The organism is Paenibacillus pseudetheri (assembly GCF_924513355.1).
Lineage (GTDB): Bacteria > Bacillota > Bacilli > Paenibacillales > Paenibacillaceae > Paenibacillus_AQ > Paenibacillus_AQ pseudetheri.
The window spans coordinates 1-57,671 of record NZ_CAKMAB010000025.1; the positions used below are offsets into that span (position 1 = coordinate 1).

Genomic DNA, 57,671 nt, shown 5'->3' on the forward strand with positions numbered 1-57,671 from the left:
TTTAATGTCTCAGCAGCAACTCTTATACTATATCATGTTCGGCTATTTAATGTCAAGCTCTTTTTTAACTTCTTTTTCGAGCTCGGCATGTGTATTTCTTGGCCGGACTTAGAATATATCACGTATAGGAACTCATTGCAAGCATTATTTTAAAATTCATATTATTTCATAAAAAAACAATAAACACAAAAGAGCCCCAGCATATAAGCTGAGACCCCGTTGTTCGACACAAGCTAAGCTTGAGTTCATTTCACGCAGATAATAGATTACTTCTGCCCTTTTTCTAATAATGCAAGGATTATGGTAACCGCCTCTGCTCTTGTTGCCTTTTGGTTAGGTGCAAATTTATTCTGCCCTACACCATTCACAAGGCCTGATTTCGCTGCTGCTGCAATATACGGCACAGCCCATGCTGGTACATCCTTAGCATCATTGAAGGTTAATGTCGCTTTAGGATCTACCGTAATACCAAGAGCACGAACAACCATAACTGCTAATTCTGTACGTGTTAGCTCCTGTGTAGGACGGAATGTCCCATCATCATATCCACTGATAATTTGCAGTGATACAGCCTGTGCCACAAAAGACTTAGCCCATGTAGGAATCTTCGCAGAATCCTTAAAACTTGAAGTGTCACCATTCTCCGGCAATTGCAATGCACGTGCCAGCATTGTGATAAATTCAACCCGATTTACTTTCTGATTCGGACGGAAAGTATCATCTGGATAACCGCTAACGAAGCCAGCTGCTACTGCTTTTTCGATAACAGCAGCTGCCCAGTGATTGCTAGTATCCGTTAAAGATGGCTTACTAACTGGCGTCGCAGTTGGTGAAGGCGCCGTTGTTGGTGCTGGTGTAGCTGTTGGCGCTACTGTTGGTGTTGCTGTCGGTTTTGTTGTTGGTGCTGTTGTCGGCGCTGTTGTTGGTTTTGTTGTTGGCTCTGTTGTTGGTCCTGTTGTTGGTGTTGGTGTTGGTGTTGGTGTTGGTGTTGGTGTAACTCCACCATTCTCATCACCTTTAACAATGCCGAACTCTTCTAGGACGTATGGTTTAGCCTCATTAACATTCTGATCAATCTCATAAGATACAGCTGTCAGCCTCCCTGCATCTACAGTGATACCAACAAAGGTCTGAACTTGACCGCGTTTTGGACGCGTAGCATCACTTGGGTCCGCTCCGTATTTAGCAGCTGTATTCTCATTGGCTACTTCAAAGAGATTATAGTACGCATCTCCCAACGCAGGTTTCATGTTCTTGTAGTAAACCTTTGCTCCTGCGGTAGCTGGAATCAGATAGATCGTTCCATCTGGGTTTACTGTGTACTCTACAGTTTGACCATTGAAGCTTTCCTTGATCTTCACTGTGTCTGCTGCAGTTCCGTCAGCCTTGATTGGCTTCGTCCGTGCATAAATATGGTCGTGGCCTTGAAGAACCAAGTCTATGCCCAGCTCAGCCATCATTGGAGCGACTTTCGCTCTTTCTCCATTAGCACCCATAATGTCTTTGTCAGTAGCGTGGTTAGAAGTTGTGTATGGTCCTTTATGCATAGCGACGATAATCCACTTCGCTCCAGCAGCCTTCGCTGCTTTTACATCGGCCTTCATCCAATCCAATTGTGCTTTGCTGAAGTTAGCATATTCGTCCGAATTCTCATTCGTGTTCAAGACTACAAAGTGCGCATTGCTGTAATCATAGGAGTAGTACGCTCCTGTTTCTGTTGGTGAGCCTGCTGCTTCCTTAATATTATAGTGCTCATAGAAGGCATTCGCTTTATCCTCATGGTTCCCCGCAACTGGAACAATAGTTGTATTAAGCAAGGTTTCCTGCGAATGGCCAAGCAACCAATTCCACTGTGATTCATTGGTTCCAGTATCTACGATATCTCCATTAATCGCCACAAACTCAGCATTCGGGAATGTCGTAAGGGCTTTTGCCATCGTTTCACCGGAAAGAATAGCCTCATCTTCCGTCTTAGCTTGTGTATCCGCCAGATCGATGAAAGTAAATGCACCTGTCTTAGCAGCAGTTTCGAAAGTACCCACTGCACTCCACAATCCTAGTGCTTTATCACCTACACGGAAGTAGTATTTCGTATCAGCCTTAAGGCCAGAAGCTTCAGCTTTATGAACTAATTCATCCTTTGAATTTCTGGAAACAGCTGAACGTCCTGTAAACTCAGCAGCTTTTGCAAAGTCCGGAGTAACGCCCGTATTATCTACAACCTGCAGATCGCTTCCTGCAGATTTTAAAGCTGTGTACCAAGTGAATCCTTTTGCACTCACTGGGTCGCCATTAAAGGTAACTGTAACTTTTTTGATAGAATCCGTAGAAGCAATTTTAGCTTCTGAATTTGTTCTGTCACTTACAGCTTTGATAACAAATTGATAGGTTTGGTTCGGATTAGTATTTTCTACAGTGTAACTATAAGAAGTTTGACCTTCCGTATTAGGAACACTGACTGTCCAGTTTGCAGATAACAGATCATTTTGCTCGTAAATGCGATATCCCGATACTGGTGCACCGGATGCAGGCGCATCCCAAGTTAACGTGATTTTACCGCCATCAGCTACAGTAGCTTTTGCATTTTGCACAGGTTTAACAGCTACGTCCGACTTATGAATGCTGTAATTATCATACAAGTCTGTAGATCCACCAGTTGTCGTGGTGTAGGCCTCATATGAAAGCTCATCATTCGTTACAGTCATACCTGTGAACATTTCCTTACCAGGCTGTCCGAATTTAGCTGCAAATGGAAATGGTCCTGAGCCTACATTATATTTTTTATTGCCCGCTGCATTTGTAATCAGATATAACGTGCCCTTAGGGTCAGTGACTACTCCATTAGTGTCCGGAACAATATCCGTCAATGGCTTATTGCCGTACATTTGATAGCTTCTAGAAAAGGTGTGGTCATGTCCACCAATTACCATGTCAATGCCAAGCTCATCAAACACCTTGGTCAAATTTGCTCTGTAATAGAGTACATCTGTATCATTTGTGTGATTCGCAACGGAATAAGGAGATTTATGCAGAAGCACAATCTTCCACTTCTGATCGCTTTTCGCGGCTTCACTGCGTAGCCATTGCACTTGTTTGTTGTAAATTTCGTTATTCTCAAGATTCGAACTAGCACCATAATATTCTGTATTTATCACCATAAAGTGCGCGGAACCGTAGTCAAAAGAATATACAGAGCCATCCGGCTTCGCGCCTGTGTTCGAGACATTAGGCAAATTAAAATGGGAAGTATAATTGCTATAATTCTTGCTTTCATGGTTACCTACCAAAGGAACCAACGGAATATTCGCCAGAATATCCTTTGGCTTGTTGAAGAACCATGACCATTGCTCCTCAATATCACCGTTGTCTACCAAATCACCGGAATTCAGAATGAATTCACTTGTCGGGAATTTAGCCAATCCCTCTTGAAGGGTATGATTCCAAATATCAAAATCACCTTCAGTTGTTCCTTGAGAATCCGTTGTATATAAGAACTTAAAGGCTTGATTACTGGAGCTTTCTGTTTTAAAGGTTCCTACGTCACTCCAATTGTCAGCTTGTCCATCCCCAGCACGGTAAGCATACTCCGTTCCCGGCTGTAAATGATCTGCGATGACCTTATGGCTAGTCAGTACAACTGGTTTTTTAGCTGACTTATCCGCCTTTGTCATATACACACTTTTTGTAACCGATGTTCCTTCGTAAGTTTGAGCACCTATCGGGAACTGACCGTCCACTAATTTAGAAGCTTCTACTACTTCAAGCTTGGTACCCGTCACACTCTCAGGTGCATACCAGTTGAACCCCATACTAGTTTGAGGGTTTCCGTTAAAAGTCAGTGCGATGGAATCAGGCTTACCAACTCCAGGTTCTACAACCTGCGTTGCTGGATAAGCTATCAGGCTCATATCCCAATACAGGTCAGAACTAGTTTCACCAGTCTGATGAACTTCAGCTGAAAGTTCATTTCTTCCATCTTTCAAATTAGTCTTTACGAGTTCCGTTAGATCAACCTTTGTGTACTCATTAGGATCACCGGCACCAGTTGTACTCAGTGTTTGATAGTTGATTTCACCTGCAGGCATAGCCTCACGGTAGATTTCTTTATCGTTCAGATACAGCACAACTCCATCATCAAACGCGAAGTTTCCCAAGATTTTATCGGATTTTGTAATCTCTTCCTTATTCACAGTTACATTTGTGCGGAAATAGGAAGTAAGATATTTCTTCTTTTTATCAGAACCGTAGCTTATATTTGTTTTCAGAGCACCAAATTGCTTGCTGCTGACTCCGGCTCCACTATCTTTATAACCAAGCGGTGCTTGACCAGTTGCCCATGTTGAATCGTCATACACAGACCGCCATGCCGTCCCTTGATCTGTTCCGTGATCTAGATACTTCCACGTAGAATTCCCTGCCAATAATGTAACAGGTTCTAGCGATTGTAATTGCAGTAGTCCAGCATCCCCATTGCTGTCTTCAGCATAAGCTGGTATTCCTGTGAATGTAATTCCCAGTGCCATAACGAAAGCTAAAGTCATGGATACAGCTTGTTTAAATAACCTGTTCATAATCAGTCTCCCTTACTGTTCTATGAAATGCTTGCATCCATTTATAGTAACTATTAAATATTTTCACAATGTCTTTATAAACATAGAAGTTTGTAAAGTACATCGTGTATGTATTCTTACAAAAGTGGTTAAAGTAACGCCAAGGTTGCCAATCAAGGAGGATAAACATGGACGATACTCATGCTTTTGTAGAAAAATTACACGACACCCAAAAGAAAGCTGAAAAGAATAAAGAGCATCACGGTAAAGGGACACCCAGTCAAAAGTTGCCTACTAAGCAGCACAGTAAAAACCCGTAAAAAGCAAGGTTACGCTTTATCGACAAGATAATAGGCTTTACCAAAAAAAAAAGCAGCAAGCCCTCCATAAGGAGTGACTTGCTGCTTTACTTTTCCGGGACAATGTACGTCAGAGTTATTTACTCCATTTCACTACATTCACTGCTACTTTTTCTAATTGCGTCTTACTCAGTGTTTTATTCGGGGAACTAATAGTAACAAAACGATCATCCAGTTTATAGGTCAGGAGCAACGAATCATTAGATGGGCTATACCATTTAGCTTCGGTTCCGTTAGAGAGCTTTACGGTTTCACCTTTATATTCGTAAGAGTAATCACGAGGAGAAACGTTCACCTTCATCTGCTTAAACATAAAGTTCACACCATCATCAGAGCTCACTACTTTTTGAAATGCGTCTCCACTCACCATTTGAGTAGGTGCATAGGCTGTTTCGAACCCTTGGAAATTGGCGAAGGCTTTAACAATGTCTTCTTTCTGAGTGCTGCTGTATTGTACAGGAGTCAGAGAATTCGTGTCCGTTACCGTACCTCCAGTACCAAGAATAACCTGATTATTTACCGCATCAAAGGTCACAGGTACCTTCATAACATCCGCTATCGCACGCACAGGAAGATAGGTTGTATTGTTATAAGTAATTGGGGCTAATGAGTTTCCTTTATTATCTACTGGCGTATAAGCTGTGCCATTCACCTTAAATCCAATGCTGTGATTGAGGTATGCCGTAATTTTCTGAAGTTTAGTTCCCGCGTACACACCAGCTGATCCTGTGACTGCCATCCCAAACACCATTGTTGCTATAAGTAATTTTTTATTTTTCATAAGTAAATCCTCCTTAGAAGTTCAATCTTTGTTCTTACTTTAGCTCAAACGAATTATGATTATGTCTCTAAGTTGTTTCTAACTTGTACCCATTTTGTAAAGAAAAAAATCAGCAAATCATTCATTTATATAAAATAAAAACAGCAACCCACTTATCCTAGAAGGATCGTACGGATTGCTGTTAGAGATTAGCCTTGATACGGTGTTGTAACCTTATACACTTCTGTATATAAAATTTCTCTATAAAGATTGAATTCTTCTACATCGACAGGGTTAGGGTAAGTCATAATTTGAAGCGGTAAATCAGCATTTTCCTCACGCAGAGGGGGCTGCACATACGCATAAGGATTCAAATGGAAGCCCAGTCGCTCATAAAAGCCAATTCTCCGTTGTTCCATTTCACCCAGTGGCGGCTCTACTTCAAGAAGTACAGGCTTGCCCGACTGACGGATATATTCTTCCATCAGCTTTTTACCAATGCCCCCACCTCTTATCCTTGGGTCCACTGCAATATGTTCTACAAATCGAAATCCTGGAAACTCCCAGCAAGCTATAAAAGCAATGATTTTCCCCTCAGCATTCACTTCGGTAATCAATCGGTAATGTGGAACATCCAATAACTCCTGTTGTCCCTCATAGGTTCTGATCTCTGAGGTGGGAAAAGAGGCTTCCATAATAGCGAATATTTCATCAAAAGTTGTATGATTCATAACATAGTTCTCACTTTCTGGATTTATATTTACACAAGTTATCTTAACCTTCTAAACCCTATGATATCAAATTTAAGCATCAAGGTACTAGTACCTGGTACTAGGATAACGTGCTATACTAAGCATAACAGTTATACACATCTTGTTTTATATAGGAGAGGTTCATATTGAATAATCAGCAGTGGATCGCACCTGAGTACTACAATCTCACTTCGGAAATGGAACGTCATGCTCCGGAAAAGATTGCACTTAAGTGGTTGAATGAACAAGGAGACTACGAGGAGATCACTTACGGAGCTCTTCGCAAGCAAGCTAACCAACTTGCCGGAGGGCTCGCAGCACTCGGCCTTCAGCAAGGGGATCGTGTTCTTGTAATGGTTCCGCGTCGAATCATCGCTTATGTCATCTATTTAGCATGTCTGAAGCTAGGACTTGCCATTATCCCTTCATCAGAAATGCTTCGCGCCAAGGATTTATCCTATCGTCTGCGGCATTCTGAATCCAGAGCCGTTATTGCCTGGTCCGAGGTCACTGAGGAAGTTAATAAAATATCGGATGATCTGCCTGCTCTCGATTACCGATTTTCTGTATCCGGCGACTCTGACGAGCTTGGTCAAGGCTGGCTAGATCTAGAAGGTCTAATGATTGATCAGCCAGATGAGTTCGCAGCAGTCAAAAGCCACCGTGATGATATGGCGATCTTGGCCTATACCTCTGGCACAACCGGCAACCCTAAAGCAGTTGTTCATAGTCATGGTTGGGGTTATGCTCACTTACGGATCACTTCACCGCAATGGCTCGATATTAAAGAAACAGACACCGTCTGGGCAACAGCAGCACCAGGTTGGCAGAAGTGGATCTGGAGCCCTTTCTTAACCGTCCTTGGCAACGGGGCGACCGGGTTCGTATATAGTGGAGCTTTTCATCCTAAAAAATATTTACAGCTGCTACAGGATCACAACATCGAGGTGTTATGCTGCACGCCAACCGAATATCGCTTAATGGCCAAATTGGAAGATCTCAGTCAGTATGACTTGTCCCACCTTCGCTGCGCTGTTTCTGCTGGAGAGCCTTTGAATCAAGAGGTTATCAACACCTTCCAGCGTGAATTCAATATCACAATTCGTGATGGTTATGGTCAAACAGAAAGTACGCTAATCATCGGCACACTTAAAGATACACCTATTCGAATAGGTTCTATGGGTAAGTCTATTGCTCCGGGCCTAGTTGAAGTGGTAGACGAAGACGGCACTCCGTTACCTGCTGGAGTCGTTGGAGATATCGCAGTGCACCTAAGTATGCCAGCATTATTCCATACCTATTACAAAGACCCCGGCAGAAAAGAAAGCTGTACTCACGGTGAGTTCTTCATAACTGGCGACCGGGCACGGAAAGATGAAGAGGGTTATTTCTGGTTCGAGGGCCGAGGAGATGACATTATCATTAGCTCAGGTTACACCATTGGTCCTTTCGAAGTAGAGGAAGCCCTTATGAAACATGCTTCGGTTAAGGAATGCGCGGTCGTTGCAAGTCCGGATGAAATCCGCGGACACATCGTTAAAGCTTTTATTGTACTAAAAGATGAGACCGCCGCTTCTCCAGAGCTTGTGAAGGAGCTGCAATCCCATGTTAAAGAGTGGACAGCGCCTTATAAATATCCACGCAAAATCGAGTTCATTCAGGATCTGCCGAAGACCGCTTCGGGTAAAATACGGAGAGTAGAGCTGCGGGAGCAGGAGAACCGTGCTGCGCAGGAGTAACATAACAGTAGATACTTAAAACAAAGAGCAGCTAGTCCGTAATTGGGCTGCTGCTCTTCTTTATAGGGTATCAGCTTGTTACTCGGACCAATATTTCGCATCCGGGTTCAGAGCCGCGCCTACTTCACCCTCTTTTACTAAATCGCAATCGAGGTAACCCTCTTCATCCAGGAAATAAACCTCCTGCTTGTAGAACTCACATAAAGTCTCCAGGAACTTTTCAGGTGATTCATACATGACAATCAGATCCCCAAAATCATGCAGCAGGTCACATACACGTTCCACACCATCTGCAGATCTATAGTAACAAATGAAATCGCTACCGTAGTTCGTTAAGATCGGCAAGATAATTCCATCCACTTGATGGCCTTTTTCCTCCAATATTCCAGCTAAAATCTTCATCTCTGCTTCATATTCATTAATATGAATTAGACGATACCCTGGAATAAATTCGATCAGACTTGGTTCTTCTTCCTCACTGCTTGTGCCTGAAACTGTGTTATAGATGGCCTTCAGCAGTGCAGGGGTTTCCGGAAAAACCGACGTAATCTTCGCTTCATTATCACCTTTACCTAAGCTTGCAATATAGTCAGGGCGTAATTCAGCGGAAAGCTTAAGGTATTCTTGAAATTGTTCAATTAAGTTGTTAATTTGCATGTTGTCATCCTTTACTTGTTCGAGGAATTCCACATCTTCATCAGCCACGCGTCAAATTCAGCGCCCTTTTCGCCTTCGTAAATATCGTACACGTCGATTCTCATCTTCTTCAGCTTCTCTTTGAAATCTTCGTACGAATGATCTCTTGGCAAGCTCTTCTTGATTCTCAGGAGTATTTTGGATACGCCTTTTACTAGCTCTGGTTTATTCTTGGACGGTGCTTTAACATCTTCGCCGAATGCCTTCAGTTTAAGGTAAGCCGCTTCTTGAACTGTATATACAGGATCGCTCTCCATTAAACGCATCAGGATATCGATAATTTGTTTGTGGTTAGTCTGTCCCAGTTCTTCAACAGCTTCTAGACGGGCTCTCCAATCCGCAGAGCGGTTGGCAGCTTTCTTTAATTCCTCGTAATTCTCCGGTAGTCCATTATTGTTCAGTTCTTCGATCATTCCGTTCAATCCCCTTCTATTCAAAACTATCTATCTAACAGTAACAGTATAACCAACCATTGCGCAAGCTAAGAAAGGAAGATCTTTGCATGACCTTTTCATTCAAACATATTTCCATAAAATCGGGGTAAAGTATTCATAAGAAAGTGTCCCGCAACATTCTATAGACTCTTTACATTAGTTAACTAGAGAAACGTAGATCAAACACACCAAGGAGAGTGACCTAATTGAAAAAACATACCTTCATTCTAGCGTTAACTATTGTATTAAGTGTAATGCTTAGCGCCTGTTCCAGTAGTAACAATGAAGCCGTTGTCGAAACCAATCTGACGCCGAAAGAAATGATCGACGAAATGCTCGCAAAAGTGGAACAACCTTCATTAATGGAAGTTGAAGCAGATATGGTGGGTCAGCTGTACCATCTAGATCCAGCATTACTTGAAGATTATAGCATTAGAATACCAATGATGAATGTGAAAAGTAATGAAATTTCTATTTTGAAAGTTAAAGATGCAAAAGATATCTCTACTGTCGAAACCGCCGTCAAAGAGCGTGCGACTGATATTCAAAAGCAATTCGAACAATACCTTCCGGATGTATAAGAACGCCCAAAATACAAGCTGGCCAAAAAAGGAAATTATATCTTATTCGTGATTTCCGAGAGCGCAGATCTGCTGGTGACTGAATTCGATACCTTGTTTACTAAAAAATAATTAGCGATGGTATTCAGCAGCCTACTGTTCCTACTCCTGTTCCTGCCGGCTGTACTTGCACTCTACTATGTTTCGCCTTGGCGAATCAAAAACCTCATATTGTTCTTAAGCAGTCTGGTGTTTTATGCTTGGGGCGAACCGGTCTACATTGTAATTATGTTGCTGTCCACCATTACGGATTACGGCTTTGGTCTACTTCTTAGTAGACCGAAGCTAACTACGGTACAGCACAAGTGGATTGTGGTTAGCTCTATGGTTATTAACCTGGGCTTATTGTCGTATTTCAAATATGCAGATTTTCTCATTCAAAATGTAAACGAACTCCTCGGTACTCATATCCCATTAACTGATTTACCACTACCTATTGGGATTTCGTTCTATACCTTTCAATCCATGTCCTACATCATTGACGTCTACAGAGGAACTGCTAAGGCACAGCGAAATTGGATTGATTTCGGTACGTTTGTAGCCTTGTTCCCGCAATTAGTAGCCGGTCCTATCGTTCAATACAACACCATTGCAGAGCAATTACGAACGCGTTCGATGGATATCCCCATGTTCGCAGAGGGTGTACGAAGATTCATTATCGGACTAGCCAAAAAAGTGCTGCTTGCCAATAACATCGGCCTGCTCTGGAACACCATATCCAGCTCCAATCTGGAGTCCATGCCTGCTTTAACCGCTTGGATTGGCATTGTTGCGTTTGCTTTTCAGATCTATTTTGATTTCAGTGGATATTCGGATATGGCGGTTGGCCTCGGGCTTATGTTCGGCTTCCGCTTTAATGAGAACTTCAACAAACCTTATATTTCACAGAGCATTACCGACTTCTGGCGGAGATGGCATATTTCCCTTAGCAGTTGGAATCGTGACTACGTATATGTCCCGCTTGGAGGCAACCGCCGGGGGTTAGGCATTCAGGTGCGCAATATCCTCATCGTCTGGCTGTTGACGGGAATCTGGCACGGAGCAAGCTGGAATTTTCTACTCTGGGGATTATACTTTTGGGTTATTCTTATCTTTGAAAAATGGTGGGGATTAAAGCTACTGAGCCGCCTACCGGGCTGGGGAGAAGCTGCTTGTTATCAAGGACTCTTATGCGCATAGTGTCATTCCTTTTTTGACTCAGCATGTACCGGAAATCCACGTGATCGACATTCGTTATTATAACGGGAGTATCAGTGAGTACATGACTCAGAATGATATCAAGGATGTATTGATGTTGTTTAATACGGCTACTTTTGTTGATAATTCGGCGCTTTTGAAGCTTAATTAAAAGTTCTCGGGAAAAGGTAACAGGCGTAACTGCCGGAATGTTTGGACTTTCGGTCGCTGTTGTCTCCAGATGTTTTTGATTTTACCGCCTTCAGCGGATAACATCCGGAGACAAAGGCGAACGCTCCGCTCCTACAGTTCCAAAATTCCCTCCGTTACTTTCCACCTTTTCAAAGGTATAAAACTTTAAGATCAAACTTCAACAGCCAACCTCAACGGATAACCTCAACAGGAAAATCTAACCACATAACTTCAACATCAATCCTCAACATCAAACCAAACACTAAAACTAATATACGAGTCCTCTAAAGTGGCTTCGTATTTCAGATCATTCTTAGCTAGAATCTCCGCGACAATAGACAGGCCAAGTCCAGTTCCGGAGATTTCTTTATTCCGAGACTCCTCGATGACATAGAACGGGTCCCAGATATACGCTAGTTGCTTCTCTGTTAGACGCGTGGTTTTATTAGTAATGGTGAATTTAAGAGTGCCGTGGGTATCATTCACTACTGAGATTCCAAAGATATTCTCTTCCCCATATTTAATGGCATTACTAATTAAGTTGTTGAATACAATCTCTATCTGGCTGATATCCTCTTCAACGATGGATCGTTCAACCGAATGGAAGTCGGTCTGTAAGGTCAGGTTTTTATTTTTAAGCGTAATGTTATATTGTGAGATCACTTTGAGCAGAAGCTCTTTAAGATCGAATTTCTCTTTATGCACTTCGGTCTTTTGAATCTTGGACAGCTTAATTAAGTAATCCACCATAACCGAAGTATACTTCACCTGTTCCAAAATGATATCCGTATACGTACCATCATCCAACTCGTCTTGAATGCCAATGGTATATGCTTGGATTAAGGATAACGGTGTTTTTACCTCGTGTGAAATGCTTGAGATCAGTGTGTTTAAGCTTTGATTTTTCTTTTCCAGTTCTGCATGGGCGCTTTTCAAACGCTGACTCATCTGGTTAATGCTTTTGGATAACTCTTCGATTTCATCCCCCGATTTAATCGTCACTTGTTTAAAATCAAGATTGGAGATATCCTTCGCCACATCCTGTAACTGCTCTAATGGGGTAATGATCTTTTTCGAAAAATAAGCCACTAACAGCAAGCTGATAATAATCCCCAAAAGAATGGAATAGAAGCTGAATTGATTTACGATATTTAAAGCATCTGTATTATGTACAACTACAGTGCCGATGAGGATTAGACTGCCATCCTGCTCGTATATTTTCGTTAACAGGCTGGACTTCAATTTCCCCTGATTAAATAATAGATTCACCGTTTTTCCTTCATTTACCTTTTGCAAAACTTCTTCCGTAATCCAGAACTTATTGAGTGCCACCTTATCTTTATACAACGCAAATTGAATGTTCTCGTTGATTATTGTTGCGCTTCCGTTGTTCTCAACCCTAACTATCGTTACATTGTTATTGTTCTCGATCGCTGTTTCTTTCTCCATGAGCTGATCCAGACTGAGATCCTTTACTTCGTCATAAATGGCGTTAATTTTGGTCTTCATCTTATATAGGTAATAATCGGACGAGAAAAAGTTGTGCAATAAGTAGGACGTCCCAAACACAATCAGCAGAATGATACTTACCATAATCAATAACTTCGTGTTTATTTTATTGATTTTTATCATGGAAGCTGTACCCCATTCCCCTATGTGTGATTACGTGGTCAGCCCCAATCTTATCGCGCAATCTCTTGATATGTGTATCCACGGTTCGTTCTTCGCCAAGATAGTCCATCCCCCAAACGGAAGATAACAAAGAATCTCTGGACAAAATCCGGCCTTTATTCTCATATAGGAAGGTTAGCAGTTCAAACTTTTTTTTATAAAGAGACAGCTCCTCCCCATTCTTGAACACTTTTTTTCGCTCAAAATCAATTTCTAAGTCCCGTATAGCCGCTACTTTTTCGGTACCCAGCATTTTTTTGATTCTCAGCATTAAGATCCGTGGGTCGAATGGTTTTCTTATATATTCATCTGCACCGATATCTAAAGCGCTAAATTCATCATCATGGGAAGAACGGGCGGTCAGTATCACCACTTTAGCTAAACTAACCTGCTTGATTTCATTGCACACCTCAATCCCGCTTCGCTTAGGCATCATCCAATCCAGTACTACAAGGTCGATCTTATTCGAAAAAAAGAGCTCCAGCGCCTCCTCCCCATCCGCTGCTATCCAAACGTTATAGCCCTCTTTTTCAAAATAAGTCTTCAATATGGATGTCATATGTTTCTCATCATCGGCAATTAGAATGTTCAAGTAGCATCATTTACTCCTTTCTTTCCAGTCCTTTCTTCAATACTCCCCATATTGGGTTATCCACTACTGTCCGAGGTGGCTGTTCGCCTTTCTCTATCGCTTGCCAATACTCCCACGTAGGAGGTTTATTACCTAGTTCGTAATCCATACCGTCCCAAGTATCCTCGCGGAAAGCATAAAACGCCCAGTGCCAGCCGAAATCATCGAAAATCGAAATTAAATCAGCCATATATTGATCTGCACCTTTTACTAATCGATTCGTGCCAAACTCTTCTGCAACAATCCGATTTGCGGGGATGTTATGTTCCTTTGCCCACTGCGCAACAGGTTCTAGAAATTCCTTTAAGGCTTCCTTATTAAAAGCTTTTTCCGTTTTATCTTCCCCGACCTTTATCGTCCCTGGATATTCATAGGTTAATCCTTTTTTCTTATTTTGGCTGGTTAACTCGTAAGGCTCGTACATATGAAAAGCATACAACACATTCTCGTCTTCGATCGGTTTCAAATATTTAAAGGCCCAAGGTGTAGCATACAGGCCAGAATTTACGATAATTGGCGTCTTAGAATCTACGGTACGAATAGCGGTCACTATCGTCTCATATAAAAGATTCAAATCCGCTGGGGTGTTCTCCACTGAGCTATACCATTCGCTGTAGTCCTGTGTCCAGAAGTCATGAAATCCAGCCGCGGTCTCAGGATGTGGCTCATTAATCAAGTTATAACCGATTACTGCAGGATGATCTTTCAACCGGCTTGCCAGATCTCTCCAAAACACTGCCGCTTGTTCATGATAACTGAAATCTTTCCATATCCGATCATCATTTTTGTAATTATTGAACTGTCTCCAGCGATCTCCGGGGAGACTGAGGACGGTCAGCACCACTTTGGAGCCCCGAGCCTCGGCTGCATCTAAGTCCGCTTTTAACTCGGAAAAATCCTCCTCAACAATCCCTTCATACTTATCTGCATTCCCTATTAGAAAATCTTTATCCGGGTTCGCATCCGGTTTGTCATTAAACAAAAAGTCACTGTCTTTTGCCCATTTATCGGGTGCCAAACGAATGAATTCAATATTCTGCTCTTTGGCAGCATCATAGTTTTCCGGTAAAGATTTTGAATTCATGAAATTGGTTCCTTTTCTCTGACCATCCCAGAAGGCTAACTTCTCATTCCTTTCTTTCGTTTCTTCCTTCTTCTCTTCTTTCTTCAGTTCTGGATTGGCTTGCGGTGGTGCCGAACTGCATCCGACAACCAACAATAAGATCAACACGATAAAAGCTTTAGATTTCTTCATTTTCTCACCTCGTAGCCTATCGTAGCGAATCTCTGTTACAAGAGTGTCACAAGGGGTGGAAATTAAGCCGAAATTGTCTCGTTTAAAAACAGAAGCTCAACCAAAAGTACTGGTTGAGCTTCTGTTCATTCTCCAAACAACAGATCCAAAATTCGTTCATCCGCTTGGCGATTCTTGCCTTTAAAAGGATAACAGTGGATATGAATCGCTGGATTAAAATTGATCTCAATAATGCTGTAATTGGTACCCTTCGCCTCTTGCCTAATATCATCAATCATCATGTCTACTCCACAAATAGTGGCCCCCGCAGCTTTAGCAGATTGAATGGCTAGATCTTTATAGCTGTCCGGAATCTCATCTGTAAAGTCTAAGCTGTCTCCACCGGTGCTAATATTCGAGTTCTCCCGTAGGAAGATAACTTCATTTAATGGAGGAACATCACTCCAGGCCTGGGCGTGATTCTTCAAGAACATCTCTTCGGCTTCGCCAATCCGAATCTTCTCAAGCGGAGTTTTGTAGCCACGACCTCTTAGCGGATCCTTATTTTTTTCGTGGACCAGCTCTTCTATCGTATGTACACCATCACCGACCACATTCGCCGGAACCCGGTGCAATACTCCGACCACCTCATCCCCCATGACAAGAAAACGATATTCTTTCCCCGTCATAAATTCCTCAAGCAGCACTGTTCGATCATGCTCGAAGGCAATTGCAAAGGCTTTTTGATAATCTTCTTCGGAGAAATCATCTGTAAAAATAGTAATGCCAAGTCCAAAGTTGGTTGATTTGGGTTTGATCACTATTGGCTTATTACGATAAGTGCCATATGCATTCATTGCCGCTTCCAGATCTCCAAATGCCTCACCTGAAGGAACACGAATGCCTTGTTGTTTGAGAACTTCCTTCGTAACAATTTTATTCTCCATAATTAGTACCGTGCTGTAAGAGTCCAGGGATGTCTTCGTAGCCTGCTTAACGTATTCTTTATGATCGCCTTTCGTAAGTACAACGAAGTTCTCTTCCCGATCGAGCAATTGAAACTTAATCCCACGTTTAACCGCTGCCTTTAGTAGAAGCTGTGTAGATAGCTCCAAAACCTCATATCCTACAAATCGGTATCCATTCGCAAGACTTTCCTCAGCATATTGTTTGGCTTTATTCAGATGATATTTAATAAAAGAAGATTGTTGAACTTCCGACTTCACAATCCCTGCAAAGCTCTGATCTGGATTTAGAATCTTATCCTTAGCTCCGTTCAGAATGTTCGAGAACTGTTTATCCTCTGGGTTCAATAGCTGAATCATATCCTGCATCTCTTGCATACAAATTAAAGCCTTCTGTTCCATTATGCCGCAAGAATCCCCGTAATCATGCAGGCAGCCTTTGATCCCCTCCATGATCAATTGATCCTGATTAAGATTCGCCATCTTCTGATCCTCTACTCCGAACGGTTCGTCCTCTTTCAATAGCATATACAGGATAAACAGATGAATGAAAGTCATTGTTTCTTTGCTAATCCCTATTTTGTAGAGTGGATTCAGATCAATAAAACGGAGCTCCAAATAGGCAATCCCATCCTGCAGCAGCTCCTCTAACGGATGTTTACCTCTTGCCGTCTTCACTCTAACCGGGCTATAGAACTCTTTTACACTTAATAATTCTTCCGATTCAATCAACGCTTGTAAGTCATGTACATATTCCCTAAGCGAGTCAAAAGACACATAGAGAGGCTTTTCATTGCGATACCCGCATTCGCTATTTCGCAGTGAATTCATATTCAGATAATAGAAACTTTTGTCATCATCTGATTCTCCACGTGCCACACATTGCTCCATATAAGTCTTATCAAAAACAGGACTAGCACCTGTTAAATAGATTAGAAGCCAGCGGTATCGCAATAGGTTGCGGGCTATTTTTAAATAGGTAGCATCTTTGAAATCTTTAAAGCTCTCTTGTGGTTCCGCGATATCATGAAGCTTTTTCAGAAATGGTTCATCAAAAGAGAAATTATAATGGATCCCACTCAGCAATTGTCTTTTTCGACCATACTTATCGGCTAGCTGATGTCTATATTCGTCTTCTACCGGATTACCCATTTTGGCAATAGGAATGTCCTTATCATTCGGTAGCATGGGAGGATTACTACTCGGCCACAGATATTCTTCATTAAGCTCTAGCGACACAATATCCTGCAGCGCCTCCAGAAAGTTATAAGTCTCTTCAATAGAATCAAAAGAGGGTGTCACCATTTCAACCTGACTCTCTGAGAAATCCGTTTGAATATAGGGGTTCTCCAGCTTGTTGCCAAAGGCTTTTGGATGTGGTGTCAGCGCAAGGCTTCCCTCTGGATCCACTCTGACATTTTCTTTTTCCAGTCCAAATTCGCCGTGAAAAACCTCCTTATTCAAATGATTATCTTTTAGAAGCTGTATGAGTTTACGATTTAATAAAGCCATTCCTACGCTCATCCTTTGCTTAGTAGTTTGCCTGCTGTTTATTCATTCTGAACAAAGATCTTCTAAACCAGAACACAAGAATGACACCCTTGAACACACTGCTTAACGCAATCGACATCCACACCCCATTTAAGCCAAAAGGCTCGGATAAGAGTAAGGCTAGTGGAATTCGGAGTGCAGTAAATGAAATACTAAAGATCGGTGGAATGTGGGTTTGACCCATGCCGTTAAAGGCACCTACTGTCATCAATTCCAGACACATGAATAATTGTGAGTAACCGATGATCCGCATATAATCTGCGCCCAATTCCAAACTTGTCTGGTCTGATAAAAACAATGAAAACAGCTGCTGCGGGAACGAAATAAATATAAGCGACACGATCACACCAAAAATGGAGGTTAAAATTAAGGCCTGACGATACCCCTGCCCAATACGGTCGAAGCGGCGTGCTCCATAATTTTGACCAAAAAAGGCAGCAATAGCTCCCTGTAGTCCGCCAATGGTCATATAGGAAATGGATTCAATTTGGATTCCTACTTTTTGAACCGCAATAGCATCCGCTCCAAATCGTACAATGATCTTGGCAATGATGATCGATATGATCGTAAAGGTGACCCGTTGGATCGTTATGGGTAGCCCCATGCGGATGACTTCTTTCATTTGACGGCTGTCCCACGCGGATGTGTTTGAAATGAGTTCTGACTTTCTTGTCTTCATGATAAAAAGAGCCGTAACCAAGATGTTCGCCGTTAATGTTGCAATAGCTGCCCCCGCTACTCCCCATCCTTCAAAACTGCCCCAGCCAAAAATCAAAAATGGATCAAGGACAATATTAACCATAAGACCAATGGAGAAGATCTGAAACGGCTGTTTACTATTTCCCATAGCGTTTAAGAGAGTTGCGAATAACGTATTCACGATGGAAAATACCGATCCAAATACCGAAATCACTAGAAATTGTCTAGACATCCGCTCTACTTCATCACTTCCAAGGTCAAAAAAACCAATCAACTGATTCTTGGTTAATAGCACTAAACTCATATAGAGAAGTCCTAATAAAATAGACATCATAAATCCGTTCTTTATATAAGATTTAGCCTTCTCTAACTGGCCAGATCCCATACAATGCGCCACCTTAATCCCTGTGCCGATCGTAACCATAGTCGATAAAGCAATCGCTAGATTAATGAAAAAGCTCGCTGTACCAATCGCGGCAACCGGACCACTTCCTAATCTTCCAACCCAAATCATATCAACTAGACCATAAGTAGTAGAGATGAAATTCGTCGCAATAATGGGAAGCGTTAATTTCATTAAGGTAGGCATAATAGGACCCTGAGTCAAATCGTTTGTGTCCTTCAAGTCGAATTACACCTTCTTCATCTAATTTTCAAATTCATTATATAACCGCACACTTATATAATCAATTGATTATATTTGAACATTATTTTGAGTTCGGATTTTTCGGCGAAATGGCTATTGAAAAGAACAAAAAGTTCGTTTACAATAAAACCAATAATTAGTTCTACGTTTATAGAACAAATAACAAGTTCAGTATTTCACTGAAAGAATGGAGTAGCTCTTGGATTATAAAGTAGAGGTCGATTTTGCACCCATGTATGAATGTGTTTATAGTATGACTGCTTTTCTAAGTAAGCAGAACCATACTGCCATGGATTCCGGTAAGCTCTGGGTACGCGATGTTCAAGCCAGATTCGCGCCAATGCTGCTTCGTAAAATGCAGGAGGTCGTTAAGAAACTTGATGATTTCAGTTTGGCTCCCTATATTTGGTCTTGTCCGGGAGAGCGTTCGGTAGAGGGGTTTTTGGAGTGGTTCGATGGTTTATCTTCGGGCGAACTGTATGAAATATCCGGACGTTTCGGCCAATCGGTCCCTTCCAATCTTGCGGAGCTCAGGGACACTGCCGCTGACATCCTCCGCGAATGGAACGCGGGATACTTCAGTGGAATCGATCCTAATATCATTAAAGGACTTGAGCAGGAAGCCGAATCAAGACGCGCGATGCTAAGCGGGAACAATGATATGGAAGTCTTTGAAGCAGCTACTGCTGGAATGCGACTTTATCCAACCGAACATCTGAAGCAAGTCATTATCATTCCGCAATATCATGCTCGTCCACTGGTTACGACCGCTATGTATGATGAATTCGTATTCACCAGCTACTCTTGTGATGTTCTCCCTCCAGAAGCTGGACGGCCTGCGCCTGCATTACTCCGCCTTACCCGTGCGTTGTCAGATGAGACCCGACTGTATATCCTTCGTTTGCTCACAGGCAAGCAGCTCAATTTCACAGAAATCGTGCGCGAGGTAGGACTTTCAAAAAGCACAATCCACTACCATCTTATCGCGCTGCGTGCAGCTGGGCTGGTCATTGTCCATACCCATGGTAAAAGCGCTTCGTACAGCCTACGATTAGAAGCCTTAGATGGGTTGCCTCAGCAGATCGGAGTGTATCTGGAGAGTTAAGAAAGGAGCTACCAAGCAATGATAAAACGCAGCTATTATGGTCTACTCTCGACCATTACTTTAAGCGCTTTTGGGGATGCCTTTGGCTTGCTGGCTATGGAATGGCTCGTCTATGAGCTAACCGGTTCTAAGCTAGCGATGGGAGCACTCGCGCTCAGCTCGGGCATACCTGAGCTGCTGCTGCGCTTGCTCGGTTCACCGTTGTCCGACCGGCTGCACCGGGTCCGTTTTATGGCCTGCTTGGCAGCCATTCGCTTGCTGGCTATAGCACTGCCACTCGGCATGGGCCTGGCTGGCCAATTGCAGCTGTGGCATCTGTTTGTCGCCGCAGGTCTCAGCGGATCTTGCGCCGCATTGTTCATGCCAACAGCGATGGCTGTTATTCCCGGCGTTGCCGACAGCCGGAAGCTGGTACGGGCTTTTGCTATCATTGATGGCAGCAAAAGCGCAGCAGCCCTGCTGGGGCCTGCCTTAGCAGGTGCGTTGACCGCTGCTAGTGGAGCGCTTCCCGCCCTTGGCATCAACATGATATGTTACGCAGCCGCCATCACTACCTTGCTGTGCTTACAAAAGCTACCGAAACCTTCTCCAGCCCCAGGTCGTTTCTCCATCACCGTTTACGTTCGCGAGATAGCCGAGGGCTTTACCTTCTATAAACAATTTCCTGCAATGCTTACGATTATGATCATGGCATCCATCAGTAATTTAAGCTCAATTGCCGTCTGGACGATGATGGTCCCTTTTGTACGCGAAGTGCTCCACCGCGATGCGGCGACGATGGGCACGCTAAGTACAGTTTTTGCGCTGGGAACCTTAGTCGGGCTAAGTGTGATTTCCATGATAGGGGAAATTAAAAAAAGACGGCTTGTCATGCTTAGCAGTCTGGGGACCATAGGTTTAGTGACTACCTTATGGGGGTTATTCCCTAGTTTTTCTTTTGCTCTCGCCGCCGTATTTGCTACTGGAACGTTAGGTCCCTTCTTCGGTTCCTTAAGCTCTTCACTCCATGGACGTCTAGTTCCGAGCCATCTGCAAGGAAGAGTCAATTCTATTCGCTTTCTGATCGGTGGCGGCTTACAGCCTTTTGGTGCTTTTGCCGGTGGCGCGATTGCCCAGCATTATGGGGTGCCCGTACTTTTTGTAATCGCCGGACTGCTTCCAATGCTCTGTGCTAGCGCAGCCTTGCTACTCCCCGGACTCAAAGCGCTCGATGGTGACCTTTCCACCCTTGAGGCCACCCATAGGCGACCCGTTGTGGAAGTTCCGTCACAAGGTGTTGTGGCTGAACCATAAGTGGGGATATGTAGAAGAATTCACTGATTCTAATAGAAACAGCGATAGCTAAGGACAAGGAAATCACGTCCTAAACTACCGCTGTTTTTTTTAATAATCGTGATCTTTTCATTTCTCATGGTAGAGTATATCCTCCAGTCAGATATTCATTTTTCGATAATCACTTTCAAGTAAACCATAAAAGAATTGATCTACCCATTTACCTTGCCAAGGTAGTTCTTCTCGAAATATCCCCTCTCTAACCATTCCTAACCTTTCTAACACCTTATATGAAGCGATATTAAATTCATTACACATAGCAACCACTTTATGAGCATTCCAATCTTCAAAAGCATACCTCAAAGCTATTTTTGAAGCTTCAACACAATATCCTTGTTCACGATATTCAGGAAAAATACAATAACCCATTTCCCAACTTCCACGCTCCTTGACATACCAATGGATATGCAATTCCCCTATAGGTGTTCTTTCTGGATTATCAAGCTTTATTATGTATTGTTTATACCAATCACTCTTAATTTTTTCTACTATATTCTTTCTAACTGCTTCCTTATCGGATGAAATAAAATCTTCAAAGAACCATAAGGAAGTGCTAGTTTTTTTATCAACAATGAATTCTACATCGTCTAAAGTAGCTGGACTTAATATAATTCTTTCTTTCATTTTTTCGCCCCCATTATATTATTCATTACTTCGTTATAATTTCGTTCTTGAAATTCCGATAACGCTCAGAGATTCACAAATACGAGAGTCTTAAGTAAACCGGAAGGAGTTTTGTCAGGCTTATCACTCATTTCAAATAATTGAACAAACTTAAATCTTTTGTGATTTTTGAAATCTTGAATCGGTACTCGCCTGGTTCAGTCTGAACAGTAATAATTACATCATTATCGGATAATCCCAAACTAGAAGTCTTACTAGCTATTTCATGGATAGCATCAGACAAAAAGGAAACCGGAATTTCAATTTTTTCACCTTCAGTCGTGTAAATCATGACATCCAACCAGCCATGTGGTTGAAGACTCATTGAAATGTCTATGTGAGATCCTCCCCTGTTTTTTAATTTATTTAGAGACTTTAGTTTAACATCTTTCACCAATTCAGTAACTAACTTCATATGAATTAGTAATCGTGAAAATCTTGAGCTATCCTTCCCGATGAAAATAGACTACGATCTGTCGTTGAAGGCGGCGGATGGCAGTCTGTTTTTTTATAGTCTTGTTAACGTTCCATTCACACTACTCTGATAATGTCTATAAGCGTTAAGTGGATGATCATCCAATCCCAATAAATGATGATGTGGAGGATAATAATGTTAACATCTATGAAAAAAAGATGGATCGCTGGTCTAACCCTATTGGCTGTGATTAGTGCCGGACTAGGCGCAAGCCTGATGTTACCCGGGAACCAGACATCAGCCGAGACCAAGACGGATCAAACCGTGCTACCTATAACTCAGACTGAAGCACCTGCCAGTCTCGATGATACCGCGAGTCTGACTGCCTTCGTTAATGGCATTATGGAACAAGATATGAATCGGCTGCAAATTCCGGGAGCGGTCATCTCGATCATAAAGGACAACAAGATTATTTTGGCCAAAGGTTATGGCAGTTTCAATCTGGAAAAGGCAGCACCCGTTGACCCGACAACCAGCATGTTTCGAATCGCTTCAACGACAAAACTGTTTACCTGGACAGCGGTGATGCAACTGGTCGAGCAAGGCAAAATTGATCTAGACACGGATATTAACATCTACCTGAAATCAGTGAAGATCCCTGCTACTTATCCTGAGCCTATCACTATGCGCCATTTGATGACACATACAGCAGGGTTCGAAGAAGGTGGAGTTGGTTATCAAATCACTACAGACCCTGCCAAATTGCCGGGGTCAATCTCGGAAACACTCAATAAGCATATGTTGGCACGAGTAAGACCACCCGGACAGATAAGTTCTTATTCGAACTACGGTGCTACACTCGCAGGTCTAATTGTAGAGGAAGTTAGCGGTGTTCCTTACAATGATTATATAAAGAAATATATTTTTGATCCGCTCGACATGAAATATTCGACTGTAGTAGAACCTTTACCGGAGTCATTCATGCCCAACAAAGTTGTGGGGTACAACAGCGAGAACGGCAGTTTTATTCCAGGCACACCTACATTCGAGGGAGGCTTTCGTCCAGCCGGCTCGGGTACAGTATCAGCAGTAGATATGGCGCATTTCATGATCGCCCATCTGCAGAACGGGAAATATGGTGACCAGCAGATTCTGAGACCCGAGACGGCAGAACTAATGCATTCAACGGCGTTTCAATTTGATAAACGTCTGCCGGGGGTGGATCTTGGGTTCGCAGAGAAACGAATCAATGATCTCACACTGATCACTCATGGTGGTTCCGACCCCATGTTTAATACGGAATTGTACCTTGTGCCTGCCAAGCATGTAGGCATCTTTGTATCCTACAACGGCGGTGAGGGCGGTGATTCCGCAGCGAACCTCATCCAAGCCTTTTTCAACCGCTACTACCCTGCTCCTGATGCGAGTCAGCCTGAATTCATCGCTTCTGATGAATCTATTCAGAAATATGCAGGAGCCTATCAATTTACCCGCAGAAACATCAGTGATATTGATAAGTTTTTCAACTTTTTCGCTCAGCTGAATGTCTCGGTTGAGGATAATAAGCTATCCTTGGGAAGTGGTAGTGAACAACAATTGTATAGTGAAGTCGGTCCGAATATGTTCCAACTCGAAGGAGGTACCGAACAAATTGCCTTCCGCACGAATGAGTCTGGTAAGGTTACACATATGATCTTAGGGATGGCACCGGATATGCCGCTGGAGCGTACGCCTCTCTTGGACCGGAATAAATTTTGGCTTATCGTACTAGGGTTCTCGGGGTTGATTTTCATCACTGCATTGCTCGGACTAATCTTCTCCAGACGCAAGATTAAGGCGATGACGCCACCTGAAAAGTGGGCCATCCGCCTATCTGCAGGAACTGCTGGTTGGGCGCTGCTAACTTTCGTCACGATATTTATGGTGGTTATGTCCATGGACTTGATGCAGAAGTTCAGCGGTATCAGTCTTTCGCTTTCTCTCAGTTTAGTTATGCCAATCATTTTGGTTGGTCTGACTTTAGCTTTGCTAATCTCGGCTATACTGGTTTGGAAGAATAAATACTGGACAGCTTTCAAGCGTGTGCATTATACGTTAGTGGCGCTTTCGGCTGTGGCGATGACTCTGTTCTTCTACTATTGGAACCTGTTAGGTTGGCAGTTCGGATAACGCCATTACTTGCCAAGAACAAATCAGATATAATGAAAGCTTAATAGAGGAGGAAAATCGTGGCTACTATACTTATCGCTGATGATGATGATAACATCCGAAAGCTAATGTCTTTATTTTTGCGAAAAGAAGGTTTTGACCTCAAAGAAGCCAGGGATGGTACCAAAGCTCTGTCCATTATACAGAACTGGCGTGTCGATCTCGTCATTCTAGATATTATGATGCCAGGATTGGATGGTTGGGATCTATGCAGAGAAATCAGGCGCTGGGATGCCAACATCCCCCTCCTCATGGTGACGGCTAAAGCGGAATCTGCACACAAAGTGAAAGGCTTTCAACTTGGTACGGATGACTATCTAACGAAACCATTTGATCCGCTTGAACTGGTAATGCGAGTAAAGGCTTTGCTTAAACGCTCGCTGGTCGTTTCTTCCCAGTCTGTGCAGTTGGGTAATGTGACGCTCAACCGCCGCACTTTTCAGGTCACGCGTGGTGAAGAACCAGTCACAATTCCTTTGAAGGAATTTGAGTTGCTGTTTCTGCTGGCCAGCCATCCTGGGCAAATCTTCACAAGAGAACAGTTAATCCTTCAAATCTGGGGATTGAATTATGAAGGAGACGGCCGGACTGTGGATGTGCATATAAGTCGGTTAAGGGAAAAATTCAGCGGCAAGGGTGAGCAGTTTCAAATCGAAACGGCCCGCGGCCTGGGATACCGGCTGATCCCTACGCCATGATCAAGACATTGTATGTACGCGTCATTCTCACGTTTCTGGGCATCATTATCTTTAGTCTGATTTGTTCCTTTTTCATTGGCTTATATGTCTTTCAGAAACAAATAAGTTACGAGGGACAGAATGAAATGATCGTAGTGGGAAAAGAGATCATTCACCGCTATGATGACGCCAAACCTAAAGATACGGACGAGTTCCTGAATAGTATGGTTAAGGTATCTGCACACCCTATCCACCTGTACAATCATGCCGGAGAACATACCTTTTATGGGCTCAAGGGTAGTCCGGCTGTCACTGTCCCCCCCGAAGCTGTCAAAAGAGTACTACAAGGAAAGCTCTACCGTTCCTCCGCGGAAGATAAGGATATTTTTATCGGGATGCCCTTTATGTTAGACGGGGAGTGGCGTGCGATGTTCTTGCAGTATTCTGCTGAGAACGAAAATATCGTCAATCGGATGGTGCTCTTTGTGCTTTTGCTCGTGCTTTTGCTGGGTAGTGTATGCATTCTTATTGCCGCCAGATATTTGGTGGAGCCGATCAAAGCACTGACAAATGCGACAAAAAGGCTGGCCAAGGGTGATTTCGAGGTGGAGCTTAAAGTGAACCGAATAGATGAAATCGGGGAATTGACACAAAGCTATGTGGAGATGGCAGGGGAGCTGAAGCAGTTGGAACAGATGAGGCAGGATTTCGTATCCAACGTTTCTCATGAAATCCAGACCCCGCTTACGTCCATTTCCGGCTTTGCCAAGGCGCTACTGAACCATGATTTAATCGTGGAAGAGGAACGCAGCGAATATCTTGATATCATCATTGCGGAGAGTGAACGTCTGTCGAGGTTAAGTGATAATTTACTGAAGCTCGCTTCCCTGGATTCTGAACATCATCCCTTCCACGCAAGTCCCTTCAATCTTGACGAGCAGATTAGAACCATCGTTGTGACCTGTGAGCCCCAATGGTCAGCCAAAGGCATTGTTATCGATCTTGAACTGCCGGAAGCGATCAAAATTAAGGGTGATGAAGATCAGCTGAAGCAAGTATGGATGAATCTGCTCAGCAACAGCATCAAGTTCACACCGGAAGGCGGGAATATCCGCATCAGTATAGTTAGTATTGCAGCAGAAGTATCCGTCACCATCAGCGATAATGGAATGGGGATGTCCCCGGAAGAGTTCAATGCCGTATTCCAAAGATTTTATAAAATAGACAAGTCGCGGAACGGAAACAACAATGGCAACGGTCTTGGACTTGCGATCGTTAAAAAAATTGTCTCTCTGCATCAGGGAAGGATAGAGGTAGACAGTGCTATCGGAGAGGGAACGACGATTATCGTTAGGTTGCCCGTCTCCCCGTCTGCTCCCAGCCGAAAGAGCCTTAAGCCCTTTGAAGATACCTCAGCGCCTATGGATATCGTAAGGGAATAATCAAAAAACAGGCGATACCGGTAGACCGGAGCATCGCCTGTTTTTTAAGGTTAGATCTAGGAGCATCGCTACTAGAATTCCATACCGATTGTAATATCTTATAGTGGCCAAACCTCCAGCCACTAGGTACTACCGCCCCCCTTCGGCTAAAAACCGAAGGGGGGTTCTTTGGGCCTTTCTTCGATGTTGGGTTTCGCGCTGATAGCAGCGGAGAGAACGGACTGATTGTGGAAAAGCGGAGCGTTCGCCTTTGTGTCCGGATTTTACCCTAGGGGGAAAAATTCAAAAAAATCTGGACACAACAGCGATTGTAACAACAGTCCGTTCTCGGAGCGTCCGCCAGCGCAATGCGCAGCACTTAAAACGCCAAACACCCAATTCCAAAACCTAAGGCTCAATCAACCCATACTTCGTTTTTATCCGATCCAACTTTTCAATCATAGGATGAGCAATAAAAAACAAAAACACCACCGTCGAGATGGCATGCACCATATCAAACCAAAAGGCTGAAACATAAGTCGTCATCAAAGCCGATAATGAGAACTCAGAAGTGAACATCATCAGCGAGCCTATATTGATAATGCCACCATATACCAAGAATGTCGCTAGCCCTCCGAATATACACAGCGATAGCTTAGTCTTTTTAAGCAGACCTTTCTTGAAGAAAATGCCCGCCAGGAAACCAATGATGCCAAAACAAAACATTTGCCAAGGCGTCCAAGGTCCCTGCCCAAAGAAGAAATTGGAGACGAAGCCCGCAACAGCACCGACCAGAAATCCTGCCTCAGCTCCCAAACTTACCCCTGCGATGATGACAATGGCAACAACCGGCTTAAACTGAGGCAACATGAAAAAGGCTGCGCGACCAGCAACGGCAATGGCTGCTAACACCGCTATGACAATCAATTCCCTCGCCTGCGGCTTCCGATTCTCGAACACCAGCGCAAACGGAATCATCGTATAGAGGACGATCAATAGGCTGATAAAGTAATATTTGCGATCGTCTAGGACAAAGATCCCTAACAAAATTGTAGCTGGAATAACTATAAAGATTAGTAGTGCTGCTAATAAAGTTCGACGACTCAAACGACGACCCGTTACCTGCTTCGTTGACATAAATCAATCACACCCTCTATCGTTACTCCCTTGCTCCATACATGACGCGCCATACGGTTGGCGGCAGTCGTATAGAAGCTGTTTCCCGCAAAAAACTTCTGGGCTTCATTCGTCGTGATGATATTTCCATCAAAAAACATGGCGCAGACCTCGGCGTATTTGGCACAGAATTCAACGTCATGCGAAACCATTACGATGGTAACACCTTCAGCATTAAGCTTCTGTAAGAATAAAGCTAATTTCTCTTTAAAAGGTCCATCCAGTCCCTTCGTCGGTTCATCCAGCAGCAGAATCTTTGGTTCTAACAAAAGCACTTTAGCCAGCGCCGCACGCTGCTGTTCTCCCCCGCTAAGATCATACGGATGCATCGAGAGAAGATGTTCCAGTTCTGCGAACTTAACCACAGCCTCAACTTTGGTCACCTTTTCTTCCTTCGTTAAAGGAAGCTGAGATAACATTTCGTATAAATCTAACTCAACTGTTTTCTTCACAAACAAGGTTTGCGGATTTTGCGGAAGGATGCCCAAATTGTTAGTAAACAGTTCTTTGGCATTCATCTTCGCTGGATTCTTTCCACCGATTAGAACCTTCCCTCTATAGGGCTGAAGGATGCCGCTCATCAGTGACAGCGTCGATGTCTTACCCGTTCCATTTCCACCAACAATGCAATAGAACTGTCCCTGCTTCACTTCAAAGGACAAATCCTTAATAATATCCGGTCCGTGTTTATCATATTTAAACCATACATCCTTAAACTTTATGACTTCAGGGCTGTCCACTTTCGAGCTTAGCTGAGATTCTGCGATCGCTGCAGGTGTCTTATCCTCTAGAAAAGCATCCAACCATTGGCGTCCTTCCTTCACTGTAACAGGCCATGCTAAGTCATTCTCTACACCTGCGTAAATTTGCATGGGCGAGGGCATGGACAGAAACATCGGATGGTTCAGCTTGCTTAGAGCTTCTCCCACCCTTTGCGGGGTATCATCAGCAATCACGACGCCCTCATTCAGCACAATCAGCCGATCTGTAAGCGGAAGAACATCCTCTAGACGATGCTCGGTCATGATAACGGTTGTTCCAAGCTCGCGATTAATCTTTTTGACCGTCTCCAGAAAATCAGAGGCTGCGATAGGATCTAGCTGAGAGGTAGGCTCATCTAGGATTAAAACCGAGGGATGCATAGCCATAATCGCCGCTAAATTGAGCAGTTGCTTTTGACCGCCCGAAAGCTCAGTCACACTTTTATGGAACCAGGTCTGTATCCCGAAAAAGCTCGCCATCTCAGCCACGCGCAAACGAATTGCAGAATTGTCATAACCTAAGCTTTCAAGGCCAAAGGCCAACTCATGCCACACCTTGTCTGTCACAATTTGATTGTCCGGACTTTGGAGTACATAACCGATCTCCGCCGCTTGTGTCCGTTGATCGATCTCCTCTACAGGTTGACCCTTATAATAAATCGCCCCTTGGCGTTTACCATGTGGGGTTAGGATTGTTTTCAATTGTCTTAGTAAGGTACTTTTGCCGCAGCCTGACTTTCCACAAACAGTAATAAAGTCTCCGCTTGCAATCGTAAGATTAATATTCGAAAGAGCCATCTGCTCTTGTTCAGGAAAAGCAAAGCTTAGTTCTTCGATTCGATAGATTTCCATTTCATTGCCTCCACCATATTAATGAGCACAGGGATCATACATAGCGCAAAATAAGCGATATATACAAGGATACTAAAAGGTGAAATTGCGCTCGCTTTAATCGACGGATAATATCTCATCGTGTTCGCACCCATCGCTGCACCGACGGCTACTATTGCAATTAAGCCTGTCATGATCAAAAGGGCTACTTTGTCCCGGGCATCTAGACGGAAGATCGAAAAGCTTGTACGTCCAGGCAATCCATAACCTCTTGACTTCATGGAATCCGCCGTCTCAATCGCATTTTCAAGAGCCCAGGTGGTCATTATCGATAGGATCGTAATCCCATTCCGCGCCCTTGCGAGTAGATTTCCCTGCGTGACATCCCGGCCTATACATTTTTGAGCATTCGAAATCACCTTGATTTGCGCTAAATATCTAGGAACAAAACGAAGCACCATCGAAAAAATCAACGACAGTGCCGGCAGTATTTTTCCGAATATATAAATAAACTTATCCGAGGTCATCACGATGTTATAACAGGAGAACCATATGATTACCGTCACAAACATGCACGCCGCTGCTACGCCATAAAGAATCGATTCCTTCGTAATGGGATTTCCATTGTTCAAATAGAATAAGATCGTTACCCCTTGATGATTAAAAACAGGGTTCATAATCGCCATAAATAGTAGAAAAGGAACCATGTACAGCAGATTAAATCGAACGGCTTTCTTTCCTTTTAACATAAAGGAGTAAATCACTGCACTGATAAGGGCAATCACCTGAAATATGGGATGCATGAACACCATGCTAAACAGCAATACCACAACAAAATATAGAAAATTCACAAACGGATGAAAGGTAGAAAAGCTATCCTTCATTATTTCTGTGCTCCTCCTGTGGCCACATAACCACCTACATCTCGACCTAGATCACAAGTGTATACCCAATCAATGACATCGCCATCTTTGAGAACGTAACGACTACTTCCGTAGTTAGGGAACCAGCCATTTACTTTGTACATCCATCCACTAAGCTCTCCAGCATCAAATTCATACAAATTATTTATACCTTCAATATAATTACTGTTATAGATCGGCGTCATACTGAATTCCATATGGATTTTATTCTTCTTCATCTCTCTTAGTAAAACATCAAACACAGATTCACCTTCATAAAAGGTTACCTTCTGCGCTTTATAAATGATACCATCTGCAGGCAATACTTCAAGCTTATCCTCATTGAAAATATCCATATTATCTAATATCGTTGCTGCCGACACGGACAAAGTAGCCGTTAATTGCTTCTTCTTATCTACTGTTGCATCTTGCCATTCGACGGGCTTAGGTTTCCCGCTCGGCACTGGATCGGTAAGGAATTTATCCTTTTTCGGTTCCTGCTTGGTTTCTGTTGTTGCTACTTTTGAATCCGGTTTGATTACGGGTTTTGCCGTCGCTTTCGTTTCCGGCACGGACGTTTTAGCCGCTTTCGGTGTTGCGGTCGGTTGTGCCTTAGAATCCGGTTTTGGTGTTGCGGTCGGCTTTACAGCCTCTGTCGCTGTCGCAGTTTCTGATGGCGTTGCTTCTTCTGTTGGCGTTACCGTCTCTACGGGTTTAGCTGATTCACTAGGTGTAGCTGACGTTGCTATCTCCGTTGTTACAGCATCGCTTGATGCTGTAGGCTCTACATCAACATTTTGATTGGAAGCCGTGTTGTCTGACTCTACAACTTGAGATTCAACATTGTTACTCGCAACCTTGTTCGGGCTCTTCTGATAATTCCCGCCCCAAAAGAAGGCGATCGCCAGTACACCAATAATTAGTATCGCTGTCAGCCATTTTTTCTTGTTCATTTCTTAAGTTCCCCACCTTAAATAATAAGCAAGGGTATACACGCTACCCTTGCTTATCTCTTCTAAATATAGTCCTATTTAACGTCTGTCATGTCATAAAGATTTGTCTGTCCCTTAACGAACCGATCATAAGCAACCAGTGCATACATCGCTTGATCTGTAGCCATAAGATCTACTTCTCCTGGTTTCGCACCTCCGTTGCCAACTCCACCCTGCTTCACGTGATAAAAACCACCTTCAGGTGCAGCAAAGCCAAGCAACGCATCAACTGCGGAACGACCATTTTTAATAAATCGGGAATCCTTATGTGGGTCTATGCCAAGTCCAGTTAAAGCTACGATAACCTGAGCAATGCTCTCGGAGTTCGTAGACTCCCAGCTTGCAAAGCCACCGTCTGCTGTTTGTGTTTTGGATAACCAAGCAATTCCACGATCTACAGCAGCCGTTACTTTGGCATTCGTTTTGTAATAAGGGGTCAAGCCTTGAATAACCATCCCCGTAATATCCGGATCAGCCGCAGTAGCATTACTGCCTAGTGCCCATCCGCCACCACTGATCTCTCTGCCCAAAATAAAATCAATGAGCATCTCTCTTGTCGTTTGTGTCTTTACATTCTTAACTACTGGAATTTCGTAATGGTTACTGTCCAGTGCGATCAGGGCAAACACAGGACCATTAATACCTTGCTTGATTACAGTATCAAAATCCGCGAGCGGTTCCAGTAGGTTATAACCCGCCACTTTATCAATATTTTTGCCGATTGAAGTTAATGCCAAAATAACTCTATCATATTCCGTATATTTTACGCTATGCAGCTTCCCAGCTTTTTCTTTAAGGGTTGCTTCTACATTCGCATAGTACTTAGCGTAATAACTATCTGGAACCTTCACATCAGAACGTGCCAGCCCGAACACTGTCCAATCCCCGCCAACCGAGGAGATGACCGGGTTTGTTACTGTTTTTTGCAAAAAGGCTGCTGTGTTCTTAATGTAAGAACTAACTGCTGTATTCTGAATATTTGGACTAACCACTTTGTTCCCACTCTTATAATCATGGGTTCTAGTAGCTACAACAGCCGCCATTTCTCTAGTTACAAGCTCTTTAGGCTTAAATTGATTATTATCACCTAACATAAGTCCAGTGGCAACAATGGTATCCACGTCTGCTTTTGCCCACGCGGACGCGGTATTGATATCTTTAATGGCTGTCCCTGGCTTCGTAGCCGGGATTGATAATGCTCTGACGATAATTGCTGCCATTTGCTCGCGAGTAATCTTGTCATTTGGCTTAAATTCATTGTTAAAGCCTGTAATTAATCCTGCTTTATGAGCGGCATTCACATATGGAAAGAACCAATCGCCTAGAGCGACATCCTTGTAGGTAATTCCTTTGTCACTCTTGATATCCAGTTCCAATGCTGATACTAGGATCTTAGTAAATTCTGCTCTTGTAATTTCAGACTTCGGATTGAATTTACCATTGTTACCTTGGATATATCCTTTTTGTGTAGCAGTTTCAATCGCTGAGTACGCCCAGGGTGAAATCTTATCGGCGTCTGTATACAGTTTTTTAATATCATTCGTATTCGAGTCATTATCTTTCGAAGTATCCTTAGGAACCTCTGTTGGAGATGTCTTCCCGTCAGTATTAATATTGGTCCCTGGTGTAGATCCACCACCCGGAGCTGAAGTAGGCGTTGGTTTAAATCCTGATCCCAAGTCTTCACCTAGATCCGTAGTATAACGCCACTGAAGACTATCTCCAGCATTTAGGGTATATAGAGATGCCCCATACCCAGGATACTTTCCATTCACATTATACATCCATCCACTACCACTACCATGATTAAATTCTCCATCACCAGCGATGGATTCGACATATACACTTCCGTATTTACTGCTCCAAGAACTTTGATAGCTGATACCGCGGCTTTCTAGCACTCTTGTTAGTACAGACCACACTGTGTCACCTGTTTGCAGTTCTACCTGTACAGATGGAACAACGTACCCTTTATTGATCGTAAGCTTATCCACAGACAAAGTTACATATCCATTACCTGTGCCACCAGGCGTTTGAACTGCACTGGAGGTGTACGCAATGTAATCAGTGAAGTGCTTGGTTTTTACGATTAAATCATTTCCACTATCATAGGCATACTCAGACTTACCGCTCGCTAAGCCTAAGGCATCACTTGCAAATTTTTGAATCGCATGAGGTTTGCCGTCTTGAATATAAGCTGCATCTTTTCCATTAATCCCCTTAAAGGTTAACGTTATAAATTGACTGAATTCTACTCTTGCACTGCCGCCCATCGAAAAAGCTTGAACGATATTATCAAGCTTCTTGTCCCCAGGAATAATTTGATTCAGACTATCTTTTAGTGCAGATTCTGTCCCTGTTGTAGGTGAAATCAATTCAACCTTTGAAGAATCTCCCTCTATGACCTGTGTACCCTTAGGGATGACTACAGATACGTCACCTTTGGTAACCTCTAATTTGGGCAGATTACTATTACTAGGTAAATCAACACTTACTGTGGATTGCTTATATTTCGGAATATTAACTGTAATTTCTTTGTTGCTATCCCCTGAATTTATCGGAAGAATATATTTATTATTATTTTGAGAAATGACAACTTTGGGTGTATCTCCTGAGGGTAACTGTACTTCTATTTCTTTCGTTTCCTCTGGTTGCTGAATTACTACATCACTCATATCAAATAGACGGTTCTTATGATTGATCAGACGATCGTAAGCAACAAGTGCATACGTAGCTTGATCCGTTGCCATATTATCTACTGGATAGGTGAGAACATGCTTAAATCCACCATCTGGAGTAGCGAAGGTAAGAAGTGCATCAATAAGCGAATTCCCTTTTTTCACAAACCTAGGGTCACTGTGTGGATCTACACCTACGCCAGTTAAGGCTACTATTACCTGCGAGATGCTTTCACTGCTTGTGCTTCCCCAGCTTGTAAATCCGCCTTGATCATTTTGCGAACTCGATAACCAATTGATCGCCCGATCCATAGCAGCTTTTACATTTGGATTAGTTGCGTAATAAGGCGCAAGTGCTTGCATCGCCATCGCGGTCATATCAACGTCGGCTCTGGTTACGCCTAAAGCCCAGCCCCCGGCATCTGCTGTACCTTTTTTAACCTCTTTATCTAAGATATACTGAACGAGATTTTCTCTTGTACTTTGAAATTTCACCCCATTTTTATCAGGTTCAGGGAATAGAATGGGGATATCGTAGTTATGACTATCTAAGGCAATCAGAGCAAATATGGGACCATTGTTCCCTTGCTTCTGAACATATTGATAATCAGCGAGTGCATTGATTAGATCATAACCCGCAACATTCGTGATATCTTTTCCGATAGAGGTAAGTCCTAGAATCGCTCTGGAATGCTCTGTGCTTTTAGTAGCATCGAGTTTTCCATCCTTCATTAATTCTTTTACTCTCTTAGCTACATTGTTGTAATAGAGATCATAATAACCACTTGGCACTTCGTAGTTGGCCTGTGCTAGAGAAAGAATGGACCATTCTCCGCTACCTGTCCCAAATGACGGGTTCTTTACGGTGTTTAGAATATAAGCAAGGCTCTTATCTAACTGTTCTTTGACTCCAGTTGTAGCATTTATTTTGTAGGTAATTTGATAAGTTTGCGTTGCTCTATTCTCTGCCCCGTCTACTGCAGTTACAGTGATTACATTACCACCTGGGTTAAGAGAAATCTTATATTCACCATTTGTAGCAGATACAGCAGCTCCATTTAATTTCACTACAGGAATGATACCGTCATATACATTATCTGTGACAGCTACTCTGAAACTTAAATCTTTATCGGATACTTCCTGTTTATCCTGCATACCACTTACAGTAATAACAGGTGGCTCTATATCTAAAGAATTGGTAAGCCCGACCAGCGCATGATCTACACTTACTTGAGAGCTTTCCATATTTTCTAGCACTGAATAAGCTTGGTAAACTGCTTTTTGTACTACTGTTTTGCCCAAAATACTTTCTTTATTCGGATCACTGTTTATTTCGGCGATTTTCGCAGTTAAAGCATCCTTATTAGCAAATGGAAATGGATGTTCTCCCCAGCCACCAAGATCAGAACTATAGCCATAAGTGGTGAACTGTGTTCGGATGATGTCACCGTCTTGAGGGTGATAATCAGACATCCCGAACGGAGGAAACTCATTATTCACGGCATACATCCAACCGGACATGTGAGTGTAGTCAAACTGACTTAGCCACTCTTGGTTTGCTTTAGTACCAACCGTCCCACCATCGACTGAAATCATATCTAAAATATATTGCGGTATATTCACTTCACTTTTGCCACTATCTTTAACTTCAGATAAATAAAAACTACTATCTATACTTCCAAAGTTTTTATAATTACCTTCTCCTAGCGCACGTGTTATTAATGATGCGCCATTGTCCCCTTCGTAGAATGGAACTTTAATAGGTTCCTTAATATACCCTTGACCCAATGTGAACTTCTCTACGGATACAGTTACATACCCTTTAAGTGTAGAGCTTGCTTCATTCGCATGAGCCGGGATTACACTTGTAGAGAACGTCGTGATAAATACAGCTACAATAAGTAACCAAGCTAAAAACTTATTTTTCTTCATGTTTCCATAACCCTTCCCTTCTCTTCCTATGATAAAAAAACAGAATAAACTTTCTTAGTACTACAAAAAAAACCACTCAACATAACGTCAAGAGGTTTAAGATAGTGAACCGCAATAATAGCAGGCATATACTATATCAAACACCTCTCTATCGCTCGTAGAGTTTAACGGTGTATCAGAAACAGGCAGATATTCTGGCTCAAGTATCATCACCCTTGCTACCTTCCCAGTTTCCCAGTGGTACCTTGCAAGGACTCCTCTTTCACAGCGGCGGGACCGCGCGGGATTCACACCCGCTTTCCATTTAACCAATCTATGATTGCATTTCCGAAACATTCATAATTGGCACCTATTGCTAATATTAATTTTTCCATGCTTCATCATATCTAATATATATGCTTTTGTCATGCAATATTTGTTTTTTGTATAACGAGTAGTTAGCGATACTCCTATTGAATATCAAATCATTTTAACCACAATATACTCTTTTTCTCTCAGCTCAAATCCCTCCTCCAGTGACAAAGAGGCCAAATCAAAGATTCGATCATACTTTTTATTACGTGGGAGCCCTTCTTCCTCAGCCCAGCATGTATAAAGCTCAAACTCGGCACCTGATACCCCATAATCTGTCATAAGCCTAATTAACTCCCGACAACACTTGAGTGAGGCGTTATACGATCCCAGTAGAGTATCTTTTAGCTTAGGGGATACAGAGAAGCCGCCCCAATTCGGTGAAATCCGGTACACATATGGACTCCGAAAATGCTTGCGAATCTCATCGTTCCAATATCCAAGTTCCTCTATAAAAATACCCGCTGCATCTTCTTCCGAGTCGTATACAAGACAGTCCTCATCTCTTAAATGAGATAGATCTGCGATGTCATCCAAAGGAATTATGCCTTGCAGGCGCAGAGCCTCTCTTTGTTTCTTATACTCCGGAGAATTTTTCACTTCATTATATGTCTTTGCTGACAGTACACTGCCTCTTTCTCCTAACGGAAGCTCTGTAGCCGAGCCTATGTAATGAAATCTGCTCACTGGATTGCCCTCCATGACTTTGGAATCACTGCAAATCACTAATTCATATATCAATTTACCACAAATTAGTAAGGTACTCGTTGAAATTATTCTATGTTAGGGTATTCGGTAAGCGTTTACAACGAATTAATGGAGGTGTACGTGTTCATCTAAGCACCGAAGTACTAGTCATCTTGAAATTCCACTTCTGGAATGGTGATATCCTTACGTACAAGATCACGAAGAGTGGAACCAGTATTGTAGGAAAGTCTTCTTAACCTTCCTGCTATCAACATGAATAGGGCCTACCCTATTAAGGGGGTACCCCTGTATTAGCTCCTTTACTAATAATATCCGGGTGTGAAACTAACAGTATAAGTAATATCCTAAATAGGCTAGAATTTAACCAAGCAGTCGGGATCTATACTATTAATTTAGAAGATTCAAAAAATAGTGATTCTTCTTTACTGCTATTTGGATCAGCATCAAATTTAAAAAAGGATATTTTAAATAAATTAAATAATTCGGGCATAACAATAACTTTATCAAATGAAAAAAAGGAAGAACTTAAATTCAGTCCAGAAGACATAGCGTGGGAATTATCTGACCCTAATTTATTAAAAGAAGGGTTTTCTATTCGGTTAACTTCTAATAGGATATCAGGTTTTGAAAAATTAGTTTTTGATAAAATTATAATCAATATAGATAAGAAAACAATTAAAAGAAATATAAATCCAGTATATTTACAATTTTATTTTGGAGAGCAAAATGGTATTTCCGTAATGGAATCACCAATTGCCCCTAAAAATAAAGTAGCACTAGAACAAGAGTATTCTTACTCATATAAGATTTTAGATTCAAATCATATTATTACTAGTGATATACATGCGGAATTGATTTATCCTGAAGATGTAAAGGAGTTTATTGAAATAATTAATGTAGAAGTTAATCGTGATGAATATCCTTTTTGAATTTTTTGACAGCACAATAAATTATAAAATTGAGAGGTGAGCATATTGGCTGAGAAAAAATGGTTATTTATATTCATATTGTTTATAGTCTTTTTGACGGGTTGCGAAAGAAATAGCTCAGATGTAATAAATGATACTAATATAGCAGATGATGAGGAATATAATCTGATGATTACTAATAACAGCCCGTTAAATTTAAAAAGTGTAGTTGTTACTGTTGAAGAAGGAGATGACACTCTAATTGAATCTTTGATTGATAGTAATATTACTTTTGGAAAGGTTGCGAAGTTCCGAGTGAAAAACGGAAAGTGTTTGTTTAAAATTACACTCAATCCGAAAGGAAACTACTCGGTAAGTAAAGAATTTAGTGAAGTATTTAATAAAGGAGAAATTGTTGAATATCAAATACAAATAGAAAACAATGAAATATCTATTGAAAGAGTAGAAGGCAGTAGTAATACGTCGATTTAAAAACGGACCTGTTGAAATATACGTTTCCAAGCATAGTAAAGGGTGAGTTGTAACTATACTTTTTGAAAAGAACAAAAGTCCTGATTTATGTAAATATATACCTCACAAGTATCGTCCTTAAATGTAAGAGGCCAAGATTAAGAATCACGCGCAGTGTAGTTTTTCTGTTTTAAGGGACCGAGTGAAACAATTCGCTTATCATTAGAGATTGGTCACTGACTTCGGTCGTTCCGCCCACCTATGTGTCCGAAGCAACCAGGTCCGCGGCGCGCAGCAGCTGGCCACGCCGCCGGCACCGATTCACGCAGCTCCCGGTAGTTGTAGATTTCCCCGTTAAAAATAAGTGATACTTCGCCCGGCTCATTGTGCATCGGCTGCGAACCTTGAATTCATATGGTTTACTTAGAAAGGGTATCACTTCAACTCATCGATGAATAGGCTGTTGTAATAAATTGAATAATGGAGGTATCCCAGATGACCTTTGGGAACGAATATCCAAACAGCCAGGCTAATCCATCCGTATACCCTTACTTTACCCGTTTCAATCCTTTCCCTTACTCTCATTACTACCATCACTTCCGTTCAGAAAGCAGCCTGGAAGATCTACCCTCTGACAGCGAAAACACCAAAAAAGAACCTTTAAATGGTTATATGAACGAAAATGTATCCAGCGGTCAGGGGATTAAGCTAAATACCGGAGGAGAAGTAGGCGGTAAACACGGCATTGGTTTAAATGCTGGCGGGAATTTAGCCTTAGGTAGCATGGGTATGTATGCGGGCGGCCATATGGGCACTCCTTCATATGGAATCCATGCTCAAGGCAATACTCATCTGGACAGCAGCCAGGGTCTAGGGCTCAATGCCGAAGCCCAGGCCTTCGGCAAGTACGGGATTGCGGCTCAGGCAAAAACCCAAATAGGTGGCGGTCAAGAGGCAGGTTTTCATACGGGGGCGCAGATCGGAGGAGAGTACGGTATGGGTGCTGATGCCGAAGGACACTTGGGGTTCAGTCAAGGCGCGGGACTGCAAACCCATTTGCAGCTTGGTGGCGAAAATGGTCTCGGCGCCCAGGCCAAGGCACAACTCGGCGGCGGTCAAGGAGCAGGCTTAGGAGTTGCCGGACAGGTAGGCAAATATAATGGAAAGTTAGGATTTAATATCGGCGGTAAGGACAAAGAAACCAAGGAGTAAAAGTTGCCCCAACGTTAAGTATTTAACCTTTCATTAGACATCCATTTAATCGTCAATGCGACTATATACTTGTCCTTGAGGAAATCGGTAATTAATTCTATTTGATGAATATCAAATCGGTAATATGACCATGTTCCTGTCCATTAACGGCTAAGGGATCAAGTTCTTGTCTGGAGTAAAGGACAAGAACTTGATCCCTTAAAATACAAAAACCGCGCGGGGCTCGGGTTCTTATAGGACTATGTTCTAAGGATAAAGTGTCCTCTACCCTCCCATTCGTTCCGCTTGAATAATCGCCATTTTTCGTGCATAGTATTCCGCAGTTGATCTGGAAATCAATCAACCGATTCAGATTAATATTGTCTACACTATTTGCTCCGATAGCCTGAATTATTGTCTCTAATAATGGTGCTCGCTCATTAAGGAGCTCGCCATACTTAACCTTCCTATTTTTAACTACATCATACATATACTTCTTCATACGTCATCAACATCAAGCGATAGACCAGATATACTCCAAGATATGCTCCCGTTAAAAGGAACATTGGATTCAAAAAAATCGCATGGATCGAGGTCATAAATACCGTGTTATCTCTTAATATTTCATATATAGCTAGGGCAGAAATATTACCTAAAATAAGTGTAGACAACACAGAAGCTACATTAAAAACAATACGCCACTTTATCCATTTCCGTTGTATCATTAGCATGGCGATGGGAACCACTATACTGCCAAATACGATTAGAAATTTCATTTAGCCAGCCACCTCAGTATCTCTTTAATTCTCCAGTTCAACACTTTCGATTTGCCCCTCGGCATTCACTGTCCACTCGATATCAACACCTGGCATCAATCCAAGCTTGTCCTCATCTTCGATCACTACATGATCGGGGATGGTTATGGTCTGCTCTCCCCCACCTTCGACTTTAACGGTGACCTGTTTACCATTAGACGTAGTAATCTTCCCATCATATTCAATCTGCTGCAAAACAATCTTTTGGCTCGGATCCGTAATAGTAACCCGCTTGCTGCCGTCTGTCAGTAGCTCAATCTTTTTATGATAGCCATTCTTTAAAGTGACTTCCTTAATGACTCTCTGAACGCTAACATCCGCCGGAAGTCCCTCTGTATTTGTACCGGATGATGCATTGGGTTGTTCTGTTGCATTGTTCGTAGCCGCAGGTGCAGTGGCTTCTGTTGTAGGCGTTGGAGTTACTTGTATGGTTTCATTGGTAGCTTTAGAGCAGCCACTTAATAGGACGGTGCAGGCACAGATCAAACAAAGAATTGAAGTTCGAATCTGGCGTTGTGAATTTCCTTTATTCTGTGTCATCATTTACCTCCGCACTTAAATTTTTCCCAGTTCAATTAGTGAACATAGTTTTACCTCTTATCTTCCTTTTATTCACAGCGTCATTGCACGCCCGTATCTAGCTAAATACTCTTCCTTCTCCTTATAATCCGGCATGAGGCTTCCAACCTTTCGCCAAAAAGAGCGGTCATGATTCATATGAAGTAAATGACACAGTTCATGGATGATTACATAATCGATAACCTCCACTGGAGCCATCGCTAGGCGATAGTTAAAGGTTAGCTTTTTATCCGAGCTACAGCTTCCCCACTTGGTTCTAGACTCTACAATGTCAATCGTCTTAGGCTTTACTCTAAGCTGTGTCTGATATTTATTGATCCGTTCGCCTACAATCTTCTTGCAGCTAGCGAAATAGAATTTCTTCAGTTTAAGTTTAAGCTCTTCCTCATTTAAATCCTTTGTCTCTATTAGCTCTTGCAGCGAATAATATTTTCCTAAATACAGGAATTCACCCTCTTCTTCATACTCTTTGAGCTTTGGCGTTTCTCTGTTCGCTTCAATGCTCTGCAGCTTCTCCACGATTAATTTCCCATTACGCTCAACCACGCTTTTAATCGTCTCTTCACTTGTTTTCTTGGGAGCTTTGAGTGTTATACGCCCTGAAGAATCTATATGAATGGAGATTTTCTTGCCATTTCCATATTGAACATTAAACTCGATCACCTGATTGTCGTACTCAATCTTCATACCCACCATCGTTTCTATAAGGTTATTCGCAAAAAAAGGAGAACGCAGCTAGGCGCTCCCCCTATTTTAACATGATTCCTCAGTACACTGGATATCCTGCCACAAACATCGCTAAATACAAAAGACTCGCCACAACAGAAACTACAGTAAGGATAGCATCCTTTGATTTCTCTTCAGTGAGCGCGACAGCAGCAAAAGCTAGTGGAAATGCAACAAGTAAATACCGCGGGGCTGACAGCAGCCAGGTAGCTCCCACTACGAACGCAAAATACACGATGAAATAGGCGGTATATGAAGGTCGTATCTTTTTTGCACCCATGAACATGATAATTAGTGCTGAGAATATAGCGATTAAATTGGGCAGCCATAAGCCGAGAAAAGAACGACTATCTCCACTATTAAAGGTGCCCACAGCGTATTCCATCTGATATCTTACCGTATCAAAAAAGAGATAAAACCGCTGAGACCAATGCTCTCTCTGGTAAATACTGAACTGAAACGCATTTCCCGTCACGTAATAATTAATAAACAGATAGGCCAGCAAGCCCAATGATATGATAGCGAGAAAACTGACAGCGCTGATGATTCTATGTATAAAGGCTTTTTTACTTAATAGCTTATAGTTGCCCATCAGATCACGTCCAAATTCAATCGCAACCGGTACAATCAGAAGCACTCCGGGAGAACGTGTATAAGCTGCAAGTGCACCGCATAAGCATCCAATCAGCCATTCCTTTTTTCTCACAAAATATAAACACATCAAAGATAATGCCAGAAATAGAGCTTCGGTCATCGGAATGAAGAAAAAGAACGCGGCAGGGAATATGAAAATATATTTCACGACCCGCATGGCATTCTTTCGCAGCATGTCTAGTGCAGCAAGCTCATAAGCGACCAAAGCGGCGACAATTGAAGTGATATTTGAAACGATGAATCCAGAAACGAGATAATTCCCTACGAATGCCTGAACCACTCTTATTAAATTTGGAAAAAAGGGAAAGAACACGATATGGAATCTCGCATCACCCTCGGTCACGTATCCATTCTCAGCAATGCCCAGATAACTAGAAGCGTCGATTCCTGAGATATGCCAAGTCTCTGCCATTTTGCTAAGCAGACCACCTGAATAGCCATTCTGTATGATCAAAAATGAATACCCGATGAGCATAAGCAGGATACGACTCGCCAATATCCATCCAATAATATAAAGCCAAGCCTGTCTTCTATCCTGCTCCTTACTCTTCCAGGTCACTTCAGGTGCTGGATTCGTCAAAACAAAATCCGTCAATACAGGTATAGTGCGGAGCCCCAATAGTACAAAAAGTCCGAAACAGGCCACAGAAGCGAGGGTGCCTAATAGGGTCCAGCTCTGAGTCGAAATGGCCCAGTAAATAGCCGTCACCATCATAACAAGTATGAAGATGAAGGAAATGATTTTGTCGTGCTTCTTCATTTGATCCTCCAGTTAAGTCCGAAAAATATTTAGGAAAAAAAGGATATAATTACCTATAGAAATATAATAGTCTTTGTGTATTTTTTTGTAAATCACATCTTATCTCTTCGTTCCTTACTCCCCCTCATAGCTGAAATAAAAGTTCAAAGGCAATTCATCATCACTTTGAAAACTGTTCGACATCCTGTAGGTTATATACAATTTATCCTCGCCTTTGCCGTATGACCATGATTCTTCGATAGAGCCTATTGATGGCTTTAGCGGAAGAGTCATCCTGTCAATCGTTAGGATAGATTTTTCGACTTTTTCAGCCTCCTCCTCATCCGCAGGTTTGTATTGGTTCATAAAAGCATGTACCAGTTCTCTCGCATCTTGATAACCGCTTTCCGATCTAGGGAAGACCGTTCCTACCCGGTAACCAATGATTTTATTGGTCTTAACATCTACCACAATCTGCTGTATAAACTCCTTTTGATTCACGGTTAAGATATCATCCTGCATAATTGTACCCAAGGTTGTATCGTATTCACCCACAGCATCCGCAATTTGCAAAGCAGCAAGCCCTTCTTCACGCGATTGCATGAACACAGCCCGATGCTCTTCCACATGTGTGAAAAGCTCAGCATACTTGGGTCTGTCCTTACTGCATGCAGTGAATACAAGCAAAAGAATGACTATTCCACAAATGAGATTTAAATATGATTTTTTCAAACGAATACACCTCCTGGCCTAACGAAACCGGTTTGGTTGATCAACCTCCTAAACCTTACCATATATTTGAAAAAAGACACAGATATTCACACCTTATATTAGAAAAATAAAGCATGCCAAGGGCAGGGGCCCCAAAGAAAAAGCCCGAGCGTTTATGCTCGGACTTAATATCATTCAAATGGATAGATCCAGAAATGCTCTATTCCAAAACGATCTTGGATTTCTTTATCCTCTAGCGTTTTGCTGCCTAACAGTTCAGCGGCTTGGAATTGGGATTTATGCGTCTGAATGGACGCCATCTTTTGCTTCAGGAAATCTTTCACATTAATGATAACCTGAGGCTTTCCAATCTCTTCAATATTATTGGCAAAGGCTATGCAGTGAACAGGAGGTCTGTCTTCCTTAGGTAGCTTGGCAACGATTCGAATCACTGCGGCTCCGGTAGCATCATGATCGGGATGAACACTGTACCCCGGATAGAACGTAATAATCAATGAGGGATTAAGCTCCTTCAGAAGCGCATCAATATGACTATCGAGCAGGTCTTGATCCTCAAATTCAATCGTCTTATCGTGGAAACCAAGCATTCTCAAATCCTGTATTCCAATCGCTCTGCAGGATTCTTCCAGCTCCTTTTTGCGTATCTCTGGGAGGGTTACCCGATTCGCAAAGGGCGGAACGCCCATATTCCGTCCCATTTCTCCAAGTGTCAGACAAGCATAGGTGACTTGGGTGCCGTTTTGCACATGTTTAGCTAGCGTTCCAGATACACCAAAGGCCTCGTCATCCGGATGCGGTAATATAACTAGAATATGTCGTTCCACTGAACTTCTCATCTCCTCTACCATTAGAACGGCTCCCGGCTTAATTGTAAGGATACGACCAGTTTGCCTTGGCTGTCATGACCGGCCAGAATTAATCTTTCGGTCTCACTCTCTTCATAGTGAGTTAGTCCTTCCGAGTACACCCAGCCTTGTAACATTTTTAGGCCAACGCGATAAGGTCCATGACCGGAAATTGAACCATGAGAATATCGGATCACAGCATTAGTAATGAAAGTAGCCGCTGGGTGCTTAGAACTATCGAAATGGGCAGCGTATGCCCCCGTCGTCATCTCAAGATGGATATATAGATCCTGATCTTTAAGCAGGTCGATCTTCTCTTGTATTTCGGATTGATTGATTAGCTGCAAGGTTACGCCTCCATATCTGAATGAAATTATACCTACGAAAAATAAGATCCGTACCTTATAAAGGACGGATCTGTTAAAGGATAAGCGGGTCCGTTTTTCTCATCAAAGTATAACTTCCAAAGCTTTGTAATTCAATGGTTACTCCTGATAAGGGGCCTTACATAGAAAAAAATAAGCATTAGCCCGCGCAACTTCACTAATAGAGCAGTATAAAAACATGATCAAGCGCTGATATCACAATATATGGTAAAATCATTATGGATAACAACCGTATAGAAGTATTGCCCTCTGTCTTTACACGTAAAACAGTTAAATACCTATCGGAGCCTTTGAATTACAGGAGAAAGGATGAAGTAACTTGAGATTTCATGAAACGTCTCTTTCAATCAAACATCCAAACGTAATGAAAACACTATTTGCAATGTGTATTTCAGAAGTTTCCTTGATAATTACTATGCATATTAGTACTAACCGCACACCTGACTTCCTGTTCTTCTTTCCAAGAATATGGTTCATCTTTATATTCATTATTATCATATTTTTACTCTATCGATTTCTTAGTTCTAAGAGTATTACAATTGGCGACAATTTTATTATTTCTTTAAATAAGAAAAGATACGATGCGGATGAAATAAGTTCAGTGTTTATCGATGGTAAACGAATTGGAATTAAGACTGTTGATAAAAAGTTGGTTCCACTACATCTGTACTTTACTTTTAAAAAGGAGAATACGGTTAATGGCATGGAGGAAATTAGGGAGTGGGCAAAAAGAAACAACAAACCCATAAGATATAAGTTCTTCTTCGGATGGATTTAATGCAGAGGCGTCCTATATCCTTTTTACATGGTTTTTGGACAGCCCCTTATCGTTAGATCAATTTAACCGGATGGAGTATTCATGCTGCTGTCCAGATTAAATTATTCTTATGAACGTTGTACTGAGTGATTCATTCTTTCAGCCTTTTATCCAGAATTGGGCGTATGAACCAGATGTAATAAACCAGACAGAGAAGCAATACTACAGATGTCAGAAAAAAGGGCATTTCATAATCCTGTCCAATCAAAATCCATCCCGTAAGCAGAGCGGCGCCGGATGATCCGAGGCTCCGAAATACGGATCTCATCCCTGCGTAGAGATTCCTCTCCCGCTCCTTAAAGGCAGACATCAACTGACTATCCAGCAGATTAGACAGCATCGTAAGCCCTCCCCCGCGAACCAGAAACACAATTGTGAACATCCAGACTGGCATAGCCCAGGATAAAGAGGCGAACACGAGTATGTTAACCAAAAAGACAGATACGATGGCCACATTGTGGCCAAAACGCTCTAATACGTAAGGCGTCATTAAAGAAGCTGCAAACAAAACAACTCCGCTTACCGCCAGCAGAATTGACACTTTGTCATCCATCCAGTTCAGTCTATACTTTACAATTACATTAAGAAATGACCCAGTGATGGCTATCGCTCCTCCGAGCAGGGCCATGAATACCGAGAACAACCAGAGTGTGCCGGAAGGCAGCTTTTTCCTCAAACTAGAGACTTCACTGTTCACTTCCAGAACTTCAGAGGTTCTAACCGTTTCGCTTTCCCTCCCCTCAGAGGGAAGCCAGAGTCCTCTAATCATACTGTGAACAACGAAAACCAGTGCAGCAAGCAGTAGCGTAAGCCCATATCCATCCCCGCTATCAGCCGAATTCGGCAAGTATCCGGCAGCCAGGGTTCCTGCCCCTGTAAATGCCGTAAACACGGCAAACATCAGGGAGAAGGCACTTGCTTCTTCCTTGCGCGAGGCACAATAGTGAAATAGCAACTGCACCTCCGTCGTCTCCACAAGAGTAAGGCCAATCGAGACCAAAGTTTGAGCCAAATAGAATATGCCGGAATGATTTCCAATCGCATAAAGTGCACTTCCTGCCGCTATAAACATGATGCCGGATACCAGCAGCTTTTTACGGCCTATACGGTTTGCAGATATGGATACAGGAATAGCCAATGCACCCATGATCAGTATACCTATGGACATGAGCAGCCCGATTTCATCCTCCTTCATTCCTTTGGACAGCAAATGCAAATTAAGAACTAGCGAATACATACCGATGCCGATGCCATACATGGCTTCTGTCATAAGAAACCGGCGGACGCCGACAGACAGGCGTAGCAAGTTCCTCATATACCCAGACATACCCATAACCCCTTTCCTTGGTGATACAATCAAATAGGAAGGGCTCCATTCGGAGCCCCTCTACTTTCAAATGTATATTTTAATTGTAGGGCCAAGCCCTATTCCGGCTGTGTCTTCTTTAGATAAGCCCGCCACGTGATACACCACTTTGCAGGATCATCAAGAGAAGATTCCACATTCCGGTGAACGGTACTGTTGTGCGGAGCTGATTTGACGATATGCGGCTGCGTGTAAGCTTCATTCGAAATATGGGTCAGCGCCTCGATATATTCATCAAGATCTTCCTTCGAATAAGATTCAGTCGGCTCCAGGGTGAACGGCTGCGGAACGATGTACGGATGATGGGATGTCCAATAATGCAGGCCGAAATCACACATCCGGCGGGTGATGTCTTCTGTCGTTATCCCAGTCTCATCCGTAAGCTGCTTCCAACTGTACCTTACTTGTTCAAGACGCCGGCCCTTGATGTAAGGAGCGCTGGCTCCGCGGATTTGCAGAATTTTGTGATACAGGTAGTTATTATTCAGTACAGCGATTTGGGCCACATTCTTAAGACCGTCTGGCCCCAGGCTCATAATCCAAGCGTAGGAACGAAGTACAGTCTGGGCCACCCCGTGGAAACTGCGGACTTTGCCGATGCTATCACCGCTTTGCTCTACAAGGACATAACGACTACCGTCCCAGTCAACAAGCGGACCGGGCAGGAAACGCTTAAGGGAATCGGTTACCCCAAGAGCGCCTGTAGCCGGCCCTCCGCACATGTGAGGTGCAGCAAAGGTCTTATGCAGGTTGAAGAAACACATGTCAAACCCGGCTTCCTTGGCCCGGGTAATACCCAGCAGCCCATTCGCGTTCGCCTGATCGTAGAAGCAGATTCCTCCTGCTTCATGAACCACGTCCGTGAACTCGCGAATACGATGATTGTATATACCTGTGTCTTCCGGATTGGCCACGACGAAACCCGCCGTGCGTTCAGAAATGGCATTCTTCAGCTTCTCCAGATCCGGGAATCCGTCTTCGTCAGGATGCAGTGTAATAATCTTATATCCTTTAACAGCTGCGGTCGCCGCTTGGGACGGATGTGAAAAGATGGTCGTAATGATCTCATCCCGTTGGTCTCCCTCGCCGCGTGAATCGTGGTATGCCCGAACAATGGAAGCCATGGCCAGCAAGGCCTGAGTGCCACTGCTTGGCTGGAACGAGAAAGCATTCATCCCTGATATTTCACGCATCGCCTGGTCCAGCCTAAAGTAGATTTCCAGGATTCCTTGAACGGATCCAGCATCCTGCAGAGGATGCAGTTCCATCAGATTTGGGGTACGTATAAGCATTTCATTGATACGGGGAATATACTTCATCGTACACGTCCCCTGTCCGATCTCTACATTAAGATCTGAACCCAAAGTCTCTTGGGAAAGTCTTAAATAATGCCTAAGAACTTTGGCCTGACCGATCTCGGGAAGCGCCGGCGCTTCTTTTCGCCGCATCGCTGATGGAATTCGGGCTGAGCCTTGACCGACAACCTCGGCAATCCCAGCCTCAGTGCCCGGCGGGATCACTCCGCGCTCACCCGATCGGTGAAGCTCGAAGATCACCGGTTCATCCCATTTGGCCTGGTGAAAGCGGCGCACCTTATGATCTCTACGAATCCGTTTCATGGCTTTCCTCCTACTCTTCTGTACTATTAATTCTTGCAGACAATGTTCTCGATAGCTGAGGCAAGCCGGTCCAGATCTGCCTGCATATGAATTTCAGTTACGCAGTATAGAGCACATTCTCCCCACTGGGGATAAGCGGAGTATAGATCTTTTCCTCCGAAAATCCCTACTTCTAAAAGACGCTTGTTAATCTCAGCAACAGATATTCCAGTCTCGTTGAAATCTAAGACAAATTCTTTGAAAAAGGCTGTATCTTCAAAGCGCAAAGAGACCCCGGGAATGGCACACAGCTTATTCGCAGCATATTGAGATTTCTGTATAATGGTCTCCCCAACTTCCTGCATCCCCACTGGTCCAAGCAGGGATAGATAGACTCCGGCGGTAATTCCCCACAGTGCTGTCTGTGTTCCCACCGACTCCTTCCCCTTCTCCCGTTGGGCAAAGGATGTACGCTCATAGGCTACATCACCGAAGCCATATTCACCTTCCACTTCAGTAGGAACAATACCGAACAGGCGGGACGGATATTCCATCACATAAGTTTCTTCATCCCGGGTAGCGATGAATCCGGCTTGGCCCCCACCATAGTTCATATGCATGCCCAGCGGCTGCAAATCTCCACAGACAATATCAGCGCCGTAACGGCTTGGAGGTTCCAGTACGCCAAGGGAGATCGGATCAACGCCTACAATAGAGATAGCGTTCACCGCGTGCACAAGCTCAGATATTTGAGCACCCTGATCCTCAATAATTCCGAGATAACCCGGATTCTCGAAGTAGAACGCTGCTGTTCCTTCCTCAAGCTTGCCTTGCAGATCATCCAAATCTATTTTTCCTGTCACCGGATCAATCTCCACGTATCTAATCTCCATTACTGGTGTACAGTAATTGGTAATGATCTTGGCTTTATCCGGATCGACGGATCTGGAGAGCAGCGCAATCCTGCGGCCTGTAATCCGGCCAGCCATTCGGATGGCCGTGGAGGCTGCCTGTGCCCAGTCAAAGGTAGGGACGTTAACTACGTCCATATCGACGAGTTCGGCCATCAGGCTCTGATACTCGAACAAGGACTGAAATCGGCCGTGGTCTTCGTAAGGCTCTCCTGCATAAGCCGTCACGAACTCCGAGCGCTGATTAATTTCGTCGCATACAGCCGGAACGAAATGCTGCCAGCAGCCAGCCCCGAGGAAGTTGATATAATCGGCGCCATGCTTGTTCTTCGCAAGCAGAGCCTCGATATGTCGACGAAGCTCATATTCATTCATAGCTGGAGGAAGATTCATCTCCCGCTTGAGCTTGAGACTGTCCGGAATTGCATCGTGCAGCTGGTCGATAGAGCTCAGGCCGATTTCCTTCAGCATTGCCTCCCGGACTTCTGGTACTGTGTTCGGAATATAGGGATGGGCATAAGTTCTGTATTCAGACAAGGTTAACGCCTCCGTCCTTAAAAGGTTGATTTAAAGTGTTTATTTCTTTAACCGTTAGGCAATGCCGCCACCATCCACAACAAGTACGCTGCCGGTGACCCAGGAAGACAGATCGCTGGCCAGAAACAGCACCGCATTCGCGATATCACGTGGTGTGCCCAGCCGCTCCAGTGGGCGTCCCCCCGCTGAGGCCACCAGGAAAGCAGCTTCGTCCTGCTGAAGCTGCTTGGCTTCATCGCGCAGAAGTGGTGTATCCGTGTCGCCCGGGGACACGCAGTTCACGCGAATGTTCGCGTGGCCATGATCAATGGCCATGGCTCGGGTGAGATTGACCACACCAGCCTTGGCTGCACAGTAGGAAGCGGCACGGTCCCCGCCTTTAAGGCCCCAGCCGGAGCCGGTATTTATGATGCTGCCACCGCCTCCGCGCTCCATCACCGGGATCATATATTTGGAGAGTAGATAGACTCCCTTAAGCGATACATCCATCACCAGATCCCAGTCGGCTTCCTCAAGCTCGACAACGGTCTTGCGGCGGATAATCCCCGCATTGTTGAACAGAATATCGACTTTGCCGTACGTGTTCTCAATCTCTGAGGCAGCACGCATGCAGTCCTCCGAAGAGGAGACATCGCAGCGGTGGAAGCTTGCCTCCCTTCCCCGCCCTTTCATCTCATGAACAGCCTGCTCCCCTTGCCTTACATTGATGTCCAGCACAACCACATGTGCTCCGAAATCTGCAAGCAGTACAGCCGTAGCAAGGCCAATACCTGAAGCACCTCCGGTAACAACAGCTATCTTTCCGCTTAAATTGAGTACATCCTGTGTGTGGAGCATGCTGTTCCCTCCTCTCATTGATGCGATTGTGGTAACCCGTACAGCATTTGTCTAGCAAGCCACTCTGGCGTGGTATCTTCTGATAAAAACGGAATGAGCCGAATACGGAATGTAAAAGCTTCCGATGTTACCTTATGATTCGGCATCTGGGCAGGTCCACAACTGTTGCTGCCCAGCCCATTCTGCCGGTAATCCAGATTCAGCGTGACAAAGTCACGCGGAACAAGCTCGCTTGCATGTTGTGCCTCTTCAAGATCCTTGTCCGTATAACGGCGCGCGCTGAATTCAAGCGTCGGAATACCCGCAGCAAGTAGACCAAGTCCGGATGCGTCTGTGACGGATATCCATCTGACATCCATCCGGTTCCCATTCTCCTGCGGATATATATATGGAGTGAATAGTCCATCAATTGAAGCTGTATACACTCCAACACGGCATGCCTCTTTGCTGTCCGAATAATTCTCACCGGGACCTCGGCCATACCATTTCACCCGATCCATGTCACCCGAAATCTCCATCTGGAGTCCAATCTTAGGCAGCATTTCTGGCGGTTTGCCCTCCGGTGTACCCTGCACATCCATAGTGATTTGCCCTATGCTGGTTACGGTATAGGTAGTTACACACCGGAAACCCCAATCAAAAACTGGCGGAGCAATCCTTGAGCTTACAGTAATGCAGATGGTCCCTTCGTCAAGCCGGGTCCAGCTAACCTCATCAACGCGTTCTGTTAGCCGATCCAGGTGCGCTTTGCGCCAGTCCGGTAGCACATACATGTCATTGTCGATCGGTGCACGCCAGAAATTCAGCCGCGGTCCGGCTTTCAATAGTTCCTTGCCATTCAGACGAAGCGAATCGATTCGCCCGCTCCGCGTGTCAAAGGCCATACGGAAGTCATCATTTGCTAGAATGATCTGCCCAGCAGCTTCTGTGCAGTGAAGATTCTGCCTGATCTGTTGACTTCCCATCCGGATAGCAGCATTGGAAGGGTCATCTGAATGCCCTGTATGACTATCGCCAACACGATTTCCCAACTCATCCTTCATTAGAAACTGAGCCCAAGCTACTTCATGACCCTGCTCCGCCCAAAGACAGTCAGCGGCGATTGAGAAGCAGATGTTCAGCCATTGTTCCGCATCCTCACTGCGAAGGAGAGCATCAAGACTGAGATCATAAGGAATCTCCACTTCTGCCTGTCCGCCCGCTTCAATCTCTGGCAGTGCAAGAACTCCGCTTCGAACGGTACGTCCATCCATGGTAATGCTCCAATCAGCATATAGGTGATCCAGTGTCAGGAAATCATAGCGGTTAATCACATTAACCTTGTTCCTGCTTATATACTCGACCCGAACCGGCTCGATAATTTTCTTGTATTCAAGCAGGCCCGGAGATGGCGTTCGGTCCGGCCGGACTAGACCGTCTATGACGAAGTTACTGTTATTGGGCACATCCCCGAAGTCCCCGCCATAAGCGTAATCAGCCTTCCCATCTGCCGTCTTCCAGCTCAGCCCGTGGTCAATCCATTCCCACACAAAGCCGCCCTGCAGTCTATCGTACTTGTCAAAAGTATCAAAATAAGGTCTTAATCCACCGGGTCCGTTGCCCATGGCATGCGCGAATTCACACAGAATATGCGGCTTCGGATGGTCAGTCAACTGACCGAAGCCTTCCATCTTCTCAACGGAGGAGTACATCGTGCTTACCACATCACAGACCTCCGCTTCGCGATCTTCTTCGTAATGAATAAGCCGTGTTGGGTCAGCTTCTCTGCACCACTGCGCCATCGCCCGGAAATTGCAGCCGAAGCCGGACTCATTCCCAAGCGACCAGAAGATCACGGAAGGATGATTCTTGTCACGCTCGACCATTCGCTGAACGCGCTCCACGTAGGCTTCCTGCCAGGCAGGATCATCGCTGAGTCTGGAAATATTGCCAAGCAGTTCGAATCCGTGTGTCTCCAGATCGGTCTCTTCCATAACATATAAGCCGTACTCATCACACAGATCATAGAACCGGGGATCATTCGGATAGTGCGCGGTTCTTACGGCGTTAATATTGTGCTGCTTCATCATCTTGATGTCCTGTAGCATGGTAGAGACGGTGACTGTGCGACCTGTATCCGGGTGATGATCGTGACGATTGACTCCTTTGAGTTGAATCGCCTTTCCATTCACCAGGAATTGTCCGCCGCGCACCTCAACTGTGCGGAATCCAACCCGCTGGGCCGTCATCTCTACCGTATCTCCACTTTCATCCAACAAAGTGATCTTCAGTTGGTACAAATTGGGGGATTCTGCACTCCACAATTCCGGCTGTCCTACCGGCATTATAAGCTGCACATTCTTTCCTGCAGTAACCCGATCCTCAGCCCATGCAACAGATTCACCACTTCGTTTAAGCAGTTCAAGCCGCAGTCTGCCCTGTTCAGCAGCTTCCCCTTGTATGTTCACATGAACAGACAAGATCCCATCACGGTATGATTCATCTAGTTCCGTTATAATCTGATAATCGGTAATGCGGAGCGAAGACGGCTCGGAGAGCAGATACACATCTCTAAAAATCCCGCTCATCCACCACATATCCTGATCTTCCAGATAACTTCCGTCCGACCATTGGTACACTCTAACGGCTAAGGTATTGTGGCCCGGTTTCACATAAGGAGTGAGATCGAATTCTGAGGTTAGGCGGCTGCCCTGACTGTATCCGACCGATTTGCCGTTTACCCAGATATGAAACGCACTATCCACCCCGTCGAACTTAATGGCTACATTCCGCCCGTTCCATGATTCAGGCAGCATGAACTCTCTCACATAACTGCCTGTCGGATTCTCGTCAGGCACATGCGGGGGGTCTGCTGGAAACGGATAATATAGGTCCGTATAATGTGGAGTTCCGTATCCCTGTAGCTGCCAGTGCCCCGGTACCTGAATCTCATCCCAGCCGGAAGTATCATACGCCTCCTCGTAGAAATAATCCGGAGCCCACTTTGGTCCCTTTGCATAATTGAATTTCCATATGCCATTCAAGGATTTGAACCAGGGGGAGCTTCCCCTATTGTTAGTTAGTGCCCCTGACCAGTCAGAATAGGGGATGAAGTAGGCCCGGCTTTTGGCCCGCCCTCGCTGAAGGATGCCAAGATCATCCCAATCCCTCCCGATGGTTTGCTGTGTCATGGTTCATTTCTCCTCTCTTTTCTCTACTCTGCGCTGTGTGCTGTTATTAGCTTCCCGTACCCGCTGCGGCCAATTAACCTTTAATGCCCGTAGTCGCAATGCCGCCAACGATGTAACGTTGAGCGAAAAAGAAGATTGCCAGCGGCGGGATCGAGATCAGAACTGTAATCGCCATAATGGACTGCATATCCACACCGTACATCCCTTTGAACTGTGAGAGCCCTAAGGTCAATGTGTATTTCGTCTGGTCGTTAAGGAAAATGAGCGGCCCGAGATAATCATTCCAACATCCCATTACCTGGAACACAGCGACCAGGATCAGCGAAGGCCCCATCAGCGGGACAATAATCCGTGTTAATACGGTCAGCTTATTGGCTCCGTCGATTGTAGCTGCTTCGTCTAGCTCACGCGGGATGGTGAGAATGAACTGCCGTAGCAGGAAAATGAAATAGGCGGACCCGAAGAAAGACGGTACAATAAGGGCTTTGAGCGTATTAATCCATCCCAGAACGTTGAACAGCATATACTGCGGGATCATAGTGACTTCCCAGGGAATCATCATTGTTGCCAACACAACCAGGAACAGAAAGTCCCTGCCCTTGAACTGAAATCTGGCGAATCCATAGGCTACAAGCGTGCATGAAATCAGTTGACCGAACGTCGACAGGATGGTAATAATCAGTGTGTTTTTCAGAAACATATTGAAAGGTTGAATGTTCCACGCCTCTGCAAAATTGCTGAACTTCCATACAGAAGGAATCCATTTAGGTGGAAAAAGATACAGCTCGGACTGTGACTTGAGCGCAGTCGTAACCGCCCAGAACAGCGGGGCCATGAACAACAGTGAAAAAAAGAGAAGCAGGACGTATACGAGTATTTTCTTCACAAAGAACGTCTCCTTCCTTGAGCCTTCAGCTTCTCCTGAGGATTCTTCTTCATTTCACCTTCGTAAAACACCCAGGCTTCCGAGGATTTGAACACCAGGAAGGTCAAGCCGAGCACGATCAGGAACATGAACCAGGCGTTAGCTGCCGAATATCCCATTTTGAAATACTTAAACGCATTCTCATACATGTACATGGCATAGAAATAGGTTGCTTTCATTGGACCGCCTCCGGTCAGCAATAAAGCCAGAGTCAGCTGCTGGAAGGCTGCAATGATGGAAGTAATTAAGTTGAATAAAATCGTCGGAGTGATCATCGGAATCGTCACACTGAAGAATTGTCTGATCTTACCAGCACCATCAATGGAAGCGGATTCATAAAGATCTCTCGGAATCCCTTTGAGGCCAGCCAGAAAGATCAGCATCATCGAGCCTTGTCCCCAGAGACTTGCGACCACCATCGCTACTAATGACCATTGCTTATCGTTGAGCCAATCAGGGCCCTGAATACCGATCAGGGACAGGAAGTAATTCAGAATCCCGTAATCACCGCTGTACACCCAAGACCAGATCATAGCCAGAGCGACACCAGAAATAACGGAGGGAATATAAAAGGCGGTTCGAAATATGGCACTGCCCCTTGTCTTCTGATTCAAGAGAATCGCAAGCCCAAGCGCCACAATGATGTTCAATGGAACGAACAGAGCCGCAAATTTGAGGGTGACCCCGAGTGAGGTCCAGAACAACGGATCATCCGTAAACATTTCCGCATAATTGCCAAACCCGATAAAGTGCACTTCGCCGACAATCGGCCAATCAAAAAAAGAGATGATAAGGGAAAATAACAATGGCCCCAAGGTAAACACGAGGAATCCGAAGATCCAAGGAAAAATGAAGAGGTAGGGAACAGCCCTACCCCAACTACGTTTTCGTGTAGGCTTGAGCTGGGCCATAGGCTCCCCTGCTTGATGCAGAAAGGTCTGAGCCATCTCTTAACCTTCTTTCTGTAAATGTGTTATTTTAAATAACGTTCACTATCTTTAACAGCCTGATTCAGCACTTCCTGGGCGTTGCTGCCGTGCATAACCGCTTCCACCGCAGCAGAGAGCTGGCGGTTGACTTCATTCCATTTTGGATTGAGCAGGAACGCCGGTGTATTGCTGGAACGCTCCAGCATCGTGTAATACGGTTTATAGAGCGGGTCCTGATCTTTCTTCAGCTCGTTTACGACACTGACCCTTACAGGCAGATCCGCCACACGCATCTTGATCGAATCATTAGACACATAGAATTTCACGAATTCCCAGGCCAGATCTTTCTGCTTCGAATCCTTGGCGATGGACAAAGCGGACTCCGCAAGCACCCCTTTGACCGGTTTGCCCGGGAACGCCGGGATTTCGACCGTACCTACATTTATGCCTGCCGTCTTGAACGATTCCAGCGGCCAGATACCGCTCTCCCACATAGCGATTTTACCTGCTTTAAAAATGTCATCTCCGCTCTGCTGGCCTTTGCCTCCGGTCAGCACAGCCGAGCCGTTCTTAACCATGTCGCCGAGCATCTGGATGGACTCAGCTGTCTCTTTGCTGTTCATAAACCCTTCAATCGTTTTGCCGTCATCAGAGATGAATGAGCTTCCGTTGCTCCATACGAAGCTCTGAAGGTCATACGTATCGTTCTCAGCGCGAACCCCGAACCCGTACTGCTTCTTCGACTTATCGCTGAGCTTAGCCGCGATGTCCTGGAACTCCTTCCATGTCCATCCATCTTTCGGATAAGGGATCTTGGCATCGTCGAACAACTTCTTGTTGTAATAGACCACGCGTGTGGTGAACCCTGCCGGAATGCCATATAGCTTGCCGTCGATTTTGCCATAGTTGAACAATCCCGGATAGAAATCTTCGATGTTCAATTCTTTATCTTTGCTCGAATAGCTGTCCAGTGGTTCCAGAGATTGATGATAGGTTGGGAAATCCCACATATACATCACATCTGGCGGATTGGTTGCCCCGAATCCGGCGGCAAGCTTCTGGTCAAAACCGTCTGCATAAGCCTCTACCTGAACCTTCGTACCCGGATGGGCTGCTTCGAATTTCTTGGCGATGTCTTGCTCAATCTTGAGCGCGTCTCCGGTATCCCATGTCGCAAAACGGAGCGTCTTCGTCTCCCCTGAGCCTGCAGCATCTGTAGATGTTGAAGGCTCACTGTTCCCCCCGCAAGCTGTGACCATAGTTGCCATTAACGTAGTGGCAAGTACAATAAGAGAAATTTTCTTTTTCACTGTGGCAGCCTCCCCTTTGAATGAGGTAATAATAATTGAACCGCTTTCATCTTAACTTTTATGAAAGCGGTTCAAAACTGATATCTATTCGAATGTTTGCGTACTTTTGTTCGATTTACAGGCCGGGGTGTCCATCTGTTCGAATCACGGCGTCTTTTTGTTGTATGCGGTAATAACTAGGCGTCTGACCCGTGCAGCGTTTGAACCATTTGCTAAAATATTTGCTGTCGCCCAGCCCTGTCCGCTCCGCAATATCCTGCATCGTCAACTGCGTATCCCGCAGCAAGGCCTTGGCAAGCTTAAGCTTCCTTTTATATTGAAAAGCCACAAAGCTGTCGCCCACCGTCTTCTTAAACAGGATCGAGAAATGGCTTCGGCTAAGTCCCACCTGGCTCGCC

General features: G+C 44.0%; 49 protein-coding genes, 1 pseudogene and 1 riboswitch (1 of these 51 running past the window's edge). Of the genes and pseudogenes, 15 read left to right on the top strand and 35 right to left on the bottom strand.

Annotated elements, in window-relative coordinates:
- Window positions 1-266: 266 nt before the first annotated feature.
- On the bottom strand, window positions 267-4,571 hold the full coding sequence (locus tag L1028_RS19905; RefSeq protein ID WP_234538514.1) for an S-layer homology domain-containing protein: 4,305 nt from the start codon (window positions 4,569-4,571) through the stop codon (window positions 267-269).
- Window positions 4,572-4,738: 167 nt separating this feature from the next.
- Here L1028_RS19905 and L1028_RS19910 point away from each other — a divergent pair, with 167 nt between their 5' ends.
- A complete protein-coding gene (locus tag L1028_RS19910; RefSeq protein WP_060627025.1) occupies window positions 4,739-4,870 on the top strand; it encodes a DUF4023 domain-containing protein in 132 nt (43 codons plus the stop codon).
- Window positions 4,871-4,985: 115 nt separating this feature from the next.
- Here L1028_RS19910 and L1028_RS19915 read toward each other — a convergent pair whose 3' ends face one another.
- The gene (locus tag L1028_RS19915) at window positions 4,986-5,690 is read right to left on the bottom strand and encodes a copper amine oxidase N-terminal domain-containing protein (RefSeq protein ID WP_234538516.1); all 705 of its coding nucleotides are present in this window, start codon (window positions 5,688-5,690) and stop codon (window positions 4,986-4,988) included.
- Between the two features lie 188 nt (window positions 5,691-5,878).
- Window positions 5,879-6,400 (bottom strand): GNAT family N-acetyltransferase, encoded by a 522-nt coding sequence (locus L1028_RS19920; protein ID WP_234538518.1) that lies wholly within the window; start codon window positions 6,398-6,400, stop codon window positions 5,879-5,881.
- Between the two features lie 164 nt (window positions 6,401-6,564).
- Here L1028_RS19920 and mbcS point away from each other — a divergent pair, with 164 nt between their 5' ends.
- Complete coding sequence (mbcS, locus tag L1028_RS19925) at window positions 6,565-8,160, top strand: acyl-CoA synthetase MbcS (protein ID WP_234538781.1); 1,596 nt, start codon at window positions 6,565-6,567, stop codon at window positions 8,158-8,160.
- A 78-nt stretch (window positions 8,161-8,238) separates the two neighbouring features.
- Here mbcS and L1028_RS19930 read toward each other — a convergent pair whose 3' ends face one another.
- Window positions 8,239-8,817, bottom strand: coding sequence for an HDOD domain-containing protein (locus L1028_RS19930; protein ID WP_234538520.1), 579 nt, complete (start codon window positions 8,815-8,817; stop codon window positions 8,239-8,241).
- Window positions 8,818-8,828: 11 nt separating this feature from the next.
- Window positions 8,829-9,269 carry a HEAT repeat domain-containing protein gene (locus L1028_RS19935; protein ID WP_234538522.1) on the bottom strand — a complete coding sequence of 147 codons (441 nt, stop codon included), beginning with the start codon at window positions 9,267-9,269 and terminating at the stop codon, window positions 8,829-8,831.
- 227 nt (window positions 9,270-9,496) lie between these two features.
- Here L1028_RS19935 and L1028_RS19940 point away from each other — a divergent pair, with 227 nt between their 5' ends.
- From L1028_RS19940 to L1028_RS19950, 3 genes and pseudogenes are all read left to right on the top strand, one after another.
- Window positions 9,497-9,871, top strand: a complete 375-nt coding sequence (locus tag L1028_RS19940; RefSeq protein ID WP_234538524.1) for a DUF4358 domain-containing protein — start codon at window positions 9,497-9,499, stop codon at window positions 9,869-9,871.
- A 117-nt stretch (window positions 9,872-9,988) separates the two neighbouring features.
- Window positions 9,989-11,044: pseudogene (locus L1028_RS19945) on the top strand (MBOAT family O-acyltransferase); the annotation flags it as partial.
- Between the two features lie 58 nt (window positions 11,045-11,102).
- Window positions 11,103-11,258: a hypothetical protein gene (locus tag L1028_RS19950; protein WP_234538526.1), complete on the top strand. Its 156-nt coding sequence runs from the start codon at window positions 11,103-11,105 to the stop codon at window positions 11,256-11,258.
- A 257-nt stretch (window positions 11,259-11,515) separates the two neighbouring features.
- On the opposite strand, the gene L1028_RS19955 is transcribed toward L1028_RS19950, so the two are convergent.
- From L1028_RS19955 to L1028_RS19975, 5 genes are all read right to left on the bottom strand, one after another.
- Window positions 11,516-12,910, bottom strand: a complete 1,395-nt coding sequence (locus L1028_RS19955; protein WP_234538535.1) for a sensor histidine kinase — start codon at window positions 12,908-12,910, stop codon at window positions 11,516-11,518.
- The gene (locus tag L1028_RS19960; RefSeq protein ID WP_234538537.1) at window positions 12,894-13,541 is read right to left on the bottom strand and encodes a response regulator transcription factor; all 648 of its coding nucleotides are present in this window, start codon (window positions 13,539-13,541) and stop codon (window positions 12,894-12,896) included. The genes L1028_RS19955 and L1028_RS19960 overlap by 17 nt, the downstream gene beginning before the upstream one ends.
- Before the next feature lie 10 nt (window positions 13,542-13,551).
- Complete coding sequence (locus tag L1028_RS19965; protein WP_234538540.1) at window positions 13,552-14,835, bottom strand: glycoside hydrolase family 5 protein; 1,284 nt, start codon at window positions 14,833-14,835, stop codon at window positions 13,552-13,554.
- Between the two features lie 125 nt (window positions 14,836-14,960).
- The gene (gshAB, locus tag L1028_RS19970) at window positions 14,961-17,291 is read right to left on the bottom strand and encodes a bifunctional glutamate--cysteine ligase GshA/glutathione synthetase GshB (RefSeq protein ID WP_234538542.1); all 2,331 of its coding nucleotides are present in this window, start codon (window positions 17,289-17,291) and stop codon (window positions 14,961-14,963) included.
- Between the two features lie 19 nt (window positions 17,292-17,310).
- Window positions 17,311-18,654 carry an MATE family efflux transporter gene (locus L1028_RS19975; protein WP_234538544.1) on the bottom strand — a complete coding sequence of 448 codons (1,344 nt, stop codon included), beginning with the start codon at window positions 18,652-18,654 and terminating at the stop codon, window positions 17,311-17,313.
- A gap of 220 nt (window positions 18,655-18,874) precedes the next feature.
- Here L1028_RS19975 and L1028_RS19980 point away from each other — a divergent pair, with 220 nt between their 5' ends.
- Together L1028_RS19980 and L1028_RS19985 are read left to right on the top strand one after the other, a co-directional pair.
- Window positions 18,875-19,780: an ArsR/SmtB family transcription factor gene (locus L1028_RS19980; protein ID WP_234538547.1), complete on the top strand. Its 906-nt coding sequence runs from the start codon at window positions 18,875-18,877 to the stop codon at window positions 19,778-19,780.
- Window positions 19,781-19,798: 18 nt separating this feature from the next.
- Window positions 19,799-21,073, top strand: coding sequence for an MFS transporter (locus L1028_RS19985; RefSeq protein WP_234538549.1), 1,275 nt, complete (start codon window positions 19,799-19,801; stop codon window positions 21,071-21,073).
- Window positions 21,074-21,211: 138 nt separating this feature from the next.
- On the opposite strand, the gene L1028_RS19990 is transcribed toward L1028_RS19985, so the two are convergent.
- Together L1028_RS19990 and L1028_RS19995 are read right to left on the bottom strand one after the other, a co-directional pair.
- Window positions 21,212-21,736, bottom strand: a complete 525-nt coding sequence (locus tag L1028_RS19990) for a GNAT family N-acetyltransferase (protein WP_234538561.1) — start codon at window positions 21,734-21,736, stop codon at window positions 21,212-21,214.
- Window positions 21,737-21,863: 127 nt separating this feature from the next.
- A complete protein-coding gene (locus tag L1028_RS19995) occupies window positions 21,864-22,190 on the bottom strand; it encodes a hypothetical protein (protein WP_234538563.1) in 327 nt (108 codons plus the stop codon).
- Window positions 22,191-22,397: 207 nt separating this feature from the next.
- Here L1028_RS19995 and L1028_RS20000 point away from each other — a divergent pair, with 207 nt between their 5' ends.
- From L1028_RS20000 to L1028_RS20010, 3 genes are read left to right on the top strand one after another with little or no spacing between them, the layout of a single operon-like run.
- A complete protein-coding gene (locus tag L1028_RS20000) occupies window positions 22,398-24,359 on the top strand; it encodes a serine hydrolase domain-containing protein (RefSeq protein ID WP_234538564.1) in 1,962 nt (653 codons plus the stop codon).
- A 59-nt stretch (window positions 24,360-24,418) separates the two neighbouring features.
- Window positions 24,419-25,096, top strand: coding sequence for a response regulator transcription factor (locus L1028_RS20005; protein ID WP_279306888.1), 678 nt, complete (start codon window positions 24,419-24,421; stop codon window positions 25,094-25,096).
- A complete protein-coding gene (locus L1028_RS20010) occupies window positions 25,093-26,517 on the top strand; it encodes a HAMP domain-containing sensor histidine kinase (protein ID WP_234538566.1) in 1,425 nt (474 codons plus the stop codon). The genes L1028_RS20005 and L1028_RS20010 overlap by 4 nt, the downstream gene beginning before the upstream one ends.
- 387 nt (window positions 26,518-26,904) lie before the next feature.
- On the opposite strand, the gene L1028_RS20015 is transcribed toward L1028_RS20010, so the two are convergent.
- From L1028_RS20015 to L1028_RS20040, 6 genes are all read right to left on the bottom strand, one after another.
- On the bottom strand, window positions 26,905-27,633 hold the full coding sequence (locus tag L1028_RS20015; RefSeq protein WP_234538585.1) for an ECF transporter S component: 729 nt from the start codon (window positions 27,631-27,633) through the stop codon (window positions 26,905-26,907).
- Window positions 27,615-29,285, bottom strand: a complete 1,671-nt coding sequence (locus tag L1028_RS20020; RefSeq protein ID WP_234538596.1) for an ABC transporter ATP-binding protein — start codon at window positions 29,283-29,285, stop codon at window positions 27,615-27,617. The genes L1028_RS20015 and L1028_RS20020 overlap by 19 nt, the downstream gene beginning before the upstream one ends.
- A complete protein-coding gene (locus L1028_RS20025; RefSeq protein WP_234538598.1) occupies window positions 29,258-30,148 on the bottom strand; it encodes an energy-coupling factor transporter transmembrane component T in 891 nt (296 codons plus the stop codon). The genes L1028_RS20020 and L1028_RS20025 overlap by 28 nt, the downstream gene beginning before the upstream one ends.
- On the bottom strand, window positions 30,148-31,119 hold the full coding sequence (locus L1028_RS20030) for a DUF4430 domain-containing protein (RefSeq protein WP_234538600.1): 972 nt from the start codon (window positions 31,117-31,119) through the stop codon (window positions 30,148-30,150). Before L1028_RS20030 ends, L1028_RS20025 begins: the two co-directional genes overlap by 1 nt.
- A gap of 74 nt (window positions 31,120-31,193) precedes the next feature.
- Window positions 31,194-35,768 carry an S-layer homology domain-containing protein gene (locus L1028_RS20035; RefSeq protein ID WP_234538610.1) on the bottom strand — a complete coding sequence of 1,525 codons (4,575 nt, stop codon included), beginning with the start codon at window positions 35,766-35,768 and terminating at the stop codon, window positions 31,194-31,196.
- 167 nt (window positions 35,769-35,935) lie between these two features.
- Window positions 35,936-36,136, bottom strand: a riboswitch (cobalamin riboswitch).
- 91 nt (window positions 36,137-36,227) lie between these two features.
- Window positions 36,228-36,806, bottom strand: a complete 579-nt coding sequence (locus L1028_RS20040; RefSeq protein ID WP_234538612.1) for a hypothetical protein — start codon at window positions 36,804-36,806, stop codon at window positions 36,228-36,230.
- Window positions 36,807-36,886: 80 nt separating this feature from the next.
- Between L1028_RS20040 and L1028_RS31345 the strand changes: the two genes are divergently transcribed.
- The 3 genes from L1028_RS31345 (at window position 36,887) to L1028_RS20055 (ending at window position 38,227) form a co-directional block, all read left to right on the top strand.
- Window positions 36,887-37,063, top strand: a complete 177-nt coding sequence (locus tag L1028_RS31345; RefSeq protein WP_279306889.1) for a hypothetical protein — start codon at window positions 36,887-36,889, stop codon at window positions 37,061-37,063.
- 504 nt (window positions 37,064-37,567) lie between these two features.
- Window positions 37,568-37,756 (top strand): hypothetical protein, encoded by a 189-nt coding sequence (locus tag L1028_RS20050; protein WP_234538615.1) that lies wholly within the window; start codon window positions 37,568-37,570, stop codon window positions 37,754-37,756.
- A gap of 45 nt (window positions 37,757-37,801) precedes the next feature.
- On the top strand, window positions 37,802-38,227 hold the full coding sequence (locus L1028_RS20055; RefSeq protein ID WP_234538626.1) for a hypothetical protein: 426 nt from the start codon (window positions 37,802-37,804) through the stop codon (window positions 38,225-38,227).
- A 212-nt stretch (window positions 38,228-38,439) separates the two neighbouring features.
- Here the strand turns inward: L1028_RS20055 and L1028_RS20060 are convergent, their stop codons facing one another.
- On the bottom strand, window positions 38,440-38,616 hold the full coding sequence (locus L1028_RS20060; protein WP_279306892.1) for a hypothetical protein: 177 nt from the start codon (window positions 38,614-38,616) through the stop codon (window positions 38,440-38,442).
- A gap of 85 nt (window positions 38,617-38,701) precedes the next feature.
- Between L1028_RS20060 and L1028_RS20065 the strand changes: the two genes are divergently transcribed.
- Window positions 38,702-39,418, top strand: coding sequence for a hypothetical protein (locus L1028_RS20065; RefSeq protein WP_234538630.1), 717 nt, complete (start codon window positions 38,702-38,704; stop codon window positions 39,416-39,418).
- Between the two features lie 461 nt (window positions 39,419-39,879).
- On the opposite strand, the gene L1028_RS20070 is transcribed toward L1028_RS20065, so the two are convergent.
- The 7 genes from L1028_RS20070 to L1028_RS20100 form a co-directional block, all read right to left on the bottom strand.
- Entirely contained in the window at window positions 39,880-40,173 is a 294-nt protein-coding gene (locus tag L1028_RS20070) for a transposase (RefSeq protein ID WP_234538631.1), read from the bottom strand.
- 24 nt (window positions 40,174-40,197) lie between these two features.
- Window positions 40,198-40,755: a hypothetical protein gene (locus tag L1028_RS20075; protein ID WP_234538642.1), complete on the bottom strand. Its 558-nt coding sequence runs from the start codon at window positions 40,753-40,755 to the stop codon at window positions 40,198-40,200.
- A 69-nt stretch (window positions 40,756-40,824) separates the two neighbouring features.
- The gene (locus L1028_RS20080) at window positions 40,825-41,478 is read right to left on the bottom strand and encodes a M48 family metallopeptidase (RefSeq protein WP_234538644.1); all 654 of its coding nucleotides are present in this window, start codon (window positions 41,476-41,478) and stop codon (window positions 40,825-40,827) included.
- A 79-nt stretch (window positions 41,479-41,557) separates the two neighbouring features.
- The gene (locus tag L1028_RS20085; RefSeq protein ID WP_234538646.1) at window positions 41,558-42,931 is read right to left on the bottom strand and encodes a hypothetical protein; all 1,374 of its coding nucleotides are present in this window, start codon (window positions 42,929-42,931) and stop codon (window positions 41,558-41,560) included.
- A gap of 114 nt (window positions 42,932-43,045) precedes the next feature.
- Window positions 43,046-43,642: a hypothetical protein gene (locus L1028_RS20090; protein WP_234538648.1), complete on the bottom strand. Its 597-nt coding sequence runs from the start codon at window positions 43,640-43,642 to the stop codon at window positions 43,046-43,048.
- Window positions 43,643-43,812: 170 nt separating this feature from the next.
- A complete protein-coding gene (bshB2, locus tag L1028_RS20095; protein WP_234538797.1) occupies window positions 43,813-44,466 on the bottom strand; it encodes a bacillithiol biosynthesis deacetylase BshB2 in 654 nt (217 codons plus the stop codon).
- Between the two features lie 23 nt (window positions 44,467-44,489).
- Window positions 44,490-44,834: a YojF family protein gene (locus L1028_RS20100; protein WP_234538650.1), complete on the bottom strand. Its 345-nt coding sequence runs from the start codon at window positions 44,832-44,834 to the stop codon at window positions 44,490-44,492.
- A 358-nt stretch (window positions 44,835-45,192) separates the two neighbouring features.
- On the opposite strand from L1028_RS20100, the gene L1028_RS20105 reads away from it, so the two are divergent.
- Window positions 45,193-45,651 (top strand): hypothetical protein, encoded by a 459-nt coding sequence (locus tag L1028_RS20105; RefSeq protein WP_234538652.1) that lies wholly within the window; start codon window positions 45,193-45,195, stop codon window positions 45,649-45,651.
- A gap of 130 nt (window positions 45,652-45,781) precedes the next feature.
- On the opposite strand, the gene L1028_RS20110 is transcribed toward L1028_RS20105, so the two are convergent.
- The 9 genes from L1028_RS20110 to L1028_RS20150 all read right to left on the bottom strand — a co-directional run.
- Window positions 45,782-47,017 carry an MFS transporter gene (locus tag L1028_RS20110; protein WP_234538654.1) on the bottom strand — a complete coding sequence of 412 codons (1,236 nt, stop codon included), beginning with the start codon at window positions 47,015-47,017 and terminating at the stop codon, window positions 45,782-45,784.
- 98 nt (window positions 47,018-47,115) lie between these two features.
- Entirely contained in the window at window positions 47,116-48,675 is a 1,560-nt protein-coding gene (gene gcvPB / locus L1028_RS20115; protein ID WP_234538656.1) for an aminomethyl-transferring glycine dehydrogenase subunit GcvPB, read from the bottom strand.
- Window positions 48,676-48,701: 26 nt separating this feature from the next.
- A complete protein-coding gene (gcvPA, locus tag L1028_RS20120) occupies window positions 48,702-50,102 on the bottom strand; it encodes an aminomethyl-transferring glycine dehydrogenase subunit GcvPA (RefSeq protein ID WP_279306890.1) in 1,401 nt (466 codons plus the stop codon).
- 54 nt (window positions 50,103-50,156) lie between these two features.
- Window positions 50,157-50,939 carry an SDR family NAD(P)-dependent oxidoreductase gene (locus tag L1028_RS20125; protein ID WP_234538657.1) on the bottom strand — a complete coding sequence of 261 codons (783 nt, stop codon included), beginning with the start codon at window positions 50,937-50,939 and terminating at the stop codon, window positions 50,157-50,159.
- A 14-nt stretch (window positions 50,940-50,953) separates the two neighbouring features.
- Entirely contained in the window at window positions 50,954-54,109 is a 3,156-nt protein-coding gene (lacZ, locus tag L1028_RS20130) for a beta-galactosidase, LacZ type (RefSeq protein ID WP_234538659.1), read from the bottom strand.
- 73 nt (window positions 54,110-54,182) lie between these two features.
- Window positions 54,183-54,944: a carbohydrate ABC transporter permease gene (locus L1028_RS20135; RefSeq protein ID WP_423803065.1), complete on the bottom strand. Its 762-nt coding sequence runs from the start codon at window positions 54,942-54,944 to the stop codon at window positions 54,183-54,185.
- Window positions 54,945-54,991: 47 nt separating this feature from the next.
- A complete protein-coding gene (locus L1028_RS20140; RefSeq protein ID WP_234538801.1) occupies window positions 54,992-55,945 on the bottom strand; it encodes a carbohydrate ABC transporter permease in 954 nt (317 codons plus the stop codon).
- Between the two features lie 62 nt (window positions 55,946-56,007).
- The gene (locus tag L1028_RS20145) at window positions 56,008-57,231 is read right to left on the bottom strand and encodes an ABC transporter substrate-binding protein (RefSeq protein WP_423803066.1); all 1,224 of its coding nucleotides are present in this window, start codon (window positions 57,229-57,231) and stop codon (window positions 56,008-56,010) included.
- Window positions 57,232-57,388: 157 nt separating this feature from the next.
- On the bottom strand, window positions 57,389-57,671 hold the 3' portion of the coding sequence (locus L1028_RS20150; protein WP_234538665.1) for a response regulator transcription factor. It continues 938 nt past the right edge of the window; only the last 283 of its 1,221 coding nucleotides appear in the window; its start codon lies off the right edge, out of view; it ends in the stop codon at window positions 57,389-57,391.

Excerpts from the sequence above, each read along its gene's own strand:
- L1028_RS20030 (WP_234538600.1), bottom strand. The coding sequence starts at position 31,119 with ATGAACAAGAAAAAATGGCTGACAGCGATACTAATTATTGGTGTACTG.
- L1028_RS19985 (WP_234538549.1), top strand. The coding sequence starts at position 19,799 with ATGATAAAACGCAGCTATTATGGTCTACTCTCGACCATTACTTTAAGC.
- L1028_RS20135 (WP_423803065.1), bottom strand. The coding sequence starts at position 54,944 with ATGGCCCCGCTGTTCTGGGCGGTTACGACTGCGCTCAAGTCACAGTCC.
- L1028_RS20110 (WP_234538654.1), bottom strand. The coding sequence starts at position 47,017 with ATGTCTGGGTATATGAGGAACTTGCTACGCCTGTCTGTCGGCGTCCGC.
- L1028_RS19905 (WP_234538514.1), bottom strand. The coding sequence starts at position 4,571 with ATGAACAGGTTATTTAAACAAGCTGTATCCATGACTTTAGCTTTCGTT.
- L1028_RS20075 (WP_234538642.1), bottom strand. The coding sequence starts at position 40,755 with ATGATGACACAGAATAAAGGAAATTCACAACGCCAGATTCGAACTTCA.
- L1028_RS20025 (WP_234538598.1), bottom strand. The coding sequence starts at position 30,148 with ATGAAGGATAGCTTTTCTACCTTTCATCCGTTTGTGAATTTTCTATAT.
- lacZ (WP_234538659.1), bottom strand. The coding sequence starts at position 54,109 with ATGACACAGCAAACCATCGGGAGGGATTGGGATGATCTTGGCATCCTT.
- L1028_RS20020 (WP_234538596.1), bottom strand. The coding sequence starts at position 29,285 with ATGGAAATCTATCGAATCGAAGAACTAAGCTTTGCTTTTCCTGAACAA.
- L1028_RS20015 (WP_234538585.1), bottom strand. The coding sequence starts at position 27,633 with ATGTCAACGAAGCAGGTAACGGGTCGTCGTTTGAGTCGTCGAACTTTA.
- L1028_RS20070 (WP_234538631.1), bottom strand. The coding sequence starts at position 40,173 with ATGAAATTTCTAATCGTATTTGGCAGTATAGTGGTTCCCATCGCCATG.
- L1028_RS19930 (WP_234538520.1), bottom strand. The coding sequence starts at position 8,817 with ATGCAAATTAACAACTTAATTGAACAATTTCAAGAATACCTTAAGCTT.
- L1028_RS20035 (WP_234538610.1), bottom strand. The coding sequence starts at position 35,768 with ATGAAGAAAAATAAGTTTTTAGCTTGGTTACTTATTGTAGCTGTATTT.
- L1028_RS19955 (WP_234538535.1), bottom strand. The coding sequence starts at position 12,910 with ATGATAAAAATCAATAAAATAAACACGAAGTTATTGATTATGGTAAGT.
- L1028_RS20080 (WP_234538644.1), bottom strand. The coding sequence starts at position 41,478 with ATGAAGATTGAGTACGACAATCAGGTGATCGAGTTTAATGTTCAATAT.
- L1028_RS20085 (WP_234538646.1), bottom strand. The coding sequence starts at position 42,931 with ATGAAGAAGCACGACAAAATCATTTCCTTCATCTTCATACTTGTTATG.
- L1028_RS20145 (WP_423803066.1), bottom strand. The coding sequence starts at position 57,231 with ATGGCAACTATGGTCACAGCTTGCGGGGGGAACAGTGAGCCTTCAACA.
- L1028_RS19915 (WP_234538516.1), bottom strand. The coding sequence starts at position 5,690 with ATGAAAAATAAAAAATTACTTATAGCAACAATGGTGTTTGGGATGGCA.
- L1028_RS20010 (WP_234538566.1), top strand. The coding sequence starts at position 25,093 with ATGATCAAGACATTGTATGTACGCGTCATTCTCACGTTTCTGGGCATC.
- gcvPB (WP_234538656.1), bottom strand. The coding sequence starts at position 48,675 with ATGAAACGGATTCGTAGAGATCATAAGGTGCGCCGCTTTCACCAGGCC.
- L1028_RS19965 (WP_234538540.1), bottom strand. The coding sequence starts at position 14,835 with ATGAAGAAATCTAAAGCTTTTATCGTGTTGATCTTATTGTTGGTTGTC.
- L1028_RS20050 (WP_234538615.1), top strand. The coding sequence starts at position 37,568 with ATGGAATCACCAATTGCCCCTAAAAATAAAGTAGCACTAGAACAAGAG.
- L1028_RS19910 (WP_060627025.1), top strand. The coding sequence starts at position 4,739 with ATGGACGATACTCATGCTTTTGTAGAAAAATTACACGACACCCAAAAG.
- L1028_RS19920 (WP_234538518.1), bottom strand. The coding sequence starts at position 6,400 with ATGAATCATACAACTTTTGATGAAATATTCGCTATTATGGAAGCCTCT.
- L1028_RS20000 (WP_234538564.1), top strand. The coding sequence starts at position 22,398 with ATGAAAAAAAGATGGATCGCTGGTCTAACCCTATTGGCTGTGATTAGT.
- gshAB (WP_234538542.1), bottom strand. The coding sequence starts at position 17,291 with ATGGCTTTATTAAATCGTAAACTCATACAGCTTCTAAAAGATAATCAT.
- L1028_RS20125 (WP_234538657.1), bottom strand. The coding sequence starts at position 50,939 with ATGCTCCACACACAGGATGTACTCAATTTAAGCGGAAAGATAGCTGTT.
- L1028_RS20065 (WP_234538630.1), top strand. The coding sequence starts at position 38,702 with ATGACCTTTGGGAACGAATATCCAAACAGCCAGGCTAATCCATCCGTA.
- L1028_RS19990 (WP_234538561.1), bottom strand. The coding sequence starts at position 21,736 with ATGAAAGAAAGAATTATATTAAGTCCAGCTACTTTAGACGATGTAGAA.
- L1028_RS19995 (WP_234538563.1), bottom strand. The coding sequence starts at position 22,190 with ATGAAGTTAGTTACTGAATTGGTGAAAGATGTTAAACTAAAGTCTCTA.
- L1028_RS20140 (WP_234538801.1), bottom strand. The coding sequence starts at position 55,945 with ATGGCCCAGCTCAAGCCTACACGAAAACGTAGTTGGGGTAGGGCTGTT.
- L1028_RS19935 (WP_234538522.1), bottom strand. The coding sequence starts at position 9,269 with ATGATCGAAGAACTGAACAATAATGGACTACCGGAGAATTACGAGGAA.